The sequence below is a fragment of the Enterobacter sp. 940_PEND genome (genome assembly GCF_001059415.1).
GTDB lineage: Bacteria > Pseudomonadota > Gammaproteobacteria > Enterobacterales > Enterobacteriaceae > Enterobacter > Enterobacter cloacae_M.
This window is the reverse complement of record NZ_JUMS01000163.1, coordinates 1-56,174: the sequence shown is the minus strand read 5'-3', so window position 1 is coordinate 56,174 and position 56,174 is coordinate 1. Positions and strand designations below refer to the sequence as shown.

General features: G+C 55.6%; 56 protein-coding genes (1 of these 56 running past the window's edge). 21 read left to right on the top strand and 35 right to left on the bottom strand.

The annotated features are described in order from the left end of the window. Together cfa and punC are read right to left on the bottom strand one after the other, a co-directional pair. On the bottom strand, positions 1-1,027 hold the 5' portion of the coding sequence (cfa, locus tag ADJ24_RS22880; protein WP_023311348.1) for a cyclopropane fatty acyl phospholipid synthase. It extends 122 nt beyond the left edge of the window; 1,027 of the gene's 1,149 nt are visible here — the first part of the coding sequence; it begins with the start codon at positions 1,025-1,027; its stop codon lies beyond the left edge, outside the window. 298 nt (positions 1,028-1,325) lie between these two features. Further along, positions 1,326-2,525, bottom strand: coding sequence for a purine nucleoside transporter PunC (gene punC, locus ADJ24_RS22875; RefSeq protein ID WP_023311349.1), 1,200 nt, complete (start codon positions 2,523-2,525; stop codon positions 1,326-1,328). Positions 2,526-2,639: 114 nt separating this feature from the next. On the opposite strand from punC, the gene punR reads away from it, so the two are divergent. Beyond that, on the top strand, positions 2,640-3,551 hold the full coding sequence (gene punR / locus ADJ24_RS22870) for a DNA-binding transcriptional activator PunR (protein WP_023311350.1): 912 nt from the start codon (positions 2,640-2,642) through the stop codon (positions 3,549-3,551). Positions 3,552-3,569: 18 nt separating this feature from the next. Here the strand turns inward: punR and purR are convergent, their stop codons facing one another. Then, positions 3,570-4,595 carry an HTH-type transcriptional repressor PurR gene (purR, locus tag ADJ24_RS22865; protein ID WP_023335431.1) on the bottom strand — a complete coding sequence of 342 codons (1,026 nt, stop codon included), beginning with the start codon at positions 4,593-4,595 and terminating at the stop codon, positions 3,570-3,572. 297 nt (positions 4,596-4,892) lie between these two features. On the opposite strand from purR, the gene ADJ24_RS25220 reads away from it, so the two are divergent. Beyond that, positions 4,893-4,982, top strand: a complete 90-nt coding sequence (locus ADJ24_RS25220) for a YnhF family membrane protein (protein WP_008500596.1) — start codon at positions 4,893-4,895, stop codon at positions 4,980-4,982. 163 nt (positions 4,983-5,145) lie between these two features. Further along, positions 5,146-6,312 (top strand): MFS transporter, encoded by a 1,167-nt coding sequence (locus tag ADJ24_RS22860; protein WP_023311352.1) that lies wholly within the window; start codon positions 5,146-5,148, stop codon positions 6,310-6,312. Positions 6,313-6,350: 38 nt separating this feature from the next. Here ADJ24_RS22860 and sodB read toward each other — a convergent pair whose 3' ends face one another. Both sodB and ADJ24_RS22850 read right to left on the bottom strand, forming a co-directional pair. Continuing rightward, positions 6,351-6,932 carry a superoxide dismutase [Fe] gene (gene sodB, locus ADJ24_RS22855; RefSeq protein ID WP_023311353.1) on the bottom strand — a complete coding sequence of 194 codons (582 nt, stop codon included), beginning with the start codon at positions 6,930-6,932 and terminating at the stop codon, positions 6,351-6,353. 122 nt (positions 6,933-7,054) lie between these two features. Continuing rightward, on the bottom strand, positions 7,055-7,828 hold the full coding sequence (locus ADJ24_RS22850; RefSeq protein WP_023311354.1) for a C40 family peptidase: 774 nt from the start codon (positions 7,826-7,828) through the stop codon (positions 7,055-7,057). A gap of 338 nt (positions 7,829-8,166) precedes the next feature. Between ADJ24_RS22850 and grxD the strand changes: the two genes are divergently transcribed. Beyond that, positions 8,167-8,514: a monothiol glutaredoxin 4 gene (gene grxD / locus ADJ24_RS22845; protein WP_003832760.1), complete on the top strand. Its 348-nt coding sequence runs from the start codon at positions 8,167-8,169 to the stop codon at positions 8,512-8,514. 44 nt (positions 8,515-8,558) lie between these two features. Here grxD and rnt read toward each other — a convergent pair whose 3' ends face one another. The 5 genes from rnt to eptA all read right to left on the bottom strand — a co-directional run bounded on the left by rnt (position 8,559) and on the right by eptA (position 13,230). Then, positions 8,559-9,209: a ribonuclease T gene (rnt, locus tag ADJ24_RS22840; protein WP_023311355.1), complete on the bottom strand. Its 651-nt coding sequence runs from the start codon at positions 9,207-9,209 to the stop codon at positions 8,559-8,561. A 95-nt stretch (positions 9,210-9,304) separates the two neighbouring features. Continuing rightward, on the bottom strand, positions 9,305-9,712 hold the full coding sequence (gene gloA / locus ADJ24_RS22835) for a lactoylglutathione lyase (RefSeq protein WP_013096923.1): 408 nt from the start codon (positions 9,710-9,712) through the stop codon (positions 9,305-9,307). Between the two features lie 100 nt (positions 9,713-9,812). Then, positions 9,813-10,910: an alkene reductase gene (locus ADJ24_RS22830; RefSeq protein ID WP_023311356.1), complete on the bottom strand. Its 1,098-nt coding sequence runs from the start codon at positions 10,908-10,910 to the stop codon at positions 9,813-9,815. Positions 10,911-10,963: 53 nt separating this feature from the next. Beyond that, complete coding sequence (locus ADJ24_RS22825; protein WP_023311357.1) at positions 10,964-11,563, bottom strand: TetR/AcrR family transcriptional regulator; 600 nt, start codon at positions 11,561-11,563, stop codon at positions 10,964-10,966. 41 nt (positions 11,564-11,604) lie between these two features. After that, positions 11,605-13,230: a phosphoethanolamine transferase EptA gene (gene eptA / locus ADJ24_RS22820; RefSeq protein ID WP_023311358.1), complete on the bottom strand. Its 1,626-nt coding sequence runs from the start codon at positions 13,228-13,230 to the stop codon at positions 11,605-11,607. A gap of 149 nt (positions 13,231-13,379) precedes the next feature. On the opposite strand from eptA, the gene ADJ24_RS22815 reads away from it, so the two are divergent. The 3 genes from ADJ24_RS22815 (at position 13,380) to sodC (ending at position 15,163) form a co-directional block, all read left to right on the top strand. Next, entirely contained in the window at positions 13,380-13,619 is a 240-nt protein-coding gene (locus ADJ24_RS22815; RefSeq protein ID WP_008500587.1) for a DUF1289 domain-containing protein, read from the top strand. A 48-nt stretch (positions 13,620-13,667) separates the two neighbouring features. Continuing rightward, a complete protein-coding gene (locus ADJ24_RS22810) occupies positions 13,668-14,564 on the top strand; it encodes an aldo/keto reductase (protein ID WP_023311360.1) in 897 nt (298 codons plus the stop codon). Positions 14,565-14,644: 80 nt separating this feature from the next. Further along, a complete protein-coding gene (gene sodC, locus ADJ24_RS22805; protein WP_023311361.1) occupies positions 14,645-15,163 on the top strand; it encodes a superoxide dismutase [Cu-Zn] SodC in 519 nt (172 codons plus the stop codon). On the opposite strand, the gene ADJ24_RS22800 is transcribed toward sodC, so the two are convergent. From ADJ24_RS22800 to ADJ24_RS22790, 3 genes are read right to left on the bottom strand one after another with little or no spacing between them, the layout of a single operon-like run. Beyond that, positions 15,142-17,175 carry an FUSC family protein gene (locus ADJ24_RS22800; protein WP_023311362.1) on the bottom strand — a complete coding sequence of 678 codons (2,034 nt, stop codon included), beginning with the start codon at positions 17,173-17,175 and terminating at the stop codon, positions 15,142-15,144. The genes sodC and ADJ24_RS22800 overlap by 22 nt on opposite strands. After that, a complete protein-coding gene (locus ADJ24_RS22795; RefSeq protein WP_023311363.1) occupies positions 17,175-18,035 on the bottom strand; it encodes an HlyD family secretion protein in 861 nt (286 codons plus the stop codon). The genes ADJ24_RS22800 and ADJ24_RS22795 overlap by 1 nt, the downstream gene beginning before the upstream one ends. Before the next feature lie 2 nt (positions 18,036-18,037). Continuing rightward, the gene (locus tag ADJ24_RS22790; protein WP_023311364.1) at positions 18,038-18,274 is read right to left on the bottom strand and encodes a DUF1656 domain-containing protein; all 237 of its coding nucleotides are present in this window, start codon (positions 18,272-18,274) and stop codon (positions 18,038-18,040) included. Between the two features lie 186 nt (positions 18,275-18,460). Between ADJ24_RS22790 and slyA the strand changes: the two genes are divergently transcribed. Then, positions 18,461-18,901 carry a transcriptional regulator SlyA gene (slyA, locus tag ADJ24_RS22785; protein ID WP_024909359.1) on the top strand — a complete coding sequence of 147 codons (441 nt, stop codon included), beginning with the start codon at positions 18,461-18,463 and terminating at the stop codon, positions 18,899-18,901. 35 nt (positions 18,902-18,936) lie between these two features. Here the strand turns inward: slyA and ADJ24_RS22780 are convergent, their stop codons facing one another. Further along, complete coding sequence (locus ADJ24_RS22780; protein ID WP_023311366.1) at positions 18,937-20,298, bottom strand: sensor domain-containing diguanylate cyclase; 1,362 nt, start codon at positions 20,296-20,298, stop codon at positions 18,937-18,939. 189 nt (positions 20,299-20,487) lie between these two features. After that, positions 20,488-20,955 (bottom strand): outer membrane lipoprotein SlyB, encoded by a 468-nt coding sequence (gene slyB, locus ADJ24_RS22775; RefSeq protein ID WP_023311367.1) that lies wholly within the window; start codon positions 20,953-20,955, stop codon positions 20,488-20,490. A 255-nt stretch (positions 20,956-21,210) separates the two neighbouring features. Here slyB and anmK point away from each other — a divergent pair, with 255 nt between their 5' ends. The 5 genes from anmK to pdxY all read left to right on the top strand — a co-directional run bounded on the left by anmK (position 21,211) and on the right by pdxY (position 25,793). After that, a complete protein-coding gene (gene anmK / locus ADJ24_RS22770) occupies positions 21,211-22,335 on the top strand; it encodes an anhydro-N-acetylmuramic acid kinase (RefSeq protein ID WP_023311368.1) in 1,125 nt (374 codons plus the stop codon). Positions 22,336-22,428: 93 nt separating this feature from the next. Further along, on the top strand, positions 22,429-22,752 hold the full coding sequence (gene mliC / locus ADJ24_RS22765; protein ID WP_023311369.1) for a C-type lysozyme inhibitor: 324 nt from the start codon (positions 22,429-22,431) through the stop codon (positions 22,750-22,752). Between the two features lie 57 nt (positions 22,753-22,809). After that, positions 22,810-23,466 (top strand): pyridoxamine 5'-phosphate oxidase, encoded by a 657-nt coding sequence (gene pdxH, locus ADJ24_RS22760; RefSeq protein WP_008500575.1) that lies wholly within the window; start codon positions 22,810-22,812, stop codon positions 23,464-23,466. A gap of 125 nt (positions 23,467-23,591) precedes the next feature. After that, a complete protein-coding gene (gene tyrS / locus ADJ24_RS22755; protein WP_023311370.1) occupies positions 23,592-24,866 on the top strand; it encodes a tyrosine--tRNA ligase in 1,275 nt (424 codons plus the stop codon). A gap of 66 nt (positions 24,867-24,932) precedes the next feature. Further along, positions 24,933-25,793 carry a pyridoxal kinase PdxY gene (gene pdxY / locus ADJ24_RS22750; protein WP_023311371.1) on the top strand — a complete coding sequence of 287 codons (861 nt, stop codon included), beginning with the start codon at positions 24,933-24,935 and terminating at the stop codon, positions 25,791-25,793. A gap of 60 nt (positions 25,794-25,853) precedes the next feature. Here the strand turns inward: pdxY and gstA are convergent, their stop codons facing one another. The 12 genes from gstA to blr all read right to left on the bottom strand — a co-directional run bounded on the left by gstA (position 25,854) and on the right by blr (position 36,127). Then, positions 25,854-26,459 (bottom strand): glutathione transferase GstA, encoded by a 606-nt coding sequence (gene gstA, locus ADJ24_RS22745; RefSeq protein ID WP_023311372.1) that lies wholly within the window; start codon positions 26,457-26,459, stop codon positions 25,854-25,856. Between the two features lie 100 nt (positions 26,460-26,559). Next, a complete protein-coding gene (dtpA, locus tag ADJ24_RS22740) occupies positions 26,560-28,068 on the bottom strand; it encodes a dipeptide/tripeptide permease DtpA (protein WP_023311373.1) in 1,509 nt (502 codons plus the stop codon). Between the two features lie 590 nt (positions 28,069-28,658). Continuing rightward, positions 28,659-29,294, bottom strand: a complete 636-nt coding sequence (gene nth / locus ADJ24_RS22735) for an endonuclease III (RefSeq protein ID WP_008500570.1) — start codon at positions 29,292-29,294, stop codon at positions 28,659-28,661. After that, positions 29,291-29,977: an electron transport complex subunit E gene (locus ADJ24_RS22730; RefSeq protein ID WP_023311374.1), complete on the bottom strand. Its 687-nt coding sequence runs from the start codon at positions 29,975-29,977 to the stop codon at positions 29,291-29,293. Before ADJ24_RS22730 ends, nth begins: the two co-directional genes overlap by 4 nt. 2 nt (positions 29,978-29,979) lie before the next feature. Further along, positions 29,980-30,600 carry an electron transport complex subunit RsxG gene (gene rsxG / locus ADJ24_RS22725; protein ID WP_023311375.1) on the bottom strand — a complete coding sequence of 207 codons (621 nt, stop codon included), beginning with the start codon at positions 30,598-30,600 and terminating at the stop codon, positions 29,980-29,982. Positions 30,601-30,610: 10 nt separating this feature from the next. Continuing rightward, positions 30,611-31,663: an electron transport complex subunit RsxD gene (gene rsxD / locus ADJ24_RS22720; protein WP_023311376.1), complete on the bottom strand. Its 1,053-nt coding sequence runs from the start codon at positions 31,661-31,663 to the stop codon at positions 30,611-30,613. Further along, positions 31,664-33,799: an electron transport complex subunit RsxC gene (gene rsxC, locus ADJ24_RS22715; protein WP_023311377.1), complete on the bottom strand. Its 2,136-nt coding sequence runs from the start codon at positions 33,797-33,799 to the stop codon at positions 31,664-31,666. Next, positions 33,792-34,370, bottom strand: a complete 579-nt coding sequence (gene rsxB, locus ADJ24_RS22710; RefSeq protein WP_023311378.1) for an electron transport complex subunit RsxB — start codon at positions 34,368-34,370, stop codon at positions 33,792-33,794. Before rsxB ends, rsxC begins: the two co-directional genes overlap by 8 nt. Further along, positions 34,370-34,951, bottom strand: a complete 582-nt coding sequence (rsxA, locus tag ADJ24_RS22705) for an electron transport complex subunit RsxA (RefSeq protein WP_014883581.1) — start codon at positions 34,949-34,951, stop codon at positions 34,370-34,372. Before rsxA ends, rsxB begins: the two co-directional genes overlap by 1 nt. A gap of 76 nt (positions 34,952-35,027) precedes the next feature. Further along, the gene (locus ADJ24_RS22700) at positions 35,028-35,468 is read right to left on the bottom strand and encodes a DUF2569 domain-containing protein (protein WP_023311379.1); all 441 of its coding nucleotides are present in this window, start codon (positions 35,466-35,468) and stop codon (positions 35,028-35,030) included. Between the two features lie 86 nt (positions 35,469-35,554). Then, complete coding sequence (gene ydgT, locus ADJ24_RS22695) at positions 35,555-35,770, bottom strand: transcription modulator YdgT (protein ID WP_013096896.1); 216 nt, start codon at positions 35,768-35,770, stop codon at positions 35,555-35,557. A 231-nt stretch (positions 35,771-36,001) separates the two neighbouring features. Further along, on the bottom strand, positions 36,002-36,127 hold the full coding sequence (gene blr / locus ADJ24_RS23685) for a division septum protein Blr (protein ID WP_168112406.1): 126 nt from the start codon (positions 36,125-36,127) through the stop codon (positions 36,002-36,004). Positions 36,128-36,370: 243 nt separating this feature from the next. Here blr and ADJ24_RS22690 point away from each other — a divergent pair, with 243 nt between their 5' ends. Beyond that, complete coding sequence (locus ADJ24_RS22690; RefSeq protein ID WP_023311380.1) at positions 36,371-37,411, top strand: oxidoreductase; 1,041 nt, start codon at positions 36,371-36,373, stop codon at positions 37,409-37,411. A 52-nt stretch (positions 37,412-37,463) separates the two neighbouring features. On the opposite strand, the gene add is transcribed toward ADJ24_RS22690, so the two are convergent. The 3 genes from add to malX all read right to left on the bottom strand — a co-directional run bounded on the left by add (position 37,464) and on the right by malX (position 41,375). Then, the gene (gene add / locus ADJ24_RS22685; RefSeq protein WP_023311381.1) at positions 37,464-38,465 is read right to left on the bottom strand and encodes an adenosine deaminase; all 1,002 of its coding nucleotides are present in this window, start codon (positions 38,463-38,465) and stop codon (positions 37,464-37,466) included. A 96-nt stretch (positions 38,466-38,561) separates the two neighbouring features. Then, positions 38,562-39,734 carry a MalY/PatB family protein gene (locus tag ADJ24_RS22680; protein WP_023311382.1) on the bottom strand — a complete coding sequence of 391 codons (1,173 nt, stop codon included), beginning with the start codon at positions 39,732-39,734 and terminating at the stop codon, positions 38,562-38,564. Positions 39,735-39,782: 48 nt separating this feature from the next. Next, positions 39,783-41,375, bottom strand: coding sequence for a maltose/glucose-specific PTS transporter subunit IIBC (gene malX / locus ADJ24_RS22675; protein ID WP_029740306.1), 1,593 nt, complete (start codon positions 41,373-41,375; stop codon positions 39,783-39,785). Between the two features lie 177 nt (positions 41,376-41,552). On the opposite strand from malX, the gene ADJ24_RS22670 reads away from it, so the two are divergent. Next, positions 41,553-42,581, top strand: coding sequence for a Mal regulon transcriptional regulator MalI (locus ADJ24_RS22670; RefSeq protein ID WP_023311457.1), 1,029 nt, complete (start codon positions 41,553-41,555; stop codon positions 42,579-42,581). 2 nt (positions 42,582-42,583) lie between these two features. Here the strand turns inward: ADJ24_RS22670 and ADJ24_RS22665 are convergent, their stop codons facing one another. Next, on the bottom strand, positions 42,584-43,480 hold the full coding sequence (locus ADJ24_RS22665; RefSeq protein WP_048703899.1) for a LysR family transcriptional regulator: 897 nt from the start codon (positions 43,478-43,480) through the stop codon (positions 42,584-42,586). A gap of 107 nt (positions 43,481-43,587) precedes the next feature. On the opposite strand from ADJ24_RS22665, the gene ADJ24_RS22660 reads away from it, so the two are divergent. Together ADJ24_RS22660 and ADJ24_RS22655 are read left to right on the top strand one after the other, a co-directional pair. Beyond that, positions 43,588-44,568 carry an MBL fold metallo-hydrolase gene (locus ADJ24_RS22660; RefSeq protein WP_023311459.1) on the top strand — a complete coding sequence of 327 codons (981 nt, stop codon included), beginning with the start codon at positions 43,588-43,590 and terminating at the stop codon, positions 44,566-44,568. Positions 44,569-44,583: 15 nt separating this feature from the next. Further along, positions 44,584-45,438 carry an alpha/beta fold hydrolase gene (locus ADJ24_RS22655; RefSeq protein ID WP_023311460.1) on the top strand — a complete coding sequence of 285 codons (855 nt, stop codon included), beginning with the start codon at positions 44,584-44,586 and terminating at the stop codon, positions 45,436-45,438. A gap of 39 nt (positions 45,439-45,477) precedes the next feature. Here ADJ24_RS22655 and ADJ24_RS22650 read toward each other — a convergent pair whose 3' ends face one another. Further along, positions 45,478-47,010: a YdgA family protein gene (locus ADJ24_RS22650; RefSeq protein WP_023311461.1), complete on the bottom strand. Its 1,533-nt coding sequence runs from the start codon at positions 47,008-47,010 to the stop codon at positions 45,478-45,480. A 99-nt stretch (positions 47,011-47,109) separates the two neighbouring features. Next, positions 47,110-48,285 (bottom strand): mannose-6-phosphate isomerase, encoded by a 1,176-nt coding sequence (gene manA / locus ADJ24_RS22645; RefSeq protein ID WP_023311462.1) that lies wholly within the window; start codon positions 48,283-48,285, stop codon positions 47,110-47,112. Between the two features lie 199 nt (positions 48,286-48,484). Here manA and fumA point away from each other — a divergent pair, with 199 nt between their 5' ends. Further along, a complete protein-coding gene (fumA, locus tag ADJ24_RS22640; protein WP_023311463.1) occupies positions 48,485-50,131 on the top strand; it encodes a class I fumarate hydratase FumA in 1,647 nt (548 codons plus the stop codon). Between the two features lie 183 nt (positions 50,132-50,314). Further along, positions 50,315-51,709 carry a class II fumarate hydratase gene (gene fumC, locus ADJ24_RS22635; protein WP_023311464.1) on the top strand — a complete coding sequence of 465 codons (1,395 nt, stop codon included), beginning with the start codon at positions 50,315-50,317 and terminating at the stop codon, positions 51,707-51,709. Here fumC and tus read toward each other — a convergent pair whose 3' ends face one another. Both tus and rstB read right to left on the bottom strand, forming a co-directional pair. Next, the gene (gene tus / locus ADJ24_RS22630; protein WP_023311465.1) at positions 51,710-52,639 is read right to left on the bottom strand and encodes a DNA replication terminus site-binding protein; all 930 of its coding nucleotides are present in this window, start codon (positions 52,637-52,639) and stop codon (positions 51,710-51,712) included. Between the two features lie 73 nt (positions 52,640-52,712). Continuing rightward, a complete protein-coding gene (gene rstB, locus ADJ24_RS22625) occupies positions 52,713-54,011 on the bottom strand; it encodes a two-component system sensor histidine kinase RstB (protein ID WP_023311466.1) in 1,299 nt (432 codons plus the stop codon). Between the two features lie 515 nt (positions 54,012-54,526). On the opposite strand from rstB, the gene ADJ24_RS22620 reads away from it, so the two are divergent. After that, positions 54,527-55,477 carry an FRG domain-containing protein gene (locus tag ADJ24_RS22620; protein ID WP_048703896.1) on the top strand — a complete coding sequence of 317 codons (951 nt, stop codon included), beginning with the start codon at positions 54,527-54,529 and terminating at the stop codon, positions 55,475-55,477. A gap of 196 nt (positions 55,478-55,673) precedes the next feature. Next, positions 55,674-55,943 (top strand): hypothetical protein, encoded by a 270-nt coding sequence (locus ADJ24_RS22615; RefSeq protein ID WP_233422315.1) that lies wholly within the window; start codon positions 55,674-55,676, stop codon positions 55,941-55,943. The last annotated feature ends 231 nt before the right edge of the window (positions 55,944-56,174 follow it).

Genomic DNA, 56,174 nt, shown 5'->3' with positions numbered 1-56,174 from the left:
ATCGTTCAGAATAGTTGTCCGCAATCTCAGGCCAGGTCTCCTGAAAACGCGCATGCCATGCCATCAACGTGGTGTCGTAATCCGCGCCAAAGTTATGCCAGTCTTCCATCACGAAATGGGGTTCACTGGCGTTGGCAATCTGGCGGACGGAAGGCAAACAGCCATTCGGAAAGATGTATTTGTTGATCCACGGGTCGACGTTATTGTCGGTTCGCTTAGAGCCGATGGTGTGCAGCAGGAAGATGCCGTCCGGTTTCAGATTCCGATCCACCACCTCAAAATAGGTAGCGTAGTTTTTCGGCCCCACGTGCTCGAACATGCCGACGGAGACGATCCGGTCAAACTGCTCGTTCAGGTCACGGTAATCCTGCAGCCGGATATCCACGTCAAGACCCTCACAGCGCTCCCGCGCCATTTTTTGCTGTTCCGCTGAGATCGTCACGCCGACCACGCTGACGCCATAGTGTTTCGCCATAAAATGCGCCAGCCCGCCCCAGCCGCAGCCGATATCCAGCACGCGCATGCCGGGCTGTAGCTGCAGCTTTTCGCTGATCAGACGCAGCTTGGCCTGCTGGGCCTCTTCAAGCGTCGACGCGTCTTTCCAGTAGGCGCAGGAGTATTGCATGAAAGGGTCCAGCATACGGCTGAACAGGTCGTTGCCAAGATCGTAGTGTTCTTTGCCAACGATCCACGCGCGCTTTTTACTTTGCAGATTGAACAGTCGGGCAGAGGCGACGCGCAAAGTGTCTTTCAGATTGCGAGGGAGTTGATTTTCAAGACCGGCACGCAGCACGCTGGCGAAAAAGGTATCCAGACGTTCGCACTCCCACCAGCCGTCCATATAGCTTTCTCCCAGGCCTAACGATCCCTCTCGCAGCACGCGTTTAAAAAAGTCGGGATGTTTAACCTGAGGATCGGATGGCGATGATCCATTGATAGTGATGCCTGCTCGACCTAACAGTTCACTGACGATCCGGGACCAGTTGTCGTCCGGAACGCTGACTTCTTCTATACACGATGAACTCATAGCTTCTCCATCACCCTACTGTGATCAGAACCTTAAAACAGCGTAGACGCTTTTTTTGGTTTGTGAGAAATCTCACGGTAAATACCGCGAGGCTAATATCCGACGTAGAACAGAGGAAGGGAGATAACCCTTGCCGAAATGCCTTCCATGGTAAAACGGGAGCACTCCGGCTCCCGTTAACACTTAATATTTATCGTATTTAATCGAACCAAATTTAGTATAGGCCTCAAAATTTGGTGATTCAATAGAAAATTCTTAGCAACCTAATCACTGAAAATTAACATGATTTCTGGCGCAATCAGGCATGTGACGTTTCAACCTGAGCACTCTTTTCCTGCTCACGCTGCGCGGATGCCTGCATGCGATAGCCCAACACCGCCAGCGCAACGGTCACCAGCATCACGCTGGTGGTGGTCAGGAGCGGCGTGGCAATCAGCGCCGAGACCACCAGGCTTGCCAGGAAGCACAGCCCCAGCTGCAGGGTGTTCTGCAGCGCGGCGGCGCGGCCTGTCGCCTGCGGGAAGGGACGCAGCGCCTGGGCTACAACGATAGGGTAAATCGCCCCGTTCGCGACGGCCATCACGCAGAATGGGATCAAAATTTCAGCCAGACCGGCACCGGGAATAAAGCCAACGGCCCAGGTCCCGATAACGCTCAGCGCATACAGCACCAGCAGCCACGGCAGCATCTGCTGACCTTCCCACTTCTGCAGCGCCGCGCGACAGCCGTACCCGCCTACCAGGAACGCGATGGTCTGCGGAACGTAGCTCAGGCCGATGGCTGCCGGGCTGTAACCCATATCGTGCAGAATGAACGGCGAGCCGGTGAGCCACGCGAAGAAGCTTGCCGAGCAGGCGGCATAGATCAGGACATTCCCGCGATACGCTTTGGCGCTGAGCAGGGATGTAAAGGTAATCGGCTTCGCGTCAGTATGCGCTTCTTTTTTATGCGCGGGCTTGAGGGCGAACGCCGGCAGCATCAGTACCAGAGTAATGGCAAACAGCGTGGCGAAAATGGCCTGCCAGTCGAAATGAGCGAGGATCCAGCTGCCCAGCAGGGGAGCGAGGGCAGGTGAGAGACCCACCAGCGGCATAATGGTGGCGAAAATACGGTTTGTGCGGTTAGCCGGGTAATAGTCGGTGACCAGCGCCTGCCAGGTCACGGCCGCGGCACAGACGCCCACGGCCTGAATAAACCGCAGCACCAGCAGCCAGGTGGCATCGCGTACCCATAACATTCCCAGGCAGCCCACCGCAAAAATGGCCAGGCCCAGCAACAGTACCGGTTTACGACCAAAGCGATCCGAGAGCGGTCCCCAGAGCAGCTGAGCGAAGGCAAAGCCGGCGAGGAATAAACTCAGGCTGGCGCTGATGGCGGCGGCAGGCGTTTGTAAATCTTCCTGCATGGCGGCAAACGCCGGCAGGTACATATCGGTGGCCAAAAAGCCCAGCACGCTTAAGCCGCCGAGCCAGACTAAAAAACCGTTCCTGGGTTGCATTATTTTATTCTCCTGAGGAGGCAGGTATACATTGGCGCTGAGTGTAGGGAGTGCAAAGGCGCTTGTGAAACGCTAATATTTGGCGGGTGCGTTCAAAAATTTTGCAGGCAGAAAATGTGGTCAGATTATTCTCTTGAAGTGGTCGATGCTGTTGCGCGTAACGGCAGCTTCAGCGGTGCGGCGCAGGAGTTGCACCGCGTCCCTTCGGCAATCAGCTACACGGTGCGTCAGCTTGAGGAGTGGCTGGCGGTTCCGCTGTTTGAACGGCGGCATCGCGATGTGGAATTAACGCCCGCAGGCGCGTGGTTTTTGAAGGAAGGGCGTTCTGTTATCAAAAAAATGCAGATCACCCGCGAACAGTGTCAGCAGATCGCTAACGGCTGGCGGGGACATCTTTCCATCGCGGTGGACAACATCGTTAAACCCGAGCGCACCCGGCAGATGATCGTCGATTTCTATCGTCATTTTTCTGACGTCGAGCTGCGGGTCTCGCAGGAGGTGTTTAACGGCGTCTGGGATGCGCTGGCGGACGGCAGGGCAGAGATGGCGATTGGGGCCACGCAGGCGATCCCGGTCGGGGGACGTTACGCCTTTCGCGATATGGGAATGCTGAGCTGGAAATGCGTGGTGGCAAGCGACCATCCGCTGGCGGCGATGGAAGGGCCGCTGAGCGATGACACGCTGCGCAACTGGCCGTCGCTGGTGCTGGAAGATACGTCCCGTTCATTGCCCAAGCGTATCACCTGGCTTCTCGACAACCAGCGGCGGGTGGTGGCCCCTGACTGGGAATCGTCGGCGACGTGCCTCAGCGCCGGGCTGTGCGTCGCGATGGTGCCCGTTCATTTCGCGCGTCCGCGCATCGATACCGGAGAGTGGGTTGAGCTGACGCTGGAGAATCCGTTCCCGGATGCGGCCTGCTGCCTGACATGGCAGCAAAATGATGTCTCGCCTGCGATGGCCTGGCTGCTGGATTATCTGGGAGACAGCGAAACGCTGAACCGGGAATGGTTACGGGAGCCAGCGTAGCTGGCCCCCGTAAAGCGATTAACGACGGTAGTCGCGGAACGGACCATCCGCAACGGAACGGCGTTCGATAAGACGCGGGTGAACTTCAATGGACTGCGACTCTTCACGCTTGTTGACGATTCTGTCCATCAGCATGTTAAAGGCCGTTTCGCCCAGCGAGTCTTTTGGCTGGTGAATGGTGGTCAGCGCCGGGGTGAAGAAGCGCGCGTTACGCACGTTGTCATACCCGATCACGGAAATATCCTGCGGTACGCGCAGGCCCAGCTCGTCGGCAGCGCAGAGCGCGCCCATGGCCATGATGTCGCCTCCGCAGAACACGGCGGTCGGACGGTGCGGCTGGGAGACGATCTGCTGCATCGCGCGGTAGCCCGATTCCGGCTCAAAGTCGCCCTGCACAATCCAGTTTTCCGGCACGTTGATCAACGCTTCTTCCATCGCTTTCATAAAACCGGCCAGACGGCCCGCGCCGGTGTTGCGCTCCAGCGGACCGGGGATCACGCCAATCTCGCGGTGACCGCGTTCGATCAAATAACGACCGGCCATATAGCCGCCTTCAAAAGCGTTATCGATAACGGAATCGGTGAAGTCTGCGCGCGCTTCGCCCCAGTCCATCACCACCATCGGAATATGGCGATACTCTTCCAGCATCGACAGCACTGACTCCGGATACTCGGAGCACATTACCAGCAGGCCATCAACGCGCTTTTGCGCCATCATCGACAGGTAGGCACGCTGTTTTTCAATGCTGTTCCACGCGTTGCCCAGAATCAGGGTATAGCCTTTCTGGAAGCAGTTCTTTTCGACCGCTTCAATGATCTCGGCAAAATAGGCCGCTTCACTGCTGGTCGCCAGCAATCCAATGGACTTGGTGTGATTAACCTTGAGGCTGCGCGCAACCGCACTTGGCGAATAGTGCAGCTCTTTGATCGCTGCCCAGACGGCGTTGCGCGTCTCTTCCGCCACAAAGCGGGTTTTGTTAATTACATGTGATACGGTTGTAGTGGAAACGTTTGCGCGTTTTGCTACGTCTTTAATTGTTGCCATTAAATGTCACTCCAGACCATATCCTAAGCTCCTGAAAAACTTGAAGGTAAACGTTTGCCTTCTCTCACCCTTATCTCGCAATCTTGAATTGCGGCACGCCGGGAAAACGACACGGGACGTCAGGAGGGGGTCAATGGCCGGTACGCTAATAAATTTAGCGTGGAATTTTGTCCTATCTTGATGAAAAGGGGAAGAGGTAAAGTGGTTATCAGTATAAATCCAGGAAGATTTTTGACGTAATCTGTGCAAAAATGAGCAAGCTCACTTTTCGTGTGGGGATTAAAAGGAGAAAAATTGATGAGTTCCGATCTTAAGTTTTCGCTGTTCACCACCGTTGTTGTGCTGGCTTTGATTGTTGCGGCCGGTCTGACGGCTGCGCTGCACTGATTTACGCGGAGGGAGAGCCTTCTCCCTCCCGACTCCCCGGATTGTTACTTCTCTGGCAAAAATCTTTTGCCATTTTGTTAACTTCTCATTTTTTGTGATTGATGTCATGCTTTCCGCTTCTTTGTTCTGTGTCACCAAATGACACGGCATCCGGAGTTGACGCATGAAAATCAATTTTCCCCTGCTGGCCCTGGCGATTGGCGCTTTTGGGATTGGCACCACTGAATTCTCCCCGATGGGGTTACTGCCTGTTATTGCCCGGGGCGTAGATGTCTCTATCCCTGCGGCAGGGATGTTAATTAGCGCCTACGCTATCGGCGTGATGGTCGGGGCGCCGCTGATGACGCTTCTGCTTTCGCACCGCGCGCGCCGCAATGCGCTGATTTTCCTGATGGCGATTTTCACCCTGGGCAACGTGCTTTCGGCCATTTCGCCGGACTACACCACCCTGATGCTATCGCGTATTCTGACCAGCCTTAATCACGGCGCGTTCTTCGGGCTGGGATCGGTCGTGGCAGCCAGCGTGGTGCCAAAACACAAGCAGGCGAGCGCCGTGGCGACCATGTTTATGGGGCTAACGATTGCCAACATCGGCGGGGTGCCTGCGGCAACCTGGCTGGGCGAGGTTATTGGCTGGCGAATGTCCTTCCTGGCGACGGCCGGACTGGGCGTGATTGCGATGGTGGCGCTGTTCTTCTCCCTGCCGAAAGGCAGCGCCGGAGAACGTCCGGAAGTGCGTAAAGAGCTGGCTGTGCTGATGCGCCCGCAGGTGCTCTCCGCGCTGCTCACCACCGTGCTGGGGGCAGGGGCGATGTTTACCCTCTACACCTATATTTCACCGGTGCTGCACGATATCACCCACGCAACGCCTCTCTTTGTGACCGCGATGCTGGTGCTGATTGGCGTGGGCTTCTCGATCGGTAACTATCTCGGCGGGAAATTTGCCGACCGTTCCGTGAGCGGGACGCTTAAGGGCTTCTTAACCCTGCTGATTGTCATCATGGTTGCCATTCCGTGGCTGGCGCGCAATGAGTTTGGGGCCGCGATTGCGATGGTCGTCTGGGGAGCCGCCACTTTCGCCGTGGTGCCGCCGCTGCAGATGCGCGTGATGCGTGTCGCGCACGAGGCGCCGGGACTTTCATCTTCCGTGAATATCGGTGCGTTTAACCTGGGTAATGCCCTGGGCGCCGCGGCCGGTGGGGCCGTGATTTCAGGTGGTCTGGGATACAGCTTTGTGCCGGTGATGGGGGCGATTATTGCCGCGCTCGGCCTGCTGCTGGTGATGATGTCGGGTCGTAAACAGCCTGAAGCAGCCTGCGCTGCGGAATAAACCAAAAACGCAGAAGGGCGAACCCTTCTGCGTGTCTCTTACGCGGCGAAGTTCTTCGCGACAAAGTCCCAGTTAACCAGTGCCCAGAAGTGCTCCAGGTAGTTCGGACGCGCGTTGCGGTAGTCAATGTAGTAAGCGTGTTCCCATACGTCCACTGTCATCAGCGGCTTAGCGCTGGTAGTCAGCGGGGTACCCGCGTTTGAAGTGGACACGATAGCCAGTTTGCCATCCGCCTCTTTAACCAGCCACGTCCAGCCAGAACCGAAGTTCTTGATGGCTGCATCGGTAAATTTCGCTTTGAAATCCGCGAAGCTGCCAAATGCGGCGTTGATAGCGGTAGCCAGTTCACCGGCAGGTTCACCGCCGGCATTCGGCGCCAGGCAGTGCCAGTAGAAGGTGTGGTTCCACACCTGAGCCGCGTTGTTAAAGACGCCACCCTCTGAGCTGCGGACGATCTCTTCCAGCGTTTTGCCTTCAAAATCGGTGCCCTTGATCAGATTGTTCAGGTTGGTGACGTACGTCTGGTGATGCTTGCCGTAATGATATTCCAGGGTTTCCGCAGAAATGTGCGGTGCCAGGGCGTCTTTTGCATACGGTAGTGCAGGTAATTCGAACGACATTGCTTCTCTCCTTATTGTATTTTGTGTTGCCAATAACCACACAGACAACATGGACAGGATAGCAAATTGAAAGGGTATGCAAAAGAGGAACTTACCCTGCCACGGATGTGGCAGGGCAGGGGTTAGCGAATGGTTTTCGGCGTCATCACGCGACGCGCGCCGACGTAGTGGCGTACCCAGTAGTCTTCACTGAGAGAGGTGATCTGAATATCCTGGCCGCTACGTGGAGACTGGATGAACTTCCCGTTGCCGACATACACGCCAACGTGGTCAGCCGTGCCGCGACCCTGAGTTCGGAAGAACACCAGATCGCCGTTTTCCAGCTCACCGCGGTCAACCGGTGAGGCATCCCGCAGGTGGTACATCTCATTGGCGGTACGAGGAATGCGGAATTTGACAAGATCTTTATAGGCGTAATAGACGAGGCCGCTGCAGTCAAACCCGGTACGCGGCGAACTGCCACCCCAGTGATAAGGTTTGCCAATCTGGCCCATCAGTTTGTTCATCGCGGTTTTTTGCGCTTTCTGTACACGCACTTTATGCACTTCAGCTATTTTCGTGACCTTCGTGCATTTCGCCTTGTGGCCTTTACGCGTGATGCATTTTTCAGTAACGAGGTTAGCAGCGGTTTGCGAAGCTTTACTTTTAGCGGAGTGGGCAGTGCGGGAAGGTTTTGTTTTCGTCTTGCTGGAAGCGGTCTGTTTCGTCTGAGCCGGTGTTTTTTTCTTGTCGTTCTTAGCGGTGGTTTTTTTCTTACGTTCTGTGGCTTTCACCAGATGGTTTTTTTGTACAGCAGAATGCCGCGCCTGCTGAGAGGCGTTTGCCACTGGCGTGAAAGTGAGTGAAGTAAACAGTAAAGCACAGAGCGTGATCGAGATTTTATTTATCCGCGCCACTGGGCAGTCCCCTGATAAATGCAGGTCATCAATAATACCCGCGTGTGATTTACAAAGCCCGTCGATTCTAATCTATAAAAACCCAGAAAGTTAATAGCATTTTTCAATCTACAATCGTGTTTCGTTAGCAAGTGCAAAAAAATTCATCGTTCTGTCGCACATTTACCCACTCCCTAAGCAAAACCCTGACCGCCGCAGGGGTAAACACCATTTGCAATGCAACTTTTCGTGACTCGGGGTAGAATGTATAAACGTGACAAAAATGTTATTTTCCGATGCCAGTCTGAACCGCTACAATGTCAGACGAATGCCGTAACAGAAGTTAAAGGAAGCAAGACATGAGCACCACTATTGAAAAAATCCAGCGCCAGATCGCTGAAAACCCGATTCTGCTGTATATGAAAGGTTCTCCGAAGCTGCCAAGCTGCGGCTTCTCCGCACAAGCGGTTCAGGCGCTGTCAGCCTGTGGTGAGCGTTTTGCTTACGTTGATATCCTGCAGAATCCGGACATCCGCGCTGAGCTGCCTAAGTACGCTAACTGGCCGACTTTCCCACAGCTGTGGGTTGACGGTGAGCTGGTTGGCGGCTGCGATATCCTGATTGAAATGTATCAGCGCGGCGAACTGCAGCAGCTGATCAAAGAGACGGCGGCGAAGTACAAAACCGAAGAGCCGGATGCAGAGTAATTTTCTGCGCAAATAAAAAAGCGACCTGATAAGGTCGCTTTTTTTTATTCTTCGCTGTCGCCCATCGGCAGCGGCCAGCCGCCCAGACGCTTCCAGCGGTTGACGATCTCACAGAACAGCTCTGCGGTGCGCTCCGTGTCGTATAAAGCGGAATGCGCCTGCGTACCGTCAAAAGGTATACCCGCCGTGATGCAGGCTTTTGATAACACCGTTTGTCCCAGGGCCAGGCCGCTCAGCGCGGCGGTGTCGAAGGTCACAAAAGGATGGAAGGGGTTGCGTTTAAGCGCGGCGCGCTCGGCGGCGGCCATGGTAAAGCTGTGATCGAAGGTGGCGTTATGGGCCACCATAATGGCGCGGCTGCAGTTACTCTCTTTCATGCCTTTACGCACCATTTTGAAAATGGCGTGCAGCGCATCATATTCACTGACTGCACCACGCAGCGGGTTATGCGGATCGATACCGTTAAACGCCAGCGCTTCCGGCTGTAAGTTTGCCCCTTCGAAAGGTTCAACGTGGAAATGCAGCGTGGTGTCCGGTGTAAGCCAGCCCTGTTCATCCATCTTCAGCGTGATGGCGGCAATTTCGAGCAGCGCATCGGTTTTAGCGTTAAATCCGGCTGTTTCTACATCAATGACAACGGGATAAAAACCACGAAAACGGTCGCACAGACCGCTAAATTGAGCGTTATCGGACATCAGGGTCTCTTACAAGGGGAAAAAGCAGAGCGCATTATGGCAAATTTTGCAGGGTGATGCAGTAAAACTACGGGCGCATGTTGCGCCCTGAGGGATCAGTTGCCCAGACCGCGACCCGCGTCTTTGGCTTCAATCAGCTCGATTTTGTAACCGTCCGGGTCTTCCACGAACGCAATCACGGTGGTGCCACCTTTTACCGGGCCCGCTTCGCGCGTAACGTTACCGCCGTTGCTGCGAATGCGCTCACACGCTTCGGCCGCGTTGTCCACTTCCAGCGCGATGTGGCCGTAGGCGGTGCCCAGCTCATAGCTGTCTACGCCCCAGTTGTAGGTCAGCTCGATCACCGCTTCATCCGTTTCCGGGCCGTAACCCACGAACGCCAGCGAGTATTTGTATTCCGGGTTTTCGCTGGTGCGCAGCAGCTTCATGCCCAGTACGTTAGTGTAGAAATCAATGGAACGTTGCAGATCGCCAACGCGCAGCATGGTGTGAAGTAGGCGCATAATTTCCTCATTAACCAATGGAATAGACTGTCTTTTTGAACAGAAACGATGTTTTAGTATAGCGGCGAAGTATCGCCGCTATCAATGAACAACGGCGAGATTACAGAGAAGGGTAGTCGGTGTAGCCTTCCGCGCCGCCGCCGTAGAAGCTTTCCGGGCGCTGCGGGTTCAGGGCCGCTTTTTTCTGCAGACGGGCAACCAGATCCGGGTTGGCGATATAGTCGCGGCCAAACGCGACGGCATCGATCAGCCCTTTGCCGATCAGATCTTCGGCTTTCTCCGGGGTATAAGCCCCCGCACCGATGATCACCCCGTGGAAACGCTCGCGCACTTTCTGACGGAAAGCGTCCGTGTAAGGCTTACCGCCAGCCCAGTCCGGCTCGGACATGTGCAGATAGGCGATGCCGCGTTTAGCCAGTTCTTCGATCAGGTACAGGGCATCGGCTTCTTCGTTCGGACCGTTGTCGACGTTCTGGAAAGAACCGATTGGAGAGACGCGGATCCCGATACGATCCGGGCTCCACTCCTGGCATACGGCATCAACCACTTCCAGCACCAGTCGAGCGCGGTTTTCGACGCTGCCGCCGTACTGGTCGGTGCGGTGGTTAGACGACGGTGACAGGAACTGGTGCAGCAGGTAGCCATGCGCGGAGTGCAGCTCAATCAGGTCAAAACCGGCTTCACGGGCGTTGGCCACGGCCTGGCGGAAGTCGTTCACGATACCCGGAATTTCATCCAGCTCAAGCGCGCGCGGCATAGAGGTATCCACGCGGATCGCATTGCCGTTTTCATCACGCAGGGAGGTACGGGTATTTGCGCTCAGGGCCGAAGCGGAGACCGGAGCCTGGCCGCCAGGCTGAATGCTGCTATGGGAGATACGACCGGTATGCCACAGCTGGACCGCAATGCGGCCCTCTTCAGCGTGAACGCCCGCGGTGATTTTCTGCCATGCGGCGATCTGTTCCGGGCTGTGAAGACCCGGCGCACCCGCATAACCTTTAGCCTGAGCGGAAATCTGCGTGGCTTCGGTGATGATCAGGCCAGAGCTTGCGCGCTGACGATAGTATTCACCCATCAGTGGAGTTGGGATGTCGCCCGGCTCAATACTGCGCAGACGGGTAAGCGGAGCCATAAACACGCGGTTTGGCGCAGTGACGGCACCCACTTTTAAGGGGGTAAATAATTTTTCAGCTGACATAAAGACTCCTGAGTAGACCAGTCGACTAGTAGTTGGGTAAATAAAAACGCCTGCTAAATGCCAGGCGCAGTAATGCTGTTATTCACATGTGCCAGCGCGCTTTCCAGCGGCACGGCACTGCGCGAAATTTTTGCCTGCAGGTTAGCGCCTAGCCAGAGCGCATATAACACCTGCGCCTGGGTTAACGGCTCGCCGGAAAAGGCCAGCGTTTTTTCATCGCGGCCTTTCTCCAGCGCCTGGGCCAGCAGGGCGATAACGCCGCGGGCACCTTTATCCATCGCCGTGCGCATATCTTCAGAAAGATCGCACACTTCTGCAGACAGTTTAACGGTCAGGCATCCGCTAATAATGCCCTGCTGACAGAACTGGTTCAGCGTTTCCTGATAGTAGTTCAGAACACGATCCCGGTAGTTACCTTCACCCGACGCAAAGTGGGTCGCCAGACGCTGGTGGTAGCCAGCATAATGACGTTCCAGCATCGCTACGCCAAAAGCCTCTTTGGACCGGAAGTAGTGATAAAACGACCCCTTCGGTACCTCAGCGGTTTTTAACAGCTCGCTCAACCCCATACCGGTAAACCCGCGATGCATGCAAAGTCGCTCGCCGGTTGCCAGTAAATGTTCGCGGGTATCGTGTTCAGTATTTCTGCTCATGGCCGCACTCTAATAGACCGTTCGGTCTAATGCAAGCGAGTTTACTGGCGACATGAGCTCAGTATATCCAGCTGCGGTTGATAAACCGTTGATTTCACGTCCATCATACCCAATACGGTTGAGAATAAATTGTCCTGGGAAACCGCATTTTTTGCTGCATGGTCACGCAAACACTGTTCGTTGATGCCAAAGTTTTTCGCGTAATCCGGTGACAGCCAGAACATAAACGGAATATGCGTTTGCTGCTCCGGCGCCAGCATATAAGGCGTACCGTGCAGATAAATACCGCTTTCGCCCAGCGATTCACCGTGATCTGAGAGATAAATCAGCGCGGTGTTCATGCTCGACTGGCGCGCCTTCAGTGCATCAATGGTTTTGCTGACCATGCTGTCGGTATAGAGGATGGTGTTGTCATAGGTATTGATCAGCGCCTGATGATCGCAATCCTGAATTTCATTGGTGTCGCAGGTTGGGGTGAATTTACGGAAGTTGTCCGGGTAACGGCGATAGTATGCCGGACCGTGGCTCCCCATCAGGTGGATAACCAGCACCGTATCTTGCTTCACGCCATCCAGCACGTTGTCCAGACGGTAGAAGTTCACATCGTCAATACAGGATTTGTCTTTGCAGAACTGATCCAGCTGCCACTGCGTCATATCGGTATGCGGCACGCGATCGCAGGCGCCTTTACAGCCGCCGTCGTTGTCGCGCCACAGCAGGTTGATACCCGCATGCTTAAGCACGTCGAGCAGTCCCTCGCGATGGTGAGCCAGGTCGGCATCGTATTTGCTGCGCGTCATGCCGGAGAACATGCAGGGAACGGAAACCGCGGTTTCGGTACCACACGAGGAGGCCTGCGGGAAGTTAATCACATCCTGCCTTTTCAGCTCCGGGTTGGTTTCGCGTTCGTAACCGTTCAGGGAGTAGTTTGCCGCGCGAGAGGCTTCGCCGACGACAAGCACCAGAACGGTTTTCTTTTGTTGACCGGTAATCAGTGACCCTTTATGGGCATCTTCACCAATACGCACCAGCGTTTGATCGCCGGCAAACCAGCGCATTTTACTGTACTTCACCACGGCGCTGACGTAGTTCGCCGGGGTGACCATTTTGACGATGCTTTTGTTATTGCGGAACAGCGACGCGTAATCTTTATAAAACAGCGCGGCAATCAGGATAATCACCAGCAGAGCGCCGAGCATCGCGGCAACGCGCGTCAGCAGCGCGTACCACCATTTTCCGGTACGAATCCGGGTCAACGCCAGCACCACGGAGGGAACGATGCCGGCTATAACAATCCACAGAATCATCTGCGGGGTCACCAGGGCGGTCGCTTCCTGAGAGTTGGTTTCGAACACGTTCACAATCATGTTCTGATCGATCACCGCGCCGTAGGTGTACATAAAGTAGGTTGCCGCGGCGCATCCGATCGTCAGTACAATCAGCAGCGGCTTGCGGAGATACGGGATGTTAAGCAGGCTAAAGACAATCACCCAGCCGCAAAACAGCACCAGCGGTACGGAGGCGGCAAAGAGGAAGTCGTGCAGATGGACTGGGCCGATAATGGCCCAGCTGCGCTGGATAAACAGTCCGTTCAGCAGAGTAAAAAAGAGTGCACAGCCCAGAGTAAATTTAATGTCGTTACATTGTAACTTTTTGATTAACCACATCGATCGGTAAACCCGTTATTGTCATGATGGGCCGAGTATAGAGAGGGAAGATTAGTGAAACCTTAATGCCACAAATCTGTGATATAGGCCTTGCACGTGATGCGATTAACGTCTTCACTGTAGGTGAGAGGAGCTTTCGGGAGGTGAGTGTGGCAGAGCAGCTGGAGTTTTTCCCCATCCAGAGCCCGTGCCGGGGTATTTGTCAGGTCGATGAACGCGGATATTGCCGCGGGTGCATGCGTACCCGCGATGAGCGTTTTAACTGGCAAAACTTTAGCGACACGCAAAAGCAGGAGGTGTTACGCCTCTGCCGACAGCGTCTTCTGCGCAAAATACGCGCAAACAAAGCGGGTGAAACCGAAGAACCCCAGCAACCTTCACTTTTTTAACACGGTAATTGCGTATACTCATGGCATTACGTCCTTGAGGAAAATGTTATGGTTCAGCGAATTACCCTTGCCCCCCAGGGGCCAGAATTCTCCCGTTTTGTCATGGGCTACTGGCGCCTGATGGACTGGAATATGTCCCCCCTCCAGCTGGCGAGCTTTATTGAAGAGCACCTTGATTTAGGTATCACCACGGTCGATCATGCGGATATTTACGGTGGATACCAGTGCGAGGCCGCGTTCGGCGAGGCGCTTAAGCTGGTTCCTGCGCTGCGCGATCGCATGGAGATCGTCACGAAGTGTGGGATTGCCACCACGGCAAAACCTGAACACGCCATCGGTCATTACATCACCGACAGCGCGCATATCATCAAGAGCGCCGAGCAGTCGCTGGTCAATCTGGCGACCGATCGTATCGACCTGCTGTTAATCCACCGCCCCGACCCGCTGATGGATGCCGATGAGGTGGCGGAAGCCTTCCTGAACCTGCATCAGAGTGGGAAAGTGCGTCACTTCGGCGTCTCTAACTTTACCCCGGCACAGTTTGCGCTGCTTCAGTCTCGTCTGCCGTTTACTCTGGCCACCAACCAGGTTGAGATCTCCCCGGTACACCAGCCGCTGCTGCTGGATGGCACGCTCGATCAGCTGCAGCAGCTGCGCATTCGCCCGATGGCGTGGTCCTGCCTGGGGGGCGGACGCTTGTTTAATGATGATGAATTCCAGCCGCTGCGCAACGAGCTTGAAACCATCGCCCGCGAACTGAACGCGGAGAGCATCGAACAGGTTGTTTACGCATGGATCCTGCGCCTGCCGTCAAAACCTCTGCCTATTATCGGCTCCGGCAAAATAGAACGCGTGCGTTCTGCGCTGGCCGCTGAAGAGCTGGAGATGACCCGTCAGCAGTGGTTCCGCATCCGTAAGGCCGCGCTGGGTTACGACGTACCATAAACCGCCTGAAGGTGACTTTCCGGTGAAATCTTTGCCCCTGGTATACACTTAAGGGGCAAAAAATAACCCGCGGAGGTCATATGAAGCGTTTTGCTCTTGCACTGGTCACGCTGGTTGTTTGCGCAGGGGCGCAGGCAGCCAGTGACGAAGTGGAAATGAATCTCGTCACCCCACAGGGTGTGGGTCAGTCCATCGGAACGGTGAAAATCACTGAAACCGATAAAGGACTGGAGTTTGCCCCCAACCTCAAAGCTCTCCCTCCCGGTGAACATGGTTTCCATGTTCATGCCAAAGGCAGCTGTCAGCCAGCTTTAAAAGAAGGTAAACCGTCTGCTGCGGAAGCGGCAGGAGGCCACCTAGATCCGCAGCATTCCGGCAAACATGAAGGCCCGGATGGAATGGGGCATTTAGGCGATCTGCCAGTGCTGGTGGTGAATAACGACGGTAAAGCCACCGATCCTGTCGTCGCGCCGCGACTGAAAAAGCTGGATGAGGTGAAAGGCAAAGCGCTGATGATCCACGTCGGCGGCGACAATATGTCCGATAGCCCTAAACCGCTCGGCGGCGGCGGGGCACGCTATGCGTGCGGCGTGATCTGATCCCCAATCGTTCCCGGTGGCGGTGCCTGTTCCAGCTGCGAGAGCGAGCAGTGCAGGCGCCAGATTATCGAGGCCAAATCACGGGCTGCGGGCAGATGATGCTGTGCAAGCGTATCGCAGATCCGCTGCAGCTCATTCAGCGTGGTTTCCAGCGGCCGCTGCTGGACACCGCGCTCGCTCATCACATTGCGCAGCAGGGAGATGCAAACATCCCGAACCTGCGACAGCGGATCGGAACGCGTTTCCCACGCGCGAAGCTGCCAGACCACGTGCGAGCAGTTCAACAGCACCACGCCCCAGCGCAGCAGCCAGCGCCGGGACAGCGCGTCCTGGCTGTTATTCAGCTGACTGACGTGATGATAGACCAGCGATTCATACTCGTTTTCACCCAGATGCGGTTTACGGCTGAGCTGGTCGACAAACCCTCTGCGTAACTCCCGGATATGCCTGCGGCTCTTGCGTGCATCGGAGCCGGGACGTAACACCGCGAAAGCCAGCCACGCCAGCCCCACGCCGAGGATCTTTGCCAGGTTATCATTGAGAAAATCGGCGTAATCATAAACCGGTGGATTCGTCACGGAGATAAACGAGCCCATAAAGACAATCAGCTGTCCCCAGAGGCCCGCCAGCTTAGGCATTTGCAGCTTCAGAAGCTGCATGGTGGTTAACAGGGGAAACAGGAACAGCAGGAACTGCCACAGATCGCTTATCTGCACCATCAGGCCAAACTTCACCACGAAGCTGAACAGCGACAGCAGCACCAGCGTGCGCAGCAGGAGCGTAAGCGAGTTGAACGGCGAGGCCGCTACGGAATAAAGCACGCAGCTGATGGCGGCAAGCGTCAGGGCTGCCGTACCGGACTCCCACTGCGTGGTAATGCTCCATGCCCCCACCAGCATCAGCGCGCAGAAGGTGCGAAAACCGCTCCACAGCGCTTCCAGATAGTCGGTATGGCGCGCGAGTGCCGGGCTGCCGGGGACGTTAAACTCCGTCAATGGGGTCGCGTTTTCGACGGCCGTAATCCAGCGGCTGCTGCGCAGGTACAGCCGACAAAAGTAATTCAGGCGCTGCCAGAAGGCGCGATGGCGGTAGTCGTACTCATCAACCGGAGCAAGCGGGGCGATAATCCGCGCTACGGTGTAAATGTCCGCATCCGGGCGCGCAAGGGCCGCGAGCAGCGTTTCAATCACGGCACGGGTGTTTTCAGGCGGCGTCGGCCAGTTGAGCAGCATCCGGCGAAGGCTGGAGATGGCGCTGGTCATGCGCAGCTGCTGGTGCAGCAGATAGTTAAGCAGGGTGTTCTGACGGCGAAAGCGGTAGTGGCTCCAGAACGCCTGAATGCGCAACAGATTCATCGTCAGGATCTGTCCGATAACCTTTTCATGCGCGAGGCGGATGTCATCGCTGGTATCCGGTTGCCACAGCAGACTCGCGTGTTCCAGTAACCGGGTATGCATGGTTTTGAGCGCGGTGATAAGCGCGGTGCCGTCGGATGTGCTGGGGAGGATCATCATCATGAAGCCGCCGCTGAGGATCCCGACAATCACTTCACAAACGCGCGCCTGGGCAATATCCCACAGCTCGGTGGTGTCGAGCACGTTAACCACCGGAAAGGCGATGATGGCGGCGGTATAGCCCGCCAGCTGGAATGCGTAGGCGACGTTATTGGTAAAATGGGCGCAGGCCCAGGTACAGCACCCCAGCCATGCGGCCATGCTCAGCAGGAACAGCCACGGATCGTTCAGCGTATGGCCGGCGATAATTAGCGCCGCGGTGGCGCCCAGCAGGCTGCCTGCGATGCGGCCAAGACTTTTACTGATCACTCCGCCGACCGTCGGAAAACTGACCACCGCCGCAGACGTCATCGCCCAGTAGGGTTCATCCAGGTTCAGGTAATAAGCCACAGTCAGCGCAAGACACATGGCAATGCCGTTACGCAGCGCGTAGCGCCACTGGGGACGCGTCGCTTTCATCCACGGCGTGTTTTGCCAGGAGAGACTCTGCAGCTTCATCACCGGTTGCCGATGGAGACAGTGCAGGTGGTGCCGGACACAAGGGTAATGTCCTGCGGTAAACGGTCAAACTCCACGCGAACCGGAACGCGCTGGGCCAGACGCACCCAGGGGACGTTCGGCTTTATGTCCGGCACCAGACCGGAATCCGTTTCGACGCTTTGATCGTAAATGGCGCGGCCAATGCTGGATACGTGACCTTGTAACTTCTGCGAGCCGCTGTAAAGCGTAATGGCGGCAGGCGATCCCTCGCGAATATGGCGAAGCTTGGTCTCTTCAAAATAGCCCACCACGTAGAAGGAGTGGCTGTCGACGAGGGCAAAAACGGGTTGTCCCGTGGTGGCATAATTCCCCACGCGAGCGGAAAGGTTGGTTACCCACCCGTCAACCGGCGCGGTAATCACCGTTTGGGTCAACTCCCACTGGGCCTGCTTCAGCGTGGCTTCGGCCACGTTGACGCTCGCCTGCATGGCCTTTACGGTGATGTTGGCGGTGTCTAAATCTTCCGCTGAGATGTAGTTTTGCGACAGGTGGCGGCGGCGGTTGGCCTCGTTGTTAGCCTTTGCCAGATCCGACTGGGCTTTAGCCAGCTGCGCCTGGGCGTTCAGAATCGCAATGTGGTACGGGGTGTCGTCGATGCGGAATAAAATGTCTCCCTTTTTGACGAACTGGTTATCCTTAACCAACAGCGCCGTAATACTTCCCGACACCTGAGGGGTAATGCTGACCTGCTCAGCGCGAACTTTGCCGTCACGCGTCCAGGGCGATTGCATATAAAAATTCCACATCCACCAGCCCGCCACCAGCGCAAGGGCAAGGACAAGCAGGGTGGAAAAGTACTTTAGCGTTTTAAGGGACATATTCACCACACAGTCAAAACGGCAAGGCCCAGGCATACGGAAAGGGCAAACAGGGAAAGATCCATCAGCATGGGATGCCAGATTTCGCCGGAATACATCCAGTCGCGGAGCAGGCGATGCGCGATGAGCCAGAGCATAAAGCCGACCAGAACGGCCTTAAACAGGGGAGGAAAATAGACTGACGCACCGAAGATCAGGTCCTGAAGGGGTAAACCCTCTGAGCGATGAAAAAACGTCACGGGCAGAAATCCTTTGCAGTGAACAGAATGCCGCGTCGGCTTGTCTTAGTATGATGAAGCATCACAATTCAGTGTAAGTCATACTTTTAAGTTGGATGAATGCAGTATTGCATTTGTTTTGGCAATACAAATGCTGCACACTATTCTAAAATCAGTATAATAACTTAGCAAGCTAATTATAAGGAGATGAAATTGGAATCGCCATTAGGTTCTGATCTGGCAAGGTTGGTACGCGTCTGGCGTGCTCTGATTGACCATCGCCTGAAACCTCTGGAACTCACACAGACGCATTGGGTCACGCTGCACAACATTCACCAGCTGCCGCCCGATCAGTCGCAAATTCAACTGGCAAAAGCGATAGGCATTGAGCAGCCGTCGCTGGTGCGCACGCTTGACCAGCTGGAAGAGAAGGGGTTGATCTCGCGGCAAACCTGCGCCAGCGATCGTCGCGCCAAGCGGATTAAACTCACCGAGAAAGCGGCGCCTATCATCACGGAAATGGAAGCCGTGATTACGAAGACGCGCGGTGAGATCCTGTCAGGCGTTTCACCGGCGGAGCTGGAAATGCTCATCAGCCTCATTGGGCGCCTCGAGCAAAACATCCATGAGCTGCAGTCGCGCGACTGACAAACAACCAGGCCTTGCAGCAGCAAGGCCTTTTTTTATTTAAAGACCACCACGCGGTTACGGCCGGTCTCCTTCGCTTCATACATCGCTTTGTCGGCATTTTCCACGCACGTTTCTGCGGCTACTGCGGCTGACGTCGCCGTAAACACCCCCATGCTGATGGTGATTGGCTCAGGTAGTTGACCGCCGCTGCTGGCGTTATCGAAGCTGCTCAGATTTAACCGAATGCGTTCCGCCACCTGGTACGCCGCGTCTGATGAGGTGTTGGCCAGCATCAGAACAAACTCCTCACCACCGATACGGGCCGCGATGTCCTGGGGGCGCACGGAATCCATCAGCAGATTAGCAACAAACTGCAGGACCTTGTCGCCCTGAAGATGTCCGTACGTGTCGTTGATACGCTTGAAGCGATCGAGATCGCTGACGATGACGGAAACCGGACGGCTGGGTTTGGCGATATCCAGCGCCTGCTTTAATGATTCATAAAAATAACTGCGGTTATACAGGCGCGTGAGCGGGTCGCGAATTGAGTTCTGATAGGACTGCTCATACTTTATGTGCGAGTCGCGATACAGCCTGAAAACATCGTAGAGCAGAACAAAAATGATCAGCAGCGTGGCGACAGTTTCAAATAATCGCGCGCGGTACCAGGATATCCCTTCGACATGTCCACCCGCTACCAGCATTGAGAGCGTGACGATATAGCAGACGCACAGAAAATTACCGCCCACCCAGAATAAATTGCGTATACGCGTAATAAACATCAGCGTGGCTAATGTGACCGCCCAGAGTGCAATCAATGCAATATTAATAAAGTGGCTCCAGAGAACCATAAACTCACGAGTTTCATTATCCACAAGATCGATGGATAAAAAGGAAGAATGACTGGAATACATCCAGGCCACCCCGACGACAAAGGCGGTAAAGAGAAACTCGGCGCTGACAATAGCGATATGCGCCAGCCGTGAAAGGGGACAATTGCGCGTGGTAAAGAGTATTGCCGAAACGATAAAAAGCACCGCGATTAGGAGATGGCGGAACATATAGAAGATCATCGCATCGTTGTAGTTCACCACATTGAACTGATAGAGATCCAGCCAGGCGGGAAAGCTGGACAGCGTTCCGACCATCAGCGATGCCGACCCGGCAAAGGCAAAGGCGATTGCAAGCAGATACAACCGTCTTTTGTCACACCAGTATTTCATTGCCATAAAACAGGCAATAAACAGGTGAAACACCAGAAGAAAAATAGTGAGCGTAGGGAATAAAAGCGGTGAAAAGGACGGAACCCATTCAACGAGTTTTAAAAACAGCGCGTGTAATATCCCGATTACAAAAAGGCAACCGAGACAGAACGCGATATAACGGCTCTTTTGGGAGAGACAATTCGCAAGCATAGATTTTTACAAATTTATAATGAATAAAGAGATGCGAAGAGTTTAATCAATTAGCGCGCTAAATACTTTGCGCAGAAACAATATATGCCGTGGTAAATAATAGGCGTGGTGAATATATTTTGTAAATATATTTGTGGGAATGATATATATTGTAAATGGATGTGGCACGATGGCCACATCCATTTTTAATTAACGTGGAGAAACGGTCACCTGACTACCGTTGCTTGCCAGCACAACGCGCTGGCCTGCAGAGAAGCGAGTGCTGCCTTGTTTCTGTACAACCATGATCGTGCTGCCGTCGTCTTTACGAATTTCCAGCTCTACGCCCTGGGTTTTGTTCATCGCACCCTGAACGCCCTGGCCGGCTACGCCACCCGCAACGGCGCCTGCGGCTGTTGCCAGCGAGCGACCTGTACCGCCACCGACGGTATTACCGAGGAAACCACCCAGAACGGCACCGCCGATTGCACCCATTACGTTGCTTTCATCACCACCCTGGATCTGTACAGGACGTGCGTTAACAACGGTACCGTAAGTCACGTTCTGAACCTGTTTCGCTTCAGAAGCGCTGTAAACGTCGCCAGAAAGTGAACTGTCATTCACACAGCCAGCCAGAGTTAAACCAATCAGCGAAACGCCCAGTACACGTAAAATCATTTGAATCTCCTGTTCACCAAAAACGCCCGATTGGGGGCATCCGTTATGGCTAAATTATATGGCATAAGGGGCCATAGTTCATATCTTTGCACTAACAATAAGAGAATTGTACTTGAATTTGACTTAACGAGACATAAACAGGATCCGCCCGCGTTACCCGTCTGACATTGTTAAAAAATATTATCGCCGGATGGCAAAGCTGCGCCGTTTATGGTTGAGTGGATATCCTTAGCCCACGCAACGTAAGGAAAGCGCATGAAATCGGGTCGCTACATTGGTGTGATGTCAGGCACCAGTCTGGATGGGGTAGATGTCGTTCTGGCCGCCATTGACGAAAACATGGTGGCACAGCAGGCGAGCCTGACCTGGCCAATCCCCATTTCGCTGAAAGAGGATATTCTGAGTATCTGTCAAGGGCAGCAGCTTACCCTCTCCCAGCTTGGACAGCTTGATGTTCGCCTGGGGGCGCTGTTTGCGGATGCGGTGCAGGCTTTGATGCAAAAAGAACATCTGCGCCCGCAGGACGTGGTGGCCATCGGGTGTCACGGACAAACGGTCTGGCATGAGCCAGGCGGAGATGCCCCGCATACCCTGCAAATCGGCGATAACAACCAGATTGTGGCGAAGACGGGCGTGACGGTGGTTGGCGATTTCCGTCGTCGCGATATCGCCCTTGGCGGGCAGGGCGCGCCGCTGGTACCCGCGTTCCATCAGGCGTTACTGGCGCACCCTTCAGAACGGCGTATGGTGCTCAACATTGGTGGGATTGCCAACCTGTCGATGCTCATCCCGGGGCAGCCCGTACGCGGCTACGATACCGGCCCGGGCAATATGTTAATGGATGCCTGGATCTGGCGGCAGTGCGGACAACCGTATGATAAAAACGCGGAGTGGGCGAGCGGGGGGAAAGTGATTATTCCGCTATTGCAGTCGATGCTAAGCGATCCTTATTTTGCCCTGCCAGCCCCTAAGAGCACGGGGCGTGAATACTTCAACCTGGGCTGGCTTGAGCGTCAGCTGGCGCCATTCCCGGCGCTCGCGCCGCAGGATGTCCAGGCGACGCTTGCCGAGCTGACGGCCGTGTCGATCTCCGAACAGGTTCTGCTCAGCGGCGGATGTGAACGCCTGCTGGTGTGCGGCGGAGGAAGCCGCAACCCGCTGGTGATGGCGCGTCTTGCGGGGCTACTGCCGGGTACCGAAGTGACCACGACCGATGAGGCCGGCATCAGCGGGGATGATATGGAGGCGCTGGCCTTCGCCTGGCTTGCCTGGCGCACCATTGCGGGACAGCCGGGCAACTTGCCGTCGGTAACCGGCGCGCGTGAGGCGAGCGTCCTCGGGGCGATTTTCCCGGCAAATCCTCGTCATAATCAGAGTTAACTGAAATTCAGCGCGTCGCGTCGTCGTTAGAATGGAACGAAACAGGAGGGCAGCCATGCCCTCCAGGACCAGGAAAGTCTTCGGAATACGCCCATGAAAAAACTTCTTCTTATTGCCGCTCCTTTGTTGCTGTCAGGATGCAGCGTCTACAACCAGCTCCTTGAGCGCATGCAGACCGATACGCTGGAGTATCGCTGTGACGAAAAACCGCTGACCGTAAAGCTGAACAATCCACGCCAGGAAGCCAGTTTTGTTTATGACAATAAATTGCTGACGCTGAAGCAGGGGATGTCAGCCTCCGGCGCACGTTATTCCGACGGTATCTACGTCTTCTGGTCGAAAGGCGACAGCGCCACGGTCTACAAACGCGACCGCATTGTGCTGAACAATTGCCAGCTCGAAAATCCGAAGCGTTGAGATTTTTACAGGGGCGGCGCACAATAGCGCCACCCACTCTCAATGTCAGCTAACGCCATGTCAGATAACGACGAACTGCAGCAAATTGCGCATCTGCGCCGTGAATACACTAAAGGCGGCCTGCGTCGCCAGGATCTTCCCGCTGAACCCCTCGTGCTTTTTGAACGCTGGCTGAAACAGGCCTGCGAAGCGAAACTCGCCGACCCCACGGCCATGGTCGTCGCAACGGTGGATGAAAACGGTCAACCGTATCAGCGCATCGTATTGCTCAAGCATTATGACGAGAAAGGGCTGGTGTTCTATACCAACCTCGGCAGCCGCAAGGCGCACCATTTAGAAAACAATCCGCGTATTAGCCTGCTGTTCCCCTGGCATATGCTGGAACGTCAGGTAATGGTCACCGGCAAAGCGGAACGTCTCTCGACGCTGGAAGTGGTGAAGTATTTCCACAGCCGCCCGCGCGACAGCCAGATTGGCGCCTGGGTATCAAAACAGTCCAGCCGAATTTCTGCCCGCGGCGTGCTGGAAAGTAAATTCCTGGAGCTGAAACAGAAGTTCCAGCAGGGTGAAATTCCTCTGCCAAGTTTCTGGGGCGGGTTCCGCATCCCGATTGAGCAAATAGAGTTCTGGCAGGGGGGCGAACATCGCCTGCACGACCGCTTTTTATACCAGCGCGAGAATGGCGGCTGGAAAATCGACAGACTGGCACCATAATCCCCGAAATTTGTTGATTTAAGCGCTAGCGCACACCGCGCTTGCGCTTTATTCTATGTTCCTTTCGCATCAGGCGAAAAGTCGTGTACCGGCAAAGGTGCAGTCGTTTATACATGGAGAATTTGATGGCAAGCAGTAACTTGATTAAACAATTGCAAGAGCGGGGCCTCGTGGCCCAGGTGACGGACGAGGAAGCGTTAGCAGAGCGACTGGCGCAAGGCCCGATCGCGCTCTATTGCGGCTTCGATCCCACCGCTGACAGCTTGCATTTGGGGCATCTTGTTCCATTGTTATGCCTGAAACGCTTCCAGATGGCGGGCCACAAGCCTGTTGCGCTGGTGGGCGGCGCGACCGGCCTGATTGGTGACCCAAGCTTTAAAGCCGCTGAGCGTAAACTGAACACCGAAGATACCGTGCAGGAGTGGGTGGATAAGATCCGCAAACAGGTTGCACCGTTCCTCGACTTCAACTGTGGTGATAACTCTGCCATTGCCGCGAACAACTACGACTGGTTTGGCAGCATGAACGTGCTGACCTTCCTGCGCGACATCGGCAAGCACTTCTCTGTTAACCAGATGATTAACAAAGAGGCGGTGAAGCAGCGTCTGAACCGTGACGACCAGGGTATCTCCTTTACCGAGTTCTCCTACAACTTGCTGCAGGGTTATGACTTTGCCTGCCTGAACAAGCTGCACGGCGTTTCCCTGCAGATTGGCGGTTCCGATCAGTGGGGTAACATCACCTCCGGTATCGACCTGACCCGTCGTCTGCACCAGAACCAGGTCTTCGGTCTGACCGTTCCGCTGATCACCAAAGCCGACGGCACCAAATTCGGTAAGACTGAGGGCGGCGCAGTATGGCTCGATCCGAAGAAAACCAGCCCGTACAAGTTCTACCAGTTCTGGATCAACACGGCGGATGCCGATGTTTATCGCTTCCTGAAGTTCTTCACCTTCATGGATATCGCAGAGATCAACGCGCTGGAAGAGGAAGACAAGAACAGCGGTAAAGCGCCGCGCGCGCAGTACGTGCTGGCGGACGAAGTGACCAAACTGGTTCACGGTGAAGAAGGTCTGGCCGCGGCAAAACGCATTACCGCTAGCCTGTTCAACGGTACCCTGAGCGATCTGAGCGAAGCGGACTTCGAACAGCTGGCACAGGACGGCGTGCCGATGGTTGAGATGGAAAAAGGGGCTGACCTGATGCAGGCGCTGGTGGACTCTGAGCTCCAGCCTTCGCGCGGTCAGGCGCGTAAAACCATCGCGTCTAACGCTATCACCATCAACGGTGAGAAACAGGCCGACCCGGAATACACCTTCGTTGACGGTGACCGTCTGTATGGCCGCTACACGCTGCTGCGTCGCGGTAAGAAAAACTACTGCCTTGTCTGCTGGAAATAATTAACAGTCTCCAGGGGCGTGGGAAACCACGCCCCTTTTGTTTTTTCAGGGTTTGGTAAGAAAAAAATGAAGAACATCCTCGCCATTCAGTCCCACGTTGTTTTTGGACACGCTGGCAATAGCGCCGCGGAATTCCCGATGCGTCGCCTCGGCGTCAACGTCTGGCCCCTTAATACCGTACAGTTCTCTAACCACACGCAATACGGCAAATGGACCGGCTGCGTAATGCCGCCTTCGCACCTCAGCGAGGTTGTGCAGGGGATTGCAGATATCGATCAGCTTAAACGCTGTGACGCCGTGCTGAGCGGCTACCTCGGCTCAGCGGAGCAGGGGGAGCATATCCTCGGCATCGTACGCCAGGTGAAAGCCGCAAACCCGGCGGCAAAATACTTCTGCGACCCCGTTATGGGCCACCCGGAGAAAGGCTGCATCGTGGCGCCTGGCGTTGCAGAGTTTCACGTCCGCCACGCGCTGCCCGCCAGCGATATCATTGCGCCAAACCTGGTCGAACTCGAAATTCTCTGCGAGCATCCGGTTAACAGCGTTGAAGAGGCGGTAAGCGCGTCTCGTGAGCTGATCGCTCAGGGGCCGGAAGTTGTGCTGGTAAAACACCTCGCGCGCGCAGGGCTGAGCCAGGACCGTTTTGAGATGCTTCTGGTGACGAAAGATGACGCCTGGCATATCAGCCGTCCGCTGGTGGATTTCGGCCTGCGCCAGCCGGTTGGGGTCGGGGATGTCACCAGCGGTCTGCTGCTGGTGAAATTGCTGCAGGGGGCGACGATGCGCGACGCGCTGGAGCACGTTACCGCGGCGGTGTACGAAATCATGATTGCGACGAAAGAGATGCAGGAATATGAACTGCAGGTGGTTGCGGCACAGGATCGTATCGCGAAGCCGGAGCACTATTTCAGCGCAACCCGGTTATAACCGGCCAAAAATTGTAGGCCGGGTGAGCGTCAGCGCCACCCGGCAACACAGGCCGCTCGGTTAGTTCAACCCTTCCGCTTTCAGCGCCGAAGCTACTGCAGGACGCTCTGCCACGCGTTTCATATACGATGCGATATGGTCTAACCCATCCAGGTTCAGCTTAACCGCGCGCGCCCAGCGCAGCACGGTAAACAGATACGCATCGGCAATCGTGAAGCGCGAACCACAAATCCACTGTTCGTCTTTCAGCGATTCGTTAACGTACTGCAGCTTTTTCTCAAGAAGCGCACGCAGGGTCGGTTTGAACTCCTCTGGCGTATCCGGGCGGAACAACGGCGTAAAACCTTTGTGCAGTTCGGTCGCAATGTAGTTCAGCCATTCCAGCGTCTTATAGCGAGAAATGGTACTGACCGGTGCCAGCAGCTGACGATCGGGTACGCTATCGGCCAGGAACTGCATAATCGCGACGCCTTCGGTCAGCAGAGTACCGTCATCCAGCAAGAGAGCCGGAACTTGTCCCTTGGGGTTAATGGCAAGGAAATCATCGCCATTTTCCAGACGCTTTTTCATCAGATCAACGCCGTCCAGCGTGAAATCTTTGCCGCTCTCGCGCAGGGTGATGTGGGAAGCAAGAGAGCACGCGCCCGGTTTGTAGAACAGTTTCATCGGTAACTCCTTTTTGCTGAGGTTTCAGCTATGTTAGTGCGCCAACGGACAAAAAAAAAGCCGCTAATATGCATTAGCGGCTCGTCGTTTCTCAATAATCTTACGCGGTAGCGGTTTTGGTCGCTTCAGCCGTCTTGTCGTCGTCCTGAGTCATACGATTCAGTTTCGGCGCGGTCAGCAGCATCAGAACTGCAATAACCGCAGTAGCGATACCAATCTGCATGAACACGGTGCCGTAGACGTTCAGGGAGACCAGTGGGTCAGTGACGTTTTCAGGCACAGCCATCAGGTTCGCAATTTTACCCGCAATGATTGCCGCACCGGCAGTGGTCAGGAACCAGCTACCCATAATGAAGCCCATCAGACGCTGCGGCACCAGCTGTGCAACCATCGCCAGACCCAGACCGGAGATCATCAGCTCACCGATAGACTGCAGCGCGTAGCTCAGGATCAGCCAGTTAACGGACACGATACCCGCGTCGGTGGCAAATTTGGTACCCAGCGGCAGCACCAGGAACGCGCCGGAGCACAGCACCATACCGATCGCAAACTTGTGCGGCATTGGCAGACGGTCGCCCATCTTGTTATAGATAGCGGCCAGAATCGGGCTACCAATCATGATCCAGAACGGGTTCAGCGCCTGATACTGTTCCGGTTCGAACGCGATGCCCAGAATTGAGTGCTCAACGTTACGAATGGCGAAGAAGTTCAGTGAGGTTGGCATCTGGCTGTACAGCACGAAGAAGATAATCGCTTCCAGCATCAGAATGAACGCCACAATCATCTTGCGACGGGCAGCACCCTGCATGGCGAACGCTTCTTTCGCAAAGATAACCACGATACCCAGCGCAACCACGCCCAGAACGGCACGGGCGATACCCTGGTTGTGCAACAGCCAGGTGGCAATTGCCGCGAGGACAACAACGCCCACGATGGTGGCCAGCAGTTTGCCCATATGAACAGGCTCGAAGTCAGGTTTTGAACCGTAGTCTTTAACCCAGCTGCGGCAGAACAGGAAGTTCACCACGGTGATCAGCATACCCACGAAGCTCAGCGCGAACGCCACGCTCCAGCCGAACTTAGCTGCGAGCCATGGGGTTGCCAGCATCGAGAAGAACGAACCGATGTTGATGGACATGTAGTACATGGTAAATGCACCGTCCAGACGCGGATCGTCTTTGCTGTAGCAGGTAGAGAGCAGGGAGGACGGGTTTGCTTTGAACAGACCGTTACCGACGGCAATCGTCGCCATACCCATATACACGACAGCGGCATCGTGCCCTGACCATGCAACCAGACCATAGCCAATCGCCAGGACAATGGCGCCCAGCATGATGACACGTTTAGTCCCGAGGACTTTATCACCCAGCCAGCCGCCAATTGCGACCAGACCGTACACCAGAGCACTAAAGGAAGAGAACAGCGTGATGGAATCGGCTTCGGACATACCTAGCTGTTTTACCAGGTAAACCGCCATGATCCCTTGCAGGCCGTAATAACCAAAACGCTCCCATAACTCGATAGAGAAGATGAGATAGAACGCTTTAGGCTGTTTAAAAGCGTTAAGACTTACGCTTTCATCTGTTGGTTTATTGTTTGCAGTAGACACATATACCTCTTTTTTTACATCCCATATTAACGGGGGTGTTCATAGCGTGATGGCCGTCGTCCATACGCCTTATAGTTATATTGGGAGGAGAAACGGCGGGTAATGTTCACTATCCTGCCCCATCTGGCAATACATTTGTAATAATCTGTTACATATATCTGAAGTGGTATAATCGTCGGTTCATATAAATGTTATTCAGCGTTAAATTTCATACGATGATTAAAGGTAGTTTTTTCGACTGGCAATAACCCACTTCAACCGGCCTTTGGCGATATGTTCTGCTATTTGCCGCTTATCGCAGTGATATAGCCCATATTCTGAAAAATAGCTGGTCTTATCTTCGGCAATGGAAGGAGAGTATCTTGTCAGACAAAGGGTTTAGGCGGGTTTTGACAACAAAAATTCAACATGAAGTTATCAGGGTGATCGCGATCACAGATGTATAGAAATTTTTGGCTATGAAAAAAGTATTAACCTGTTTGAGCGTTAAACAACCGAACAAGTGACAGGTCAGGGGGAACGAATGAAGGACAAATAACGGCCAAAAGAAGGGTGCCTGGTAGCCCTTCTTTTGGTAAGGGTTGTGACGATCAGGGATACACTTTTTCTTTGTATTCGCAGAGATCTTCAATAATGCAGGAGCCGCAGCGAGGCTTACGGGCAATACAGGTATAGCGACCGTGCAGAATCAGCCAGTGATGGCAATCAACCTTAAATTCGGCCGGAACCACCTTTAACAGCTTCTCTTCGACCTGCTCAACATTTTTCCCCGGCGCGAAGTTAGTCCGGTTAGACACGCGGAAAATATGCGTATCCACGGCGATGGTCGGCCAGCCAAACGCGGTGTTGAGCACCACGTTCGCAGTCTTACGCCCCACGCCCGGTAAGGCTTCCAGCGCGGCGCGATCTTCCGGTACTTCGCCCCCGTGCTGTTCCAGCAGGATCCGGCAGGTCTTAATGACGTTCTCGGCTTTGCTGTTAAACAGGCCGATGGTTTTGATATAGGACTTCACGCCTTCCACGCCCAGCTCCAGCATGGCTTTTGGCGTATTGGCGACCGGATAGAGCAGGGCAGTGGCTTTATTGACGCTCACATCGGTCGCCTGCGCAGAGAGCAACACCGCGATCAGCAGCTCAAACGGGGAGGTAAAGTTCAGCTCCGTCGTCGGATGCGGGTTCTCGTCCCGCAGACGGGTCAGGATCGCAATGCGCTTTTCTTTATTCATGAAGCCTTCTCGGGTGTCCCTTCCAGAACGCTACGCTCAGCCGCGCGGCGCTTACGTTTCTCATCAATCAGATATTTTATCGCCAGCATCATGCCAAGGCCAATAAACGCGCCAGGGGGCAGCATTGCCAGCAGGAATGGCGTATCGGTGTGGAACACTTCAACGCGCAGCGCTTTGGCCCAGCCGCCCAGCAGCGCATCTGCGCCGTCAAACAGCGTACCGTTACCGAGGATCTCGCGCAGCGAGCCCAGCACGAACATGGCGCAGGTGGCGCCCATTCCAATGGAAAAACCATCCAGCGCCGACATGGCGGGACTGTTTTTCACCGCGAACGCTTCCGCACGGCCAACGACGATACAGTTGGTGACGATAAGGGGAATAAAGATCCCAAGCGACTGGTACAGGCCGAATGCGTAAGCGTTGATGAGCATTTGTACGACGCTAACAACAGACGCAATGATCATGACGTAAATCGGAATACGAATTTCCGACGGCGTCCAGCGGCGCAGGGCGGAGATGGAGAGGTTGGTCAGGGTCAGCACCAGCGTGGTTGCCAGACCCAGACCGAGCGCGTTGGTGGCGGTGGACGTTACCGCCAGCAGTGGGCACATCCCCAGAAGCTGCACCAGAGCGGAGTTGTTCTTCCACAACCCCTGGACAATAACCTCTTTAACCTGGCTCATGATTACTCCCCACAGGCCGGAAGATTGTTGATTTGCGCGGGCAGCGTTTCGGCATACAGCCCGGCTCGTTTTACGGCGTTCACCACGGCGCGCGGCGTGATGGTCGCGCCGGTGAACTGGTCGAACTCGCCGCCATCTTTCTTCACCGCAAACGCGGTATCCCCTTCGCCATGGATAACTTTACCGGCGAAGTGCAAAATCCAGTCGCTCAGACGGGTTTCAATTTTATCGCCCAGGCCCGGCGTTTCATGATGCTGCGTCACGCGGGTACCCAGTATTGTGCCGGAGAAATCGCTGCCGACGAGCAGTTGAATGGCGCCGGAATAGCCGTCGGGCGCCGTCGCTTCCATCACCGCGCCTACCGGTTTATCCCCTTTGCGGGCAATAAAGAGGCGGTGAGAGCCTTTCCCAAGCTGCGGCGCGTCTACCACAAAGCAGCTCTTTTGCAGGTCATTATCGTAGAAATCTGATGGGATCACCTGATCGAACAGCGCCTTTTGCTGCTTTGAAGCCTGCTCTTCGATGGTCGTTTTGGTTAACGAGTTAACAAGGGCCGTCAGCCCGGTCAGGACCGCGGCGAACACAGCCAGCGTGACGCCGTGTTTTTGCATCGTTTTTAACATGGCGAAACCCTTAGCGATGGCCGTACACGCGCGGGCGCGTGTAATAGTCGATGAGCGGAACGGTAATGTTGGCGAGCAGGACGGCAAACGCGACGCCGTCCGGGTAACCGCCAAAGCTGCGGATCAGCCATACCAGCAGGCCTGCCAGCGCGCCGAAGATCAGGCGGCCGCGGTTAGTCGTTGACGCCGTAACCGGGTCCGTCAGGATAAAGAAGGCACCCAGCATGGTCGCACCGGAGAGCAGGTGCATCTGCGGGCTGGCGAGTGATTCAGGAGAGAATACCCAACCCAGCGTGGCGCAGACCGCCAGCGTCACGAGGAAGCTGACCGGAATATGCCAGCGAATGGCTTTCTGCTGCAGCAGGAACAGGCCGCCCAGCAGATACGCCAGGTTGACCCACTGCCAGCCTGCACCCGCCAGCATGCCGCTGTAAATCGCGGATTTCATAATCTGCTCAACGCTGTGCCCGGCATGCAGGGACGTTTTAAAGGTATCGAGAGGCGTGGCCTGGCTGATGCCGTCCACGCCCATACGCAGCGCGCTCATGTCAGCGCCCAGCGCCGTATGGCCAGTAAAGATAACGTGCAGGGCATCCATAAAGCCCGGAACCGTGGCCGCAATCTCGTGCGGCGGCAGCCAGCTGGTCATCTGCACCGGGAAGGAGATCAGCAGCACCACGTAGCCAATCATCGCCGGGTTAAACGGGTTATGGCCGAGCCCGCCGTACAGCTGTTTGGCAATGATCACGGCAAACACGGTACCGAGCACGACCATCCACCACGGGGCAAACGGCGGAATACTGATGGCGAGCAGCAGGCCGGTCAGCAGCGCGGAGTTGTCAGCCAGAATGCGTGACACCGCCATCTTACGCAGCTTCAGGACGAGTGCTTCCGCCGCGACGGCGCTGGCGCAGCCCAGGGCTATCTGGAACAGGGTTCCCCAGCCGAAAAACCAGCACTGAACGGCAATGCCCGGCAGCGCGGCCAGGCAGACCAGCATCATAATGCGTGATGTCTGACGCTGGTTGTGGGTGTAGGGGGAACTTGCGATTCTGAAAACCATTTAATCCTCGTTTACGGCTTGCTGTGCGGCTTTCTTCGCCTGAACGCGCGCAATGGCGGCGGCGACGGCGGCCTTGCGCGGGTCATCGTTGGCGGCCTGCGGCTGCTCTTCCTGCTGCGCTGCCTTACGGGCTTTGGCGCGGGCAATCGCTGCTTCTACGGCGGCTTTACGCGGGTCGACCGGTGGTGCTTCTGCTTCTGATACTACCGTTGGTGCCTGCTGCGCAGCCTTACGGGCTTTAGCACGTGCAATCGCCGCTTCTACGGCGGCTTTACGCGGATCGACCTGTGGTGCTTCTGCTTCTGATACTGCCTCTGGCGCCTGCTGCGCAGCCTTACGGGCTTTGGCCCGGGCAATCGCTGCTTCAACGGCGGCTTTGCGCGGATCGACCGCATCCTGCTCGATGACCACGCTTTGCTCACCCGATTTGCGGGCTTTGGCGCGCGCAATCGCCGCTTCAACGGCCGCTTTACGCGGGTCGATCTCAGTATCTGCCTGAACCGTTTGCGCTTTTTCCGCCTGACGCGCGCGAGCCGCAGCCTTTCGCGCTTCGCGAGCGGCAATCGCTTCGCTGTTATCCGGTTTTTCCCCGGCCTGGATCACTACCGTCTGGGCGGCATCGGCTTTTTTCTCACGAACGCGCGCCAGTGCGGCGTTAATCGCATCCTGATCTTTCCCGGCAGGCTGAACGGCGGCCTGCTTATGGCGTTCCTGACGGGCGATTTTTTCGCGCTCCAGTCGCGCCTGACGCGCTTCGAAACGTGCCTTGGCTTCCGCGGCGCGTTTTTCTTCCATGGAAATGGCATAAATCTCGGCCTTCTCCTGACGGAAGTATTGCACCAGCGGAATGTTGCTTGGGCAGACCCAGGCGCAGGCGCCGCATTCAATGCAGTCGGCCAGGTTATGGGATTTTGCCTTGTCGTGCAGCTGGCCTTTGCTGTACCAGTACAGCTGCTGCGGGAGCAGATCCGCCGGGCAGGCATCGGCACAGGCGCTGCAGCGGATGCAACCTTTCTCTTCCTGTTCTTCACCCATTTCGGTTGGGGAAGGGGCGAGCAGACAGTTCGTGATTTTCACTACCGGAACGTCCAGCCACGGCAGCGTAAAGCCCATCAGCGGGCCGCCCATGATCACCATCTGGTCGCTGGTCGGGCAAAATTCAGCCTGTTCCAGCAGATGGCGCACCGGCGTACCCAGACGCGCCCAGACGTTGCCCGGACGGGAAACCGACTCGCCGGTCAGCGTCACCACGCGCTCGGTCAACGGCTCGCCGTCAATCACCGCGCGTTTCACCGCATAGGCGGTGCCGACGTTTTGCATCAGCACGCCGATATCCGAAGAGCGTCCGCCGTGCGGCACCTGCTTACCGGTGAGAATTTGCGTCAGCTGTTTTGCGCCGCCAGAAGGGTACTTGGTCGGGATAACGCGCAGGCTAATATCGTGACTGCCCGCCAGCACGGCGCGCAGCATCGAGATGGCCTGCGGTTTATTGTCTTCGATACCAATCAGCACTTCCCGCGGCTTAAGAATGTGCGCCAGGATGCGGATGCCTTCCACCACCTGAGCGGCGCAATCCTGCATCAGACGATCGTCGGCGGTGATATAGGGCTCGCACTCGGCGGCGTTGATAATCAACGTCTGGATATTATCGCCACCGCCGCGCAGCTTGACGCCGGTCGGGAAGCCCGCACCGCCCAGCCCGGCGACGCCGAACTGATGAATACGCTCAATAAGCGCTTCGCGGCTCTGGCTGCGGTAGTCGCTCCAGCCGTCACGATCGATCCAGCGGTCTTCGCCGTCGGCTTCAATGATCACGCTCAGCTCCGATAGAGCGGACGGATGGGCCACCGTATGAGGGGCAATCGCCACCACTTTACCGGAGGTTGGGGCGTGTATCGGCAGCATGCGTCCACGGCCAAAGGTCAGCGGCTGACCACGAAGAACCGTATCGCCTTCTTTCACGCACAGCTCGCCCTCAGCGCCAATATGCTGTTTGAGCGGCATGACGTAACGCGTCGCCAGCGGAATTTGACGCAGCGGCGTGCCGTTGGACTGGGTTTTCATCTCCGGCGGATGGATACCGCCGTCAAAGTCCCAAATCTTCTCTTTTCTGAAAGCAGAAAATAACTTAAGCATGTTGTTCCACAGGAATGATGCGAACCGGAATGGTTTGAAGATCCCACTTCCAGCTTTCGGTAGTCGTTTCAACCGGGCGCAGCTCAATACATTGCGTCGGGCATGGGGCCACGCAGAGGTTACAGCCGGTGCACAGATCCGCCACGACGGTGTGCATGGCGCGGGTGGCGCCAACAATGGCGTCAACCGGGCAGGCCTGAATACATTTGGTACAGCCGATGCAGTTTGCCTCGTCGATCACGGCGAGGGCGCGAACCGGCTCCTGCACCTCCGCATCGCCATCAACGGGCTGCGGATCGACGTTAAGCAGGGCCGCAATTTTCAGCATCACCGCTTCGCCGCCGGGGGCGCAACGGTTAATTTTTTCACCCTGAATGCCTACCGCTTCAGCGTAGGGACGGCAGCCCGGGTAGCCGCACTGCCCGCACTGGCTTTGCGGCAAAAGCTCATCAATTTTTTCAACAACAGGATCGTCCTCTACCGCGAAACGGCGGGAGGCGTAACCCAGGATAAGGCCAAACACCAACCCCAGGACGCTGATAGAGGCGATGGCAATCCAGATAGCATTCATTACAACTTCACCAGACCACTAAAGCCCATAAAGGCCAGAGACATTAAACCAGCGGTCACCAGCGCAATCGCGTTACCGCGGAAGGGAGCAGGGATATCCGCTGCCGCCAGACGCTCGCGAATCGACGCGAAGAGGACCATAACAAATGAGAAACCGACGGCGGCGGAAAAACCGTACAGCGCCGACTGCATGAAGTTATGGCCAAGGTTGATGTTCAGCAGCGCAACGCCGAGAACGGCACAGTTGGTGGTGATCAGCGGCAGGAAGATACCCAGCAGGCGATAGAGGGCCGGGCTGGTTTTACGCACCACCATTTCAGTAAATTGCACAACAACCGCAATGACCAGAATAAAAGCCAGCGTACGAAGATAGATTAACCCCAGCGGGATGAGGATCCAGGTATCAATCAACCACGCGCAGATGGACGCCATCGTCATGACGAAGGTTGTCGCCAGCCCCATGCCCATCGCCGTTTCCAGCTTTTTGGACACGCCCATAAACGGGCACAGGCCAAGGAACTTCACCAGAACGAAGTTGTTAACCAGCACGGTGCCGACAAAGAGCAGTAAGTAATCGGTCATTATTTAGCCTGTAATAAAAAAGCCGCCTATTATCGGACAAACTCACGCAGGCGACAACAGGTTATCTGTAAGGTTATTACGGGTTCACGAAGGTGTTTTTTACCCGCGTCGAACGCTTGAAATAGGGGACCAGCAGCGCGGCGGCCAGTAACGGGAAAAGCAGCTGACGAACGGCCAGAGCGTCTGATACGGGCGAAAAAGCAAAGGCTTTCACCGCCAGCAGAACCGAAATCAGCAGCCAGATAATGTAGTGTTTAGGTACACTTTTGCGGCGCTTAAAGAAAGCGATGGTCAACCACAGGGTGTAGTACCACATTCCAATTGCGAAAACGAACGACACAAACCACATCGCAATATTCAGCACGCTTTGCGACATCAGTGTCTGGATGGCGTGAGGGGTAATCAGTGCGGTGGTATACAGCAGCAGCGCAAGCGATGCGCTTAATAAGGCAACCAGCAGCCATGCCAGTGGGGCGATTAACCAGCCTCCAATGCGTTCTCCAGGCGTTGCGGTCATGAACTCTCCCATAATCTGCGCGAAATGTTGTACAGCCAGTTTGCAGGGCGGAGAGTATATAACATTTCGCGCGGATGGCTACTTTCTTATAAAACGTAACGCCATACGGACTTAGGCACTTCACCCACGTTGAACAAACGACCTCCGGAAACCAGCTCCGCACGGCGATGGTCAGCGGCGCGATACATATTAATGATGTCCTGATTATCCGACAGGGTGTAGTTCAGATGGTCAAACAGTTTTTCCAGGCTCTCAAGCGAATTGATCTTGCGAAATTTTAATAAATAGTCCTGAACTGTCATATTAATAAGTTTCCATATAAAAGTGAGTAATACCAGTTAAGGTAATTCGTTCGAATAATAAACGGATTAATAAAGACGTAAACAGCCCACTCAGGTAACGCGACGAAATTAGGAGTTTTCTTTGCTGAAATTCAGGCATCAGACGATGCCTGGAAGAGAAGGTTAACCGTGTTCACCAGGGCTGGCAATAAGTAACTGACATATTATGTCACTCTTTATTGCAGTAACCGGTTACTTAGGTTGGGCGACTGTGACAGGCTCCGGCGGCTGGTAGTTATCGATATGGCTGGCAACACCCAGCAAAATGACCGAAACCCCAAGAACAATCCATCCCGCTAATTCAATGATTCGATTAATAATTGACGTCATGATTCGTAGTTGTACTTTATCCATAAATACAGGTCGCAAATGTTACAGCGACGTTTCCCCGACGGCAAGCGCTTTGGGAACGGTTCCCTTAAACAAAATCAGTGGGTTAATACTATGTAACAAAAACAACCCGTACAACCTGCTATTTTAAGTCATATGGCACATTATTAATCTGTGGTAATGCCAGGCTAGCCAGTGTGAAATAAGAACGTCATAAAAGAGGACGGCACTATGAGTGATAATATACGCGTTGGGCTTATCGGCTACGGGTATGCAAGCAAAACGTTTCATGCGCCTCTGATAGCCGGAACGCCGGGGATGACCCTGGCTGCGGTATCCAGCAGCGATGCCGCTAAAGTCCATGCCGACTGGCCTTCCGTGCCGGTTGTCTCTGAGCCAAAACACCTTTTCAACGATCCGAATATCGATTTAATCGTTATCCCCACCCCGAACGACACCCACTTTCCGCTGGCAAAGGCCGCGCTGGAGGCCGGTAAACACGTGGTGGTCGATAAGCCCTTTACCGTCACGCTGTCTCAGGCTCGCGAGCTGGATGCGCTGGCAAAGAGTCTCGGCAGGCTGCTGTCGGTGTTTCATAACCGCCGCTGGGACAGCGACTTTCTGACGGTAAAAAGGCTTCTCAGTGAAGGCACGCTAGGGGAGATCCTCTTTTTTGAATCGCACTTTGACCGCTTCCGTCCGCAGGTACGAAACCGCTGGCGCGAGCAGGCTGGTCCAGGCAGCGGCATCTGGTACGATTTAGCCCCGCATCTGCTGGATCAGGCGGTCAATCTTTTTGGTCTGCCGGTGAGCATGACGGTCGATCTGGCCCAGCTCCGGCCCGGAGCGCAGACGACCGATTACTTCCACGCGGTGCTCAGCTACCCGCAGCGGCGAATTGTGCTGCACGGCACGATGGTCGCGGCCGCGGAATCGGCCCGCTACATTATTCACGGCACGCGCGGGAGCTACGTGAAGTTTGGCCTCGATCCGCAGGAGGACCGGCTGAAAAGCGGTGAACGTTTGCCGCAGGAAGACTGGGGCTATGATATGCGCGACGGCGTGGTAACGCGGGTGGAAGGTGAGGAACTGGTAGAGGAGACCTTGCTGACGATCCCGGGCAACTATCCGGCCTATTACGCGGGCATCCGCGATGCGCTGAACGGCACGAGCGAAAATCCGGTTCCGGCCAGCCAGGCGATTCAGATTATGGAGCTGATTGAGCTGGGTATTGAATCTGCCAAACATCGCGCCACGCTCTGTCTGGCATAATTTAAAATATTTTTGTAGGCCGGGTAAGGCGTAGCCGTCACCCGGCAAATGCTCAACCGCGAGCCACTTTATCTTTAAGCGCCTGCTTCTCTTCAGGCGTCAGGAAAGCGATCTCCAGCCCGTTGATCTGCGCCTGACGGATCTGCTCGCGGCTCAGCCCCGCCTGCGGTGCGGCGATGTTGTACTCGTGGATGATATCCACGCCCTGTACTGCCGGATCGTCCGTGTTCAGCGAGGCCAGCACGCCGTGTTCAAGGAACGTTTTCAGCGGATGATGCGCCAGCGCTGCGACGGTGCTGGTCTGAATGTTAGACGTCAGGCACGACTCAATCCCGATGCGCTGCTCCGCCAGGAAATCCATCAGGGCGCGATCTTCTACCGCCTTCACGCCGTGACCGATACGCTCGGCGCCCAGCTCGCGGATGGCCTGCCAGATGCTTTCCGGGCCAGCCGCTTCACCCGCATGCACGGTAATGTGCCAGCCGGCATCGCGCGCGCGGTTGAAGTGGGAGAGGAACAGACTGCCCGGGAAGCCCAGCTCGTCACCGGCGAGATCGACGGCGGTGATGGCATCGCGATGGGCCAGCAGCGCTTCCAGCTCCTGCAGGCAGGCGGCTTCGCCGAACGTACGGCTCATAATGCCAATCAGACGGGCCTGAACGTCGAAGGTTTTACATCCTTCGCGGACGCCTTCAATCACGGCTTCCACCACGCCTGCAACGGGCAGGTTGTGGGTCATCGCCATATAGCCCGGCGAGAAGCGCAGCTCGACGTAATGCAGGCCGTTACGGGCCGCATCTTCAATGTTTTCAAACGCCACGCGGCGGCAGGCATCCAGCGAGGCCAGCATCTTCACGCCCCAGTCGAGTTTGCTCAGGAAGCTGACCAGGTCCGGTTCATTGGAGGTCACCTGTACGTGAGGGATCAGCGACTCAAGCGTCTGCGCAGGAAGCGTTAAATTGAACTGGCGGCCAAGATCGAGGATGGTTTGGGCACGAATGTTACCGTCAAGGTGACGATGAATATCAGTTAAAGGCAGGCGTGTATCAATCATGGTCGCACTCTTTTCTGGTTAAAGTGCGCCATATTATAAAAACAAAACGGGGTAAAAAGCTATTTGCGCAAGGGAATATTCCGTTGCGCAAATTGATTACAGGAGCGTGTTAATCCCGGTAATGAGGCGTTGCACCCCTTGTTCCAGCTTGCTGCGTGGACAGCCGGCGTTCAGGCGAACAAAGCCGTTTCCCTCTTTGCCGTAGTTATATCCCGGCATGATGGCGACTTTTTGCTGCTCGATCAGCACTTTTTGTAGCGCCCGATCGTCAATGTTCAGCGGGCGCAGGTCAATCCAGGCCAGGTAGGTCGCTTCGGGCGGCTGCCAGTTCAGTTTCGGAAAGGCGCGGTTTACCTCCTGCGCGATATACAACAGATTCTCTTCCAGATAGCCCCGCAGGGCATCCAGCCACGGCCCTCCCTGCTGATAGGCGGCGATATGCGCCGTTAGCGCCAGCACGGAAGGAGAAGAGAGCCCGTCCCGGCCTTTTAGTGCGCTGAGATAACCGTTACGGCTTTCCTCATCACCAATAAGGCCGTAAGCGCCCGTCAGCGCCGGAATATTGAAGCTTTTCGAGCCGGAGGTGAGAAGCGCCCATTTGCCGCGCGCCACCGCGCTCCACGGCGTGTGACGATGCTCTCCCCACACCATGTCCATATGAATTTCATCGCTGATAACCGCCACGTCATTGCGTGCGCACAGTTCAGCCATCTGCGTCAGCTCGTCCCGCGTCCAGACCTTGCCGGTTGGGTTTTGCGGGCTGCACAGCAGCAAAATTTTGTTTTCAGGTTTTGCCAGGGCCGCTTCCAGCGCAGCCATATTTCCCTGCCAGCCTGCGGCGTGCTTTTCCATCTCCACGGGCACCACATGACGCGCATTCCCTTCAATAGCTTTGTAAAACGCGTCGTATGCCGGGGTGTGAACCACTACGCCGTCGCCGGGGTGTGACCAGAGACGAATCAGCTCTGACACCATGTAGATAACGGAAGGACCATAAACGACGGTTTCCGTATCAATCGTGCTGTTAAAGCGCTGCTGGAACCAGTGCGCGACGGCAGCGAGAAACTCATCGTTCTTCCAGCGGCTGTAGCCCAGCACGCCGTGATTAATGCGCTGATGCAGCGCGTCGGTAATGCAGGGCGCGGTGGCGAAATCCATATCCGAGATGGTGAAGGGCAGCAGATCGGCCGCGCCAAAGCGGTCGGCGACGTAGTCCCACTGCGTACACCAGGTGCCGTGTCGATCCACGACGGTAGAAAAATCAAACATGACGTGAGTCCTTAAAGTAAAACCCCCTCATGAGAGGGGGCTGAGGCATCAGGCTTCAACTGTTCGCATCAGGGTTGCCAGCTCATCCTTCACCGACTGGACCTGCGGGCCGATAACCACCTGCAAATTGTGCTGATTTAACTGTACCACGCCGATGGCCCGGTTGGCTTTCAGGGCGTTGGTATCCACTTTTGACATATCCGCCACCGACAGACGCAGGCGGGTGATGCAGTTATCGAGCGAGGTGATGTTATCCGCACCGCCCAGCGCCGCCAGAATGGCCGGTGTGTTGTAGCCGGATTTGCCCACGGTCCCGGCAACCGCCTGTTCAACGCTGCTCGCCGTATCGGTATCGCGGCCAGGCGTTTTCAGGTTAAAGCGGGTGATGGCGAAGCGGAAGATGCCGTAGTAAACCGCAAACCAGATAGCCGCCACGACCGGCACCAGGTACCACTTGGTGGACAGGCCGTGCAGGATCCCGAACACCACGAAGTCGATCACGTTGCCGTCGGTGTTGCCGATGGTCACGCCCAGCACCGCCATCACGGTAAAGCCCAGACCGGTCAGCACCGCGTGGATGAGGTACAGCACCGGTGCGACGAACAGGAACAGGAATTCGATTGGCTCGGTGGTTCCGCCCACGACGCAGGCGATCACGCCGGAAATGAGCAGGCCTTTAATTTTATGACGGTTTTCCGGGCGCGCGCAGTGGTACATCGCCAGCGCGGCACCCGGCAGGCCGCCGAGGAAGGCAGGCATTTTACCCTGAGACAGGAAGCGGGTGGCGCTTTCCGAGAAGCCGTGGGTGGTCGGACAGCTCAGCTGCGCCTGGAAGATGGTCAGCGCGCCGCTCACGTCGTGACCGCATACCTCCATCGTACCGCCCGCTTCGGTGAAGCGAATCAGGGCCACCAGGATATGCTGCAGGCCAAACGGCAGGAGCAGACGCTCGCCGGTGCCGAAGATCATCGGACCGAAATCTCCCGCGCCGTTGATGATGCGGCCAATGCCGTTGATGCCCATCGCAAAGACCGGCCAGATCAGCGGAATGATCAGACCAAACAGTCCCATCACCACCAGGGTAACAATCGGCACGAAGCGGGTACCGCCGAAGAAGGCCAGGGCATCCGGCAGCCGGATATTGTGGAAGCGCTCGTGCAGCATCCAGATAATCACACCCGCGATCACTGCCCCGAGGATCCCGGTATCAATAGACTGGATGCCGATCACGCTCTGAATGTTGTTGGCTTTCAGCACGGCGGCGTCGGTGGTCGGCAGAATGCCTTTCGCGGTCAGCCAGAAGTTAACCGCCAGGTTCATCACGGCGTAACCCACAAACCCGGCAAACGCCGCGACGCCTTTATTTTCGCGCGCCAGGCCCAGCGGGATAGCAATACAGAACATCACGGGCAGGAAGCTAAACGCAAAGGAGCCGACTTTACTCATCCAGATGAAGATCGCCTGCAGCACCGGGGTACCGAGGAACGGGATCAGCGTGATGACGTCTTTACTGCTCAGCGAGCTGCCGATCCCGAGCATGATCCCGCAGAACGAGAGGAGTGCCACGGGCAGCATAAAGGTTTTACCCAGTTGCTGGAAAAATTCCCACAGCGATATTTTTTGTGCTGCTTTCGCCGTCATAAAACGACTCCTTTATTGTTAAAATCAGTTTGCCTTCTTCAATGCTGCGAGAAGATAAAACGTTTTATCAAAGTTTAGTGCGCGCTAAATCACATTCTCAGGCTTTAACTGGTAGTATAAAGATAACGTATTGATAAAACGTTTTACCGATCTCATTTCAGGGAGTCACGCCAACACATGGCTGTAGCGAAAAAAATCACCATCAACGATGTCGCGCTGGCGGCGGGCGTTTCCGTCAGCACCGTTTCTCTGGTGCTAAGCGGAAAAGGGCGCATCTCTCCTGCGACCGGTCAGCGGGTTAACGAGGCGGTTGAGCAGCTGGGTTTTGTGCGTAACCGTCAGGCGTCGGCGCTGCGCGGCGGTCAAAGCGGGGTGATTGGCCTGATTGTTCGCGACCTGACGTCACCTTTCTATGCGGAGCTGACCGCCGGGTTAACCGAAGCGCTTGAAGCGCAGGGGCGGATGGTCTTTCTTCTGCACGGCGGTCGCGAGGCCGATCAGCTTCTTTCCCGGCTCGATATGCTGCTGAATCAGGGTGTTGACGGGGTAATCGTCGCCGGAGCGTCGGGCGTGGGCAGCGAGCTGTGCGAGCGCGCCGCCGAAAAAGGCGTGCCGCTGGTGTTTGCTTCGCGCGCCAGCTACCTCGACGAGGCCGATACGCTGCGCCCGGATAACATGCAGGCCGCGCAAATGCTGACCGAGCATCTTATTCGTCGCGGACACCAGCGCATTGCGTGGCTCGGCGGGAAAAGCTCGTCCCTGACCCGCGCCGAGCGGGTCGGCGGCTACTGCGCGACGCTGATTAAATACGGCCTGCCGTTCCACAGCGAATGGGTCGTGGAGTGTGAATCCAGCCAGAAGAAAGCGGCGGAAGCGATAGGCGCGCTGCTGCGCAGCAGTCCGACGATCAGCGCCGTGATTTGCTACAACGATGTGATTGCCATGGGCGCCTGGTTTGGCCTGATCCGCGCCGGGCGTCAGAGCGGCGAGGGCGGGGTGGAAACCTTCTTCGGCCATCAGGTGGCGCTGGGGGCGTTCGCCGACGTCGGTGAAAACGCGCTAGACGATCTGCCGATCGTCTGGGCTACCACCCCTGCGCGGGAGATGGGCTACACGCTGGCGGACAGGATCATGCAGCGCATCGACAACACGGACGTTCAGGCCGGACACCAGATTGTGGCGGCGCGGCTGGTGACGGTGAAATAATATCAGGCGGGTTGCGTTAGCGGATTGAGCAACAGTTCGGCTTCCAGCGCTTCCACAAACTTTCGTACTTTAGCCGGGATCAGCCGGGAGGTCGGGTAAACCGCCCAAACGGCCAGCGATTCCGGGTGGGCATCCTCCAGGACGATCCGCACGAGTTTACCCTCTCTGAACGCCGGCTCTACGTACCAGCGGGATAAATTGGCGATCCCTAACCCTCCCAGGCAGGCTTCGAAAATGGCCTCAATAGAGTTCGCGGAGAATCGGCCCGACACCTTTTGTTTGTAGCGCTGTTCACCCTGTTCGAATGACCAGTGGACGGTATCTGACGTGGTCAGACAGCTGTGTGCCGCCAGATCGTTAAACGATTTTGGATAGCCATTCGCGGCAAGATACGCCGCGCTGGCGCAGAGATCGCGAGGGTTGTGACTCAGGCGATGGGCAACCAGCCGGTTATCGCGCAGTGGCGCAATGCGTAACGCCACGTCTATGCCTTTTCCGACAATATCAACCTGTTCGTCGGTGGCGAGTAAATCGACCTGCAGGGCGGGATGTTGCTGCATGAACCGGGTCAGCATGGGAGCAACGATCTTACGACCAAACCCCGCTGAGGCGGTAATGCGCAGTCGTCCGGAAAGGTGCGTCCCCTCGGGAAACAGAACGGCCAGCGCGTTATTTTTATCTTCCAGCAACGCCTGCGCATGGGGCAAAAAAACGGCCCCATCGCTGGTGGGTGAGAGGGAACGCGTGGTGCGGTGCACCAGCCTGACCCCCAGTTCAGCCTCAAGATTATTAAGAGACCGTGATGCCGCCATGGCGCTCATAGAGAGCCGACGCGCGGCGCCCGCCAGGCTACCCGCCTTGACGGCTTCGACAAACACTTCAACGTCTTCCAGTTTCATTGTATCGATTTTCGTTATGCTGACTTATCAAAGTACATATCTACATTATTTATCGTTACGCTGCCATAGTCTCTTCACAACCTGAAAAATATCAATCTGGAGTGAAGATGAAAAAGTTGAAAACGGTTCTGGCGCTCAGCGGCCTGCTCCTGGCAGGCACATCGTGGGCAGATGCCCCGGCGCAGGTTAAACAGCAGGTTCCGGGCTATTATCGTCTGGCGGTCGGGGAGTATGAGGTGACGGCGCTGTTCGACGGCTATAACGATCTTTCGCCAGCCTTGCTACACGGGCTCTCAGGCGAAAAGGTTCGCGAACTGCTGGCTCAACACAAAATTGATGCCGAACGCATGCCTACCGCCTTTAACGCCTTTCTGGTGAATACCGGTAAACACCTGGTCATGATTGACAGCGGGGGTGGCCACTGCATGGCGGAAACGGCCGGTCAGCTGGTCAGCAATATGAACGCATCAGGGTACCGTCCCGAGCAGGTTGATACCATTTTCCTGACCCACCTGCATCTTGACCACGTGTGCGGCCTGAGCGATGCAGAGGGTAAGGCGTTGTTCCCCAATGCCACCGTCTACGTACCGCAGGGGGAGGCCGACTACTGGCTTGATCCCGTAAAAGAAGCGAGCGCGCCGGCTAATGCGAGGGAGTATTTCGCTATCGCCAGGAATGCGCTGTCCGCGTATAAAGCCGCCGGGCACCTTAAAACCTTCGTCCCGCCAGCTTCGCCTGTCCCGGAAGTCCAGACGGCATATGCCATAGGGCATACGCCAGGCAGTACCGTTTATCGCTTCGCGTCGCAGGGGACGGCTATCAACTTCATTGGGGATTTGATTCATGCTCCTGCCGTCCAGTTCCCGCACCCTGAAGTGTCTATTCGCTTTGATGTCGATCCGAAAAAAGCCATCTCATCCAGGGCGCAGGAGTTTAACGCGCTGGCAAAAGACGGTGAGTGGATGGCCGCAGCGCATCTGCCTTTCCCCGGTATTGGGCATATCACCGCCTGGCAGCAGGGCTATAGCTGGAATCCTGTCAATTACGGTCCTTATCAACGTGCGGCCAACGTGCCTCTGCTGAAATAAAGTGAGGTGACGAGCATGAAAAGTTACACCGTAACGGCAAACGGTATTCGTCAGTTTGTGGTCGAAGAGGGTGAAGGTGCACCGGTTATTCTCCTGCATGGTTTTCCTGAAACAAACTATGCCTGGCGCTACCAGATACCCGTACTGTCCCGGCACTACCGCGTGATTGCACCGGATTTACGCGGGTATGGCGAAACGGATAAACCTGCTTCTGGCTATGATAAGCGCAACATGGCGCGGGACATCCGGGAACTGATGCGTGTCCTGGGTTTACAGAAAGTGGTGCTGGTGGGGCACGATCGCGGCGCGCGCGTCGCGACGCGGTTTGCAAAAGATCACCCTGAGCTGGTGGATCGACTGGTGGTGATGGATAACGTGCCAACGCGTATTGTGGCGCGCGATCTGAATGCGTCGATTGCGCGTGCGTACTGGTTCTTCCTGTTTCATCTTGTGCCAGACCTGCCGGAAGCGCTGATTGCGGGTCGGGAGCATATCTGGCTGCGCCACTTTTTCTCGGACTGGACATACAATCCGTCGACCATCAGCGGCGAGGCGTTTGATACCTATGTTAGGGCGTATCAGGCGCCGGGGGCGGTGCGTGGCGCAATGGATGACTATCGTGCCAACGCAGAGGATGTGGCGCAGGATATGGCTGACGCTGAGGTGAAAATCACCTGCCCGGTAATGTCGCTGTGGGGTAATGATTTTCATGCGGTCGGCAAGCTTTTCGATATGGAAAGCGTCTGGGCCGAAATGGCGGATAACCTGCGGGCGCAGGGGATTGATGAGTGCGGCCATCTGCCGCAGGAGGAGCAGCCAGAGAAAGTGAACGCGCTTCTGCTGGATTTCCTGGCGGGATGGAAAAGTTAGCGGGCAATAAAAAACCCCTCATGCGAGGGGTTTTGCTGTTTACTGCTGCGGTGCCGCCGGTTCGGCTGGCGCTGCCGGTTCAGCCGGTTCCGGCATCCCCAGAGTCGGCATACCAAACATGCCGACGAACTCTTCCAGCGGCATCTTGTCGCCGTTGAGCGTTACCTGGCCGTTGGCGTACTGCAGGCTGGTGGAGATCGTGTTGTTTTCCACTTTGGTGATGCGGAACATCTGGCCCATGGCCGCCAGACCTTTCACCTGCTGGTTCGCCAGCTTGCCGGCGTCTTCATCGCCGTAGCCTTCCAGCTTCGCAATCTGGGTCATAAACTCGGTCGCCATATCCATCGGGATGGTCAGCTTGCTGTCGAGCGACTTCACGCTGCGATCCACTTCCTGCGCCAGCGTCTGCGGTTCACCCCTTGCGGTTGCCGGATCTTTCAGGAACAGCGACAGGTTAAAGCTGGTTTCGCCTTTGCTGTTTTTCCAGCTCAGCGGCGCAACGGTGATCACCGGCTCGCCTTTCAGCAGGACAGGCAGGTTGTTGAACAGTACCGCCATCGCCTGCTGCTGATACACCTCAGGGTTCTGCTGGAGTGCGGCATCGGTCAGCAGCGCCTGGCTCTCTTTGCTGTATTTCTGGCTAAACTCGTGCCACGCCTGGCCGTCGATATTGCCGATCTTCAGCGACAGCTTGCCGGTGCCCAGATCCTGATTCTGCACCTTCAGGCTCTTCAGCGTGTAATCCAGCTGCGTGTTGATGCTTTTACCGTCTTTGGAAACGTCGGATTTGCCTTTGACGTCCATGCCTTCCAGCACGGCCATCTCTTTTCCTTCAACCGCAATGGCTACCTTGTCGAGAGAGAGTTTCTGATCGCCGATACGCTCCTGGAAATCGGTCATTCGGCTGTTGCCGTCGGCTTTCAGGTTGTTGAAGGTGAGCTGAACCTTTTGGTTATATTCGTTCACGGCATTGACCAGGCCGCTTTCCGCTTCACCCGTCAGGGAGAACACGTTTCCGTCGCGGTCGGCATCGAGTTTGAAGTGGCCGCCGCTAAAGGCGACTTTCTCATTCTCTTTCTCGTAGTTCAGCGCTTTCAGGGCAATATTGGAACTCGTGTCACCGGCATAGCTAATTCGGGTATTAATGTCGAAAGGCGATTCATTCTTCGCCAGGTCAAACAGCGGTTTGGTGACGTCGTTATTCACCAGCACGGTATGAACGGACGCCATCGACGGGATCAGGTTAAAGGACTTCAGCTGCGCCAGCGGCAGCGGACCGTGGCTCACCACCTCATCCAACACCACGCTCTGGCCCGGTTTCAGCCAGCCGTTTTCAGCACCGGCAACCGGCTTCACCACCAGCTGCATACGGCTGGTAAACACGCCGCGATGATAATTCTGGTAGCTCAGCTCAAGGCCCGCCTCCGGCGCGCTGCGCTTAATCTCTCCGTTAGCCTGCGCCACCATCTCAGCCAGACGGCCTTCCAGCTGTTTCCCGGTAAACCAGGAGGCACCCGTCCAGACCACGCCTAACGCTACAATCACTCCAACCGCTACGACCGATTTTTTCATTGCGACTATCCCTAAAATGAAACCAGGCGGTAAAAACCGCCTGGAGATATTAAGCCTGCAACTAGCTTAGCAAGAGTTGTTAAAAAATTCAGTAAGTGCTTAAAGCTTATTGAAAACGCGCGCCAGACGACCGATGCCGCTTACGCTGACCGGAGACTCATTGGCTGGAACAAATGCTGACTCACCGGGCTTAAGCACCAGACGCTGTTCGCCTTTGCGCAGCGTCGCTTCGCCCTCGGCGCAGAACAGAATCGCCGCGCTTTCCTGCGCGATGGCGGTTTCGGCCTGGCTCAGGTCGTGCAGGGAGAAAGCAAAATCTTCAACCGGAATCGGGAAGTCCAGCTCTGCGCCGTTTTTCACCGGCTGAGTCAGCAGCTCCGCGGCAGGTTTCGCCACAAACTTCACGTTGGCAACCAGCTCAGGAATATCGATGTATTTCGGCGTCAGGCCCGCGCGCAGCACGTTATCTGAGTTGGCCATTACCTCCAGCGCCACGCCCTGTAGGTAGGCGTGCGGGGTTTCGGCAAACAGGAACATCGCTTCGCCCGGGTTCAGCTTCACCACGTTCAGCAGCAGAGGGGAGAACAGGCCGCTGTCGTCCGGGTAGAATTCGGAGATCAGACGGATAGTCTCCCACGGTTCACCCTGCTGGCTGCCCAGAGCCGCTTTCAGTACCGCCAGGGCGTGAGATTTCTCTTCACCCTGCATATTCAGCAGGCTGGCAAACAGCTGGCTCAGCGCGTCCGCGTTCGGGTTTTCAAGGAAGTGGGCGATAGCCTTGTGGGCACCCGCGACCGGTTGCAGCAGGGAGACGATCTCTGAAAACTCGCGGAACGCGTTCATCGCCAGGAACGGCGTCAGCGCGAACACCAGCTCCGGCTTGTGGTTAGGATCTTTGTAGTTACGCTCGGCGGCGTCCAACGGAATACCCGCCGCGTTCTCTTTCGCAAAGCCGATTTCAGAGGCTTTCTTGTTCGGGTGAACCTGGATGGAGAGCGGCTGGTCGGCGCACAGCACCTTGAACAGGAACGGCAGTTCCCCAAAGCGCTGAGCCACCTTGTCGCCCAGCAGCGCGGCTTTATCGGCATCAATCACGTCACGCAGGCTGCGTACCTGGCCGCTGGCGTCTTCAATTTTTGAGCTGCTCTTCGGGTGTGCCCCCATCCACAGTTCTGCCATCGGCAGGTTGTTCGGGTTCGCGATACCGTAGAGATCCGTTAACGCAGTTTTACTTCCCCAGGCGTAGTTTTGCACTGAGTTAATGAGTTTTTGCATTATCAAGCCCTGATTCAATTGTGGAATTAACTCCGGGTATTAAAGCAATAAACCTCATGGAAGTAACCTGTGGATGTAAAAAGTCGTACTAGTCTCAGTTTTTGTTAAAAAATTGTGTAGGATAAGCTGACTCGCTTTTAAGCCGGGCAGCGGAACATCTGCCCTGAATAAACAGACCGAAGCAGTAAGTGAGAGACCAATGTCGAATAAACCCTTCCATTATCAGGATCCTTTCCCCCTCAGTAAGGATCGGACCGAGTATTACCTGTTAACCCGCGATCACGTCTCCGTCTCTGAGTTTGAAGGACAAGAGATCCTCAAGGTCGATCCTCAGGCGCTAACGCTGCTGGCGCAGCACGCTTTCCACGACGCCTCGTTTATGCTGCGTCCTGCGCACCAGCAGCAGGTTGCCGATATCCTGAGCGACCCGCAGGCCAGCGAAAACGATAAATACGTTGCCCTGCAGTTCCTGCGTAACTCAGACATCGCCGCGAAAGGTATTCTGCCTACCTGTCAGGACACCGGCACGGCGATCATCGTCGGTAAAAAAGGCCAGCGCGTCTGGACCGGCGGCGGTGACGAAGCGGCCCTGGCGCACGGCGTCTACAACACGTACACCGAAGATAACCTGCGCTATTCGCAAAACGCGGCGCTGGATATGTATAAAGAGGTCAACACCGGCACCAACCTGCCAGCACAGATCGATCTCTACAGCGTCGACGGTGACGAGTACAAATTCCTCTGCATCGCCAAAGGCGGCGGTTCAGCCAACAAAACCTATCTCTACCAGGAAACCAAGGCGCTGCTTACCCCGGGCAAGCTGAAAAATTACCTGGTTGAAAAGATGCGCACCCTCGGCACCGCGGCGTGCCCGCCGTACCATATCGCGTTTGTGATTGGCGGTACGTCGGCGGAAAGTACGCTGAAAACCGTCAAGCTGGCCTCAACTAAATACTACGACGGCCTGCCTACCGAAGGTAACGAGCACGGCCAGGCGTTCCGCGACGTGCAGCTTGAGCAGGAACTGCTGGAAGAGGCGCGCAATCTGGGCCTCGGCGCGCAGTTTGGCGGCAAATACTTTGCCCACGACGTGCGCGTGATCCGTCTGCCGCGTCACGGTGCCTCCTGTCCGGTCGGGATGGGCGTGTCCTGCTCTGCGGATCGCAACATCAAGGCGAAGATCAACCGCGAAGGCGTGTGGATCGAAAAACTGGAAAACAACCCGGGCAAATACATTCCGGAAGAGCTGCGCAAAGCGGGTGAGGGTGAAGCGGTTCGCGTTGACCTGAACCGTCCGATGAAAGAGATTCTGGCGCAGCTTTCGCAGTATCCGGTCTCGACCCGTCTCTCGCTGAACGGCACGATCATCGTGGGTCGCGACATCGCGCACGCGAAGCTGAAAGAGCGTCTGGACAACGGCGAAGGGCTGCCGCAGTACATTAAAGATCACCCGATCTACTACGCCGGCCCGGCGAAAACGCCTGAAGGCTACGCGTCCGGCTCGTTAGGCCCAACCACGGCAGGGCGTATGGACTCGTACGTTGACCAGCTGCAGGCCAACGGCGGCAGCATGATCATGCTGGCGAAAGGCAACCGCAGCCAGCAGGTGACGGACGCCTGCCACAAGCACGGCGGCTTCTACCTCGGCAGCATCGGCGGCCCGGCTGCGGTTCTGGCGCAGGGCAGCATTAAGAGCCTGGAGTGCGTGGAGTACCCGGAACTGGGTATGGAAGCGATCTGGAAAATTGAAGTGGAAGACTTCCCGGCGTTTATCCTGGTGGATGACAAAGGCAACGACTTCTTCAAGCAGATCCAGTCGTCCCAGTGCTCGGCGTGCGTGAAGTAATTCTGTAAATTGTCGGGTGGCGGCTGCGCCTTACCCGGCCTACGAGTCTGGTAGGTCGGGTAAGCGTCAGCGCCACCCGACATCAAAAAGAGCGCACAAAGCGCCATATCGTTTCTCAGAAGTCATCAATACTTATCCCTTAAGCATGTGAGCAATCCCTCTTTTGTTATCAAGGAGAAAGTAATGACCACGGTACGCCATGAGAAAGATTCGATGGGCGCCATCGACGTCCCGGCCGATAAGCTATGGGGCGCGCAAACCCAGCGTTCGCTGGAGCACTTCCGTATTTCGACTGAAAAAATGCCCGTCTCGCTGATTCAGGCGCTGGCGCTCACCAAACGCGCCGCCGCTAAAGTGAACCAGGATTTAGGCCTGCTGCCGGCAGAAAAAGCGACCGCCATCATCAACGCCGCCGACGAAGTGCTGGCGGGTAAGCATCCCGACGAATTCCCCCTCGCCATCTGGCAGACCGGTTCCGGCACCCAGAGCAACATGAACATGAACGAAGTGCTGGCGAACCGGGCCAGCGAACTGCTGGGCGGCGTGCGCGGCATGGAGCGTAAGGTCCATCCGAACGATGACGTCAACAAAAGCCAGAGTTCCAACGACGTCTTCCCGACGGCGATGCACGTGGCGGCGGTCATCGCTATACGCGAGCAGCTTATCCCGCAGCTTAACGTCCTGAAAGCCACGCTCAACGAGAAAGCGCAGGCCTTCCACGACATCGTCAAAATTGGCCGTACGCACCTGCAGGACGCCACGCCGCTGACGCTCGGCCAGGAGATTTCCGGCTGGGTGGCGATGCTGGAACATAACCTGAAGCATATTGAGTACAGCCTGCCGCACCTGGCGGAGCTGGCGCTCGGCGGAACGGCGGTCGGGACCGGGTTAAACACCCATCCTGAATACGCGGTGCGCGTGGCGGAGGAGCTGGCAAACATCACCGGGCAGCCGTTCGTCACGGCGCCCAATAAGTTCGAAGCGCTGGCGACCTGCGATGCGCTGGTCCACACCCACGGCGCGCTGAAAGGGCTGGCGGCCTCGCTGATGAAAATCGCCAACGACGTGCGCTGGCTGGCCTCGGGTCCGCGCTGCGGCATCGGTGAAATCAGTATTCCGGAAAACGAGCCGGGCAGCTCCATCATGCCGGGTAAAGTGAACCCGACCCAGTGCGAAGCCATGACCATGCTCTGCTGTCAGGTGTTGGGCAACGACGTGGCCGTCAACCTGGGCGGTGCGTCCGGCAACTTCGAGCTGAATGTCTATCGTCCGATGGTGATCCATAACGTACTGCAATCGATTCGTCTGCTGGCGGACGGGATGGAGAGCTTTAACGAGCACTGTGCGGTAGGGATTGAGCCGAATCGCGAGCGTATCAGCCAGTTGCTGAATGAATCCCTGATGCTGGTGACGGCGCTGAATACCCATATCGGCTACGACAAGGCCGCCGAGATCGCTAAAAAAGCGCACAAAGAGGGGCTGACGCTGAAAGCCTCCGCCCTGGCGCTGGGCTATCTCACGGAGGAGGATTTCGATGCCTGGGTGCGCCCTGAGGCGATGGTCGGCAGCCTGAAATAGTCATCCCGCCACGTACAGGTGCAGCCGCGGAATAATCAGCTGCAGCGGCTGCGCCTGAGGTCTGTAACGGTGCTGGACATTTTCAGCATCGTAATTCAAAAGCTCACCAATATCCGGCACGATGGCCCCCCGATCGGCATCATAGAGCGCAATCAGCGGCGTAGGGCAGGCATGCTGAACCTGTTTTTGCTGGCCGGAATACCAGACGCGGGCGATAGGCTGCACCTTCACCGGGCGCTTTATCTTGAGGCGCGCGTCCGCCGGAAGCGAGGCGATGCTGTGGTACTCCTGCTCCAGGCGCTCAATCCACTGCTCGCGCGACCACGGTGCGACGGTGCGCGGCGTCTTCAGGCTTTTTTCCAGCTGCGCCAGAATCTCATCCCGGGTGAAGTTTTTAATGATGTGCTTATTCGCCCAGCCGAAGCGCAGCGTGGCGGGATGACGCAGTACCGTCAGCGTGCGATAGGCATTCAGGGTAATCAGCCCCGGAAGCTGACGGTGCACCCATTCAAACCGGGCGGCAGGGGCGAGGCCGGACTCTTCGGTAACGATCTTTTCAAAGGCCGCTTTCAGGGTGTTGATATGGGTAATCTGGCTTTCCAGCGCGTCGCGCGTTGTCGCATCGGTTTGCAGGCAGATCACACCGGGCAGACGCACGGCGGCCTTACTGCTGCGGTTTTCTGACTGCTGCTGGATAAACAGGCGGCGATAGTGCTTCAGCGCCAGCTCAAGGGCGGCGCTGCCGATGTGCTGTTCAACCTCGATGGTGTCCAGCGGGTCGTGCTCGGCCCCTTTAGCCACCTCGGGCAGGGTAAAGACGCGCGCGGCCAGCAGGCGGCAGTTCTGCAAACGTTCGGTCAGGGTCAGGAGCTCGTGTTCTATTTCCCGAAACGTGCTGTTCAGCCGTTCGAGGATATCGTAGGTCGCCATAAGCACTCTCGTTAGTTACAACATACTTATCATATAGCACAGCACGCCGGGTCAGGCCAGCGTGCGGTTAAGGTCAGGCAGGGACGGGAAGGGCGATGTTATGATACACCGGCCAGCTAAAGCAGAAGCGCGCGCCGCCGAGCTCGCTCTCTTCGCAATGCACCGTCCCGCCCATCGCCTGCGCGATAGAGTAAACAATCGCCAGCCCCAGGCCGCATCCGCCAGTGGCGCGATCGCGGCTGGGGTCGAGGCGGACAAACGGTTCAAACACGGTTTCTCGCGCTTCCGGGGCAATCCCCGGACCGTCATCCTCCACCGTCAGGCTGGCCTGATTGCCCTGCAAATCCAGTCCGATCTGTAGCGTACTTTCGCTGTAGCGCATGGCGTTGTTCATCAGATTGTCCAGCACGCGCTCCATCAGGCGCATATCGAGCGCGCCGTAATCACCCGGCGTGACGCGCGTTAACAGCGTGCGCTGCGGGTTCACGCTCTGAACGTCATCGATGTGGGTTTGCAGCCACGCGGGCAGATCCGGCGTGCTGAGGTTCAGCTCGTTTTGCGGACGATCGAGGCGCGCGTAGGTCAGCAGCTCCTCAATCAGCGCCTCAAGCTGGCCGATGTCGCGGTTAAGCGCCTGAGACTCCGCGTCAGTCAGATTCTCGCTCATCTCCAGACGGTAGCGCAGGCGAACCAGCGGCGTGCGCAGCTCGTGCGCAATGCCGTCGATCAGCTGCTTCTTACTGGCGATCAGGGCATTGATGTTATCGGCCATCTGGTTAAAAGCCACGCCCAGACGTTCAAAGCTGGAACCGCTGTCGAAGTGAATGCGTTCGGTAAAATGCCCCTCGCCAAAACGCTGCGCGGCGGATTCCAGCTTCAGCATGTCCTGCCAGTGCGGGCGCATCCAGATAAAAACCGGAAACGCGAGCGAAATGGCGATAAAAGCCATCAGCGCCATGTCCAGCAGACGCATCTGGTGGAGATAGTAGAGATAGGGCACCGGCCCGACGGCCAGCACGTAATGGCTGCGCGGTATGCGCTGGATAAAGGTGTATTTCTCATCCAGCGCGACGATGTCCCCGTCGCGCAGACGCTGCATGGCGGGCGGATCCAGCTCAAAATCTTTTAACGGCTCGATGCGTAAATCGAACGACAGATTCAGGTCCAGCTCTTTGAGGGTTTTCGCCCAGTCGTGTGGCGGGATCTCTCTGAGCTCGCTGCGCATCAGGTAGAGCGAGCTTTTCATCAGATCGTCCAGCGACTGCCTGCCCGCACGTTCAGCGGTGAATTTATAGACCAGCCCGACCAGCATGGTCATGACCAGGAAGCAGACAAACAGCAAAAGATAAAACTGCACAAACAGCTTTTTCATTAAATATCACCGGAAAATCAAGTAACTAACTACTTTGTTTTTACCTTCAGGGGCACTAAAGGGGCATTTGCATATCCGCCAAAGCGCTGATTCAAAAATGATACCTGATCGCAATCGAGAGCATTTATCTACGCAGAGTACACTGTATATGTCATTTCTGCATTCATGTGGCCCAATTGGCTCGCAATAAACGCAGGGTTGCAGACAATTAGAACAAAGAAGCGGTTACCGCAAGCAAGCCAGCGCCAACAAACCCTAGGCATCTGCATACGGACAGGAATATAGCGACGGGCTGACCATGGCACAGACTGGGGAAATCATGCAACAGATGAAGATAAATCAGCAACAGCTTACTGCGAAGGGCCAATAGATGCAGTAAATGATAGTACTCTTGCTAAGTCGCTGAAAATGCAATACTTTGAAAGTTCACATTGGCCGGGTGGGCAAATTTATTCATTCTCGGCAAATTGTATTTCGTGATCACAACAATGGAACTGCCAAGGCGACTCATAGATATGGTTACTACTAAAGACACGTCCTTAAATAAAATCAACAGTGTTAATGGTTATTTGCGGTTGATTTTTGATCAGAACAAGTTGATGAATGATAATGATAATGATAATTATAATTATAATTATAAAAGTATAGATGACGATGAAAAAGAAGGTTTTGCAGTAACTTGTTATCGTGGGCAATCAAAGTCAGATTGGTTGCTTCAACCTTCAATATCCAGAGGGTATAAAGATAATGCTGAGAATGAAATATTTAGAGAGTTAATGCTGGAAGCTCCAAACGAATTTAACAATGACAGATTCATGTTTGACAAATTAGTAAGGGCGCAGCATTACGGATTACCCACAAGATTGGTAGATGTATCATTAAATCCGCTGGTGGCACTATATTTTGCTTGCTGCGAATTTAAAGGGGGAAAAGAAGAGTTAGCAGATGGTAAGGTTTATATAATAAGCTTTAAGTCTTCGCGGGTTAAATTCTCCGACAGCGATACAATTAGTCTGATTAGTAACCTTACACGCTTGTCTGATGAGGAAAAAAAAGCGCTTAAAGAAAAACAAAACTTCGCAGTTGCTAGCTTTAGAAAGCTTGATGAAATTAAACGATTGTTAGGGTTCGTTAAAGGCGAAAAACCTTATTTCACCAATGAAGTTAGACGATCAGATTTGTTTAGATACTTTTTTGTTTATCCTACAAAAAACAATAGGCGTGTCATAGCTCAATCCGGCGCTTTCATGACGGCCGGACTATTAAAATACGATTCACCTCAAAGCTCAAATGGATTAAAAATCAATCAAATCCTCATACCTGGTGCCAGTAAGCCAAAAATATTAGAAGAATTAGATAAGCTAAATATAAATTCCAGAAGTTTGTTTCCAGAAATTGAATCAGCATCCAAATATATTAAAGCCAAGTATGTTATTCCTTCGGCAATGGAAGATGAGAACTTGTAAAGAGTTTTACTTTCGACAATCGTAAGACGAAAATTCAAATTATAGCCGTAATGCTTATTTTACCCGCCTTGTGCGGGTTTTTGCGTTTTGCCCGATAGACGGGTTTTTCTTTGAGTGCACGCCGCAGAATCGTCCCATTCTAGGGGGGCTTTTTAGTATGTACTTTCGTGAGCTGAACGATACAGGGGTATGAGAAATGAGCGACGCTGAATTTACAGATAACATGTTCTTTCAAGAATTTGAAGCAAACCTGGCGCTGATTGAAAACGGAGAGGATGGAGAGGTCGTAGATGTGCCCGTTGTCGCTGCACTCGTACCAGCAGCACTTCAACCAGATGCATCCAGGCGGGCGATACTTCTCAGCAGCAAAAAAACATCTGCGACAGGTACTCTTCCTGCCGCGGTCTCTGCTGTTGCAGGGCCGACGCCGGGCTTGGAAGCAGGCCTAAGTGTTGGCAAAAGATGATGTACACCACATTCTTTTTGAAGTGCTCTAAGCCACCCGGGTACGGGCCCGCGAAATGGAACAGCAGATCGAAGCCTTAAAGAAACAAGCGGTTGAAGTGGGTGCTGATGAATCGCTGTCAAGTTAAGGGATAAACAAATTTTTCATTCAATAAAAAAGGAAATAAAGTAATTAACTACTCTGTTTTTACCTTCAGGGGCACTAAAGGGGCATTTGCATATCCGCCAAAGC

What these genes read in the sequence shown, in the direction of transcription:
- punC (WP_023311349.1), bottom strand. Translation starts at nt 2,525, where the DNA reads ATGCAACCCAGGAACGGTTTTTTAGTCTGGCTCGGCGGCTTAAGCGTG.
- punR (WP_023311350.1), top strand. Translation starts at nt 2,640, where the DNA reads ATGTGGTCAGATTATTCTCTTGAAGTGGTCGATGCTGTTGCGCGTAAC.
- purR (WP_023335431.1), bottom strand. Translation starts at nt 4,595, where the DNA reads ATGGCAACAATTAAAGACGTAGCAAAACGCGCAAACGTTTCCACTACA.
- ADJ24_RS25220 (WP_008500596.1), top strand. Translation starts at nt 4,893, where the DNA reads ATGAGTTCCGATCTTAAGTTTTCGCTGTTCACCACCGTTGTTGTGCTG.
- ADJ24_RS22860 (WP_023311352.1), top strand. Translation starts at nt 5,146, where the DNA reads ATGAAAATCAATTTTCCCCTGCTGGCCCTGGCGATTGGCGCTTTTGGG.
- sodB (WP_023311353.1), bottom strand. Translation starts at nt 6,932, where the DNA reads ATGTCGTTCGAATTACCTGCACTACCGTATGCAAAAGACGCCCTGGCA.
- grxD (WP_003832760.1), top strand. Translation starts at nt 8,167, where the DNA reads ATGAGCACCACTATTGAAAAAATCCAGCGCCAGATCGCTGAAAACCCG.
- rnt (WP_023311355.1), bottom strand. Translation starts at nt 9,209, where the DNA reads ATGTCCGATAACGCTCAATTTAGCGGTCTGTGCGACCGTTTTCGTGGT.
- gloA (WP_013096923.1), bottom strand. Translation starts at nt 9,712, where the DNA reads ATGCGCCTACTTCACACCATGCTGCGCGTTGGCGATCTGCAACGTTCC.
- ADJ24_RS22830 (WP_023311356.1), bottom strand. Translation starts at nt 10,910, where the DNA reads ATGTCAGCTGAAAAATTATTTACCCCCTTAAAAGTGGGTGCCGTCACT.
- ADJ24_RS22825 (WP_023311357.1), bottom strand. Translation starts at nt 11,563, where the DNA reads ATGAGCAGAAATACTGAACACGATACCCGCGAACATTTACTGGCAACC.
- eptA (WP_023311358.1), bottom strand. Translation starts at nt 13,230, where the DNA reads ATGTGGTTAATCAAAAAGTTACAATGTAACGACATTAAATTTACTCTG.
- ADJ24_RS22810 (WP_023311360.1), top strand. Translation starts at nt 13,668, where the DNA reads ATGGTTCAGCGAATTACCCTTGCCCCCCAGGGGCCAGAATTCTCCCGT.
- sodC (WP_023311361.1), top strand. Translation starts at nt 14,645, where the DNA reads ATGAAGCGTTTTGCTCTTGCACTGGTCACGCTGGTTGTTTGCGCAGGG.
- ADJ24_RS22800 (WP_023311362.1), bottom strand. Translation starts at nt 17,175, where the DNA reads ATGAAGCTGCAGAGTCTCTCCTGGCAAAACACGCCGTGGATGAAAGCG.
- ADJ24_RS22795 (WP_023311363.1), bottom strand. Translation starts at nt 18,035, where the DNA reads ATGTCCCTTAAAACGCTAAAGTACTTTTCCACCCTGCTTGTCCTTGCC.
- slyA (WP_024909359.1), top strand. Translation starts at nt 18,461, where the DNA reads ATGAAATTGGAATCGCCATTAGGTTCTGATCTGGCAAGGTTGGTACGC.
- ADJ24_RS22780 (WP_023311366.1), bottom strand. Translation starts at nt 20,298, where the DNA reads ATGCTTGCGAATTGTCTCTCCCAAAAGAGCCGTTATATCGCGTTCTGT.
- slyB (WP_023311367.1), bottom strand. Translation starts at nt 20,955, where the DNA reads ATGATTTTACGTGTACTGGGCGTTTCGCTGATTGGTTTAACTCTGGCT.
- anmK (WP_023311368.1), top strand. Translation starts at nt 21,211, where the DNA reads ATGAAATCGGGTCGCTACATTGGTGTGATGTCAGGCACCAGTCTGGAT.
- mliC (WP_023311369.1), top strand. Translation starts at nt 22,429, where the DNA reads ATGAAAAAACTTCTTCTTATTGCCGCTCCTTTGTTGCTGTCAGGATGC.
- pdxH (WP_008500575.1), top strand. Translation starts at nt 22,810, where the DNA reads ATGTCAGATAACGACGAACTGCAGCAAATTGCGCATCTGCGCCGTGAA.
- tyrS (WP_023311370.1), top strand. Translation starts at nt 23,592, where the DNA reads ATGGCAAGCAGTAACTTGATTAAACAATTGCAAGAGCGGGGCCTCGTG.
- pdxY (WP_023311371.1), top strand. Translation starts at nt 24,933, where the DNA reads ATGAAGAACATCCTCGCCATTCAGTCCCACGTTGTTTTTGGACACGCT.
- gstA (WP_023311372.1), bottom strand. Translation starts at nt 26,459, where the DNA reads ATGAAACTGTTCTACAAACCGGGCGCGTGCTCTCTTGCTTCCCACATC.
- nth (WP_008500570.1), bottom strand. Translation starts at nt 29,294, where the DNA reads ATGAATAAAGAAAAGCGCATTGCGATCCTGACCCGTCTGCGGGACGAG.
- ADJ24_RS22730 (WP_023311374.1), bottom strand. Translation starts at nt 29,977, where the DNA reads ATGAGCCAGGTTAAAGAGGTTATTGTCCAGGGGTTGTGGAAGAACAAC.
- rsxG (WP_023311375.1), bottom strand. Translation starts at nt 30,600, where the DNA reads ATGTTAAAAACGATGCAAAAACACGGCGTCACGCTGGCTGTGTTCGCC.
- rsxD (WP_023311376.1), bottom strand. Translation starts at nt 31,663, where the DNA reads ATGGTTTTCAGAATCGCAAGTTCCCCCTACACCCACAACCAGCGTCAG.
- rsxC (WP_023311377.1), bottom strand. Translation starts at nt 33,799, where the DNA reads ATGCTTAAGTTATTTTCTGCTTTCAGAAAAGAGAAGATTTGGGACTTT.
- rsxB (WP_023311378.1), bottom strand. Translation starts at nt 34,370, where the DNA reads ATGAATGCTATCTGGATTGCCATCGCCTCTATCAGCGTCCTGGGGTTG.
- rsxA (WP_014883581.1), bottom strand. Translation starts at nt 34,951, where the DNA reads ATGACCGATTACTTACTGCTCTTTGTCGGCACCGTGCTGGTTAACAAC.
- ADJ24_RS22700 (WP_023311379.1), bottom strand. Translation starts at nt 35,468, where the DNA reads ATGACCGCAACGCCTGGAGAACGCATTGGAGGCTGGTTAATCGCCCCA.
- ydgT (WP_013096896.1), bottom strand. Translation starts at nt 35,770, where the DNA reads ATGACAGTTCAGGACTATTTATTAAAATTTCGCAAGATCAATTCGCTT.
- ADJ24_RS22690 (WP_023311380.1), top strand. Translation starts at nt 36,371, where the DNA reads ATGAGTGATAATATACGCGTTGGGCTTATCGGCTACGGGTATGCAAGC.
- add (WP_023311381.1), bottom strand. Translation starts at nt 38,465, where the DNA reads ATGATTGATACACGCCTGCCTTTAACTGATATTCATCGTCACCTTGAC.
- ADJ24_RS22680 (WP_023311382.1), bottom strand. Translation starts at nt 39,734, where the DNA reads ATGTTTGATTTTTCTACCGTCGTGGATCGACACGGCACCTGGTGTACG.
- malX (WP_029740306.1), bottom strand. Translation starts at nt 41,375, where the DNA reads ATGACGGCGAAAGCAGCACAAAAAATATCGCTGTGGGAATTTTTCCAG.
- ADJ24_RS22670 (WP_023311457.1), top strand. Translation starts at nt 41,553, where the DNA reads ATGGCTGTAGCGAAAAAAATCACCATCAACGATGTCGCGCTGGCGGCG.
- ADJ24_RS22665 (WP_048703899.1), bottom strand. Translation starts at nt 43,480, where the DNA reads ATGAAACTGGAAGACGTTGAAGTGTTTGTCGAAGCCGTCAAGGCGGGT.
- ADJ24_RS22660 (WP_023311459.1), top strand. Translation starts at nt 43,588, where the DNA reads ATGAAAAAGTTGAAAACGGTTCTGGCGCTCAGCGGCCTGCTCCTGGCA.
- ADJ24_RS22655 (WP_023311460.1), top strand. Translation starts at nt 44,584, where the DNA reads ATGAAAAGTTACACCGTAACGGCAAACGGTATTCGTCAGTTTGTGGTC.
- ADJ24_RS22650 (WP_023311461.1), bottom strand. Translation starts at nt 47,010, where the DNA reads ATGAAAAAATCGGTCGTAGCGGTTGGAGTGATTGTAGCGTTAGGCGTG.
- manA (WP_023311462.1), bottom strand. Translation starts at nt 48,285, where the DNA reads ATGCAAAAACTCATTAACTCAGTGCAAAACTACGCCTGGGGAAGTAAA.
- fumA (WP_023311463.1), top strand. Translation starts at nt 48,485, where the DNA reads ATGTCGAATAAACCCTTCCATTATCAGGATCCTTTCCCCCTCAGTAAG.
- fumC (WP_023311464.1), top strand. Translation starts at nt 50,315, where the DNA reads ATGACCACGGTACGCCATGAGAAAGATTCGATGGGCGCCATCGACGTC.
- tus (WP_023311465.1), bottom strand. Translation starts at nt 52,639, where the DNA reads ATGGCGACCTACGATATCCTCGAACGGCTGAACAGCACGTTTCGGGAA.
- rstB (WP_023311466.1), bottom strand. Translation starts at nt 54,011, where the DNA reads ATGAAAAAGCTGTTTGTGCAGTTTTATCTTTTGCTGTTTGTCTGCTTC.
- ADJ24_RS22620 (WP_048703896.1), top strand. Translation starts at nt 54,527, where the DNA reads ATGGTTACTACTAAAGACACGTCCTTAAATAAAATCAACAGTGTTAAT.
- ADJ24_RS22615 (WP_233422315.1), top strand. Translation starts at nt 55,674, where the DNA reads ATGAGCGACGCTGAATTTACAGATAACATGTTCTTTCAAGAATTTGAA.